We start from the raw sequence: 47248 nt of genomic DNA on the forward strand, positions 1-47248 counted from the left end.
AAGGGCCGAGGCTGTGGCGCTGGTGCTGGCGGCGGAGCAGCCGGTCGCCTGAACCGGCTTGGCCGCTTCCTGGCGTCGTGCAAGATGCGCGGCGTCTAGAGGGGGGCGGACATGCGCGGATGGATGATGGCGGCCATGGTGACGATCGCCGGCGCGGCGATCGTCGGGCAGGCGCAGGCCTGCGCCGTGGTCATGCCGGCCGATCGTTCCTACGCCACGAAGATGCGCGAAGCGCGCCAACGGGTGGAGGCGGCCGTCGCCATCGTCGACGGCGAGGTGGTGGTTCCCTACGGTGGTGAGGGGCGGCCGGCGGTGATCCGCGCCGAACGCGTCCTGCGTGGAACCGCTCTTGCCGAATACAAGGTCGGGGCCGAGACCTCGTGCGATATGGAGTTCCTCGACGTCGGCGAGCGCTTTCGGGTGCTGCTGTACGGCGGTCCCGAGGTCTTCATCACCGGTGTCGACCAGTCCGAGGCCCTGTACGAGGACCGCGTCCTGAAGTCGGACCGCCGCAAGGTTTGGCCCTATCGCCCCGGGACCCCGGCGCCGAAGCCGGCCGGCCCTTAGGCCGCCGCCAAGGCCCGCTCGCGGCGGTCGTCCCAGACGGCGATCGCCCAGATCACGAAGCCGCCGAACGCCAGGGCGCAGCCGACCCAGCCGGTCGAGCGCCAGCCCATGCCGGCGGCCACCGCCATGCCGGCCAGCCAGGGACCAAGCGCGTTGGCGGTGTTGAAGGCCGAATGGTTCAGCGCCGCCGCCAGGGTCTGGGCCTCGCCGGCCACGTCCATCAGGCGGGTCTGCAGGGCCGCGCCCAGGCCGCCGCCGCAGCCGATCAGGAACACCACCGGGACCAGGGTCCACAGGCTGCCGACGGCCAGCGGATAGAGCGCCAGCGAGGCGGCGCTCCACAAGAGGATGGCGCCGACGGCCGGCATCAGGGCGCGGTCGGCGGCCCAGGCGCAGACCAGGGTGCCGGCGGTCATGCCCAGGCCGAACACCATCAGCACGCCGGGCAGGGCGGCGGGCGAGGCGTGGGTGACCTCGATCAGGGTCGAGGCCAGATAGGTGTAGACCGCGAACATGCCGCCAAAGCCGATGGCGCCGATGCCGAGCGTCAGCCACACGCGGCGGCTGGCCAGGGCCGACAGCTCGCGCAGGGGGCTGGCGTCCTTGGGCGCGGGCTCGCGCGGGGCCAGCAGGAACACTGAGACGGCCGTCAGGGTCGCCAGGATGGAGACGATGACGAAGCCCCAGCGCCAGCCGATCCACTGGCCCACCGCGTTGGCCAGCGGCACGCCGACGATGGTGGCCACCGTCAGGCCGATCATCACCCGCGCCACGGCCGAGGCCCGCTTGTCGGGCGGCGCCAGCGAGGCGGCGACCAGGGCCGCGACGCCGAAATAGGCCCCGTGCGGCAGGCCGCTGAGGAAGCGGAAGACGACCATGGTCTCGAAGGTGGGCGACAGCGCCGACAGGCCGTTGCCGATGGCGAACAGCACCATCAGGCCGACCAGCAGGGTGCGGCGGGCGATCCTGGCCGCCAGCACCGCGATCACCGGCGCGCCGACGACGACGCCCAGCGCATAGGCGCTGATGGCGTGGCCGGCCGTCGGCTCGTCGACGCCCAGGGTGCGGGCGAAATCGGGCAGCAGGCTCATCGAGGCGAACTCGGTGGTGCCGATGGCGAAGCCGCCCAGGGCCAGGGCCAGTTGGACGAGCGCGGCGGAGGGGGCGCTGCGGGCGGGGACGCTCATGGCGGACCTTGCTTGAACGAATAGCGGCGAGGCCGGTCGCGCACGCGCCTGCGCCCGCCCAGGCGCGAGAGCCCGGCGGGACGGCGCGCGGTTAGGAGCCGCGCTGCGGTTGGTCGAATGTGTGCATAGCTATTCACTCGCCAGCCGGCGCGCAACCCTTTAAAGAGCGAGCGGAGGGGAAAAGGGTGCGAGGGATCGCCGCATGAGCGGAAACTGGCGACCGCCGTCGTCGACCGACGTGGCCAGGGCGGCGGGAGTGTCGCAGTCGGCGGTGTCGCGCGCCTTCACGCCGGGCGCCCGGATCGCGCAGGCGACGCGCGCCAAAATCCTGGAGGCGGCCGAGGCCCTGGGCTATCGGCCCAACCTGCTGCCCAAGATCCTGCAGACCAACCGCTCGGGCATCGTCGCCGTCGTGGTGGGCGGCTTCTACAATCCCTACTTCGCCATGACCCTGGAGGCGTTCTCCAAGGCGCTGACCGCGCGCGGCCTGCAGATGATGCTGGTGCGGGTGGAAAGCGACCGCATCCTCGACGGGGTGGTCGACCAGCTGGCGGGATATCGCGTCGACGCCGTGGTCTCGGCCCTGGCGCTCACCTCGCAGGACGCCGCCGACCAGCTGTCGAAACTGCGCATTCCGATCGTCACCCTGAATTCGGACCTGGCGGGCGACTGGATCCGTTCGGTGTCGTCCGACAACTTCGCCGCCGGCGCGGCGGCTGCGCGGCTGCTGTACGAGCGGGGCGGGACGCGCTTCGGCTTCGTGGCGGGGCCCGCCGACAGCCCGGCCCAGGTCGCCCGCGAGGCCGGCTTCGCCCACGGCCTGGAAGCGCTGGGGCTGCCGCCGGCGATGCGGGCGGGCGGCGGCTACGACCACGCCAGCGGCGCCCGGGCCGCGCGCGACCTGTTCGCCGGCGCCGAGCGCCCCGACGCCCTGTTCTGCGCCAACGACCTGGCGGCCTTCGGCGTCATCGACGTGCTGCGCGAGGACTTCTGCCTGACGCCGCCGGGCGACGTGCTGGTGATCGGCTACGACAATCTCGACATGGCCCAATGGGCGCCCTACCGCCTGACCTCCTTCGACCAGGACATCGAGGCCCACGTGGCCACGGCGATGGAGCTGCTCGACCTCGAAGCCGGCGCGACCTGCGTGGCGCGCGTCGTGCCCTCCCGGCTGGTCGAGCGCGAGAGCACGCGGCGGGGCTAGCGAGGATTTTCGCCCCAGCTGGATTTCCAGCGCGGCGAGACCTTTGCTCCTGGCTCGATCTTGGATTGCGCATCTGGCCACGCTTGGAGCGGAGTCATAAGCTGAGCCGTGATCCGCGCTGTGGGGGCGAGCGGACGAATGCGGCAAGGCGGCGATGCCCGGAACTCCAGCTTTGAAGACCAAGCTTCTTGCGCTCATCGGCGCGGCCGTGGTGATCGTGGTTCTGTCGTTCAACGCGCTCGTCGCGGCGCCTGTGGCCTCGGCGATCGGTCAGGACGACCGCAACAAGGGCCTGACGCTCGTGGCGTATCGCGCCTACGCCGTGTCGCCGAGCATCCTGACGCTGGATCTGTGGTCCGTCGAAGAGGCCGCGCCCGTAGACCTTTTTCGCGTCCTGTTCCAAGCCGCCGAGGCCCTGAAGGACAAGCGGTTCGATCGCGTCAATCTCGCGCGCGGCGGCCATACGATATTCGTCCTGGACGGCGGGGCGTTCCAGGTGCTGGGCCAGGAGCATGCGCTCGGCCAGAACCCCATCTATATGATCCGTACCTTGCCGGAGAAATTGCGGACGCCCAGCGGTTCGCCGGCGTTCGAGACCTGGACCGGTGGCTGGCTGGGCGTGCTGGGCGAGCAAATGGAAGACAGCAACGCCTTCGCCCAGGCTTGGGCGGAGGGCAAAGCTCCCTCGGGCGGCCCTCGATACTAGTCGAGGCCAAGTCGCGCGCAGCAGCCGGGGCTGCTCGTCGCGTAAGCTTGTGGTCGATCTAGTTTTTCAGGGGGTAATGGCGGAGAGGGTGGGATTCGAACCCACGGTGCCCTTCCAGGCACGCCGCATTTCGAGTGCGGTACATTCGACCACTCTGCCACCTCTCCAGGGGGTCTTCGTGACCAGCTTTTGGCCGGTCTTGAGTGAGGGCGGGATACCTATCCGCGACGCCGGAAGAGCGCAAGGGGCTATGATGCGCTTTTTCGTCTTTTCGTGCGGCGGGCCGCGACCCTCCGTCGCGGCTCAGGCCTTCGGGTACAAAATCATCTGGGTGCAGCGGAAAAGCGCGATGGTTTTTCCCGTGCCTTCGGCGGTGACGACGGCGTCCCAGACCTGGGTGTTGCGGCCGCCGTGGACGAGCCTGGCCTCGCAGGCCACGCCGCCGTCGCGGGCGGTGCCCAGGAAGTTCGACTTCAGCTCGATGGTGGTGAAGCCGGTCGCGCCCTCGGGCAGGGAAACCACGCAGCCGTAGCCGCTGGCCGAGTCGGCGAGCGCGATCACCGCGGCGGCGTGCAGGAAGCCGTTGGGAGCCATGTGGTGGCGTGCAACGTCGAAGCGGCCACGCACCAGGCCGGGCTTGGCCTCCTGCCATTGCAGGCCCAGGTGATCGGGCAGGCTGCCGGCCTGGACGGCGCTGAGATTGGCGCTCTGGTCGTCGGCCATGACGGGGCCTCCTGATACTTCACGTGCGAAGCATTAGGCGCGCCGGCGGCCGTCGTGGCAAGTGCGTTTTTAAAGAGAACGAATGTGCCGCGGCGGAAAGCGCACGCCGTTCTCGTCGGGCGAGGGCAGCTTGCCCGAGCGCACGGCCACGTCGAGAGCGGCCAGGGTCAGGGCCGAGGGCTCGCCTGCTTCGCCGGCCCGGCGGGCGACGAAGTCGGCTTGCGTCACCGCGTCGCCGGCGTCGGGATTGGCGGCCTTTTGGGCGGCGACGGTGGTGTCGGCGGCGGCCGGATTCTCGCCGGCCCAGCTCGACAGGATGCGAACGTCGTCGGGCAGGCCGAGCAGGCGGCGGGCGTCGGCGAACAGGCCGGCGGCGTCCGCGCCGGGCGCGTCGCTGGCCGGCAGGCCGGTGGGCAGGATGGCGTCGCCGACGAAGACCACGTCGCCGGCTTTGTAGGCCACCGCGCCGGGCAGGCGGCCGGAAAGGGCGATGGGGTGGAACTCGATCCCGCCCATGATCAGCGGCTCGTCGTCCTCGCGGGCCAGCTTGTCGAAGTCCCAGCCTTCCAGGTCGACGCCCTCGGCGCCGAGCGCGGGAACCAGGCGCTGCAGGCTTTCCAGCACGTGGGCGCCGATGGCGACCGAGGCGCCGGTCTCGTACTTCAGGTGGCCGGCGGCCGACAGGTGGCCGGTGTGGACCGCAGTCTCGAGGATCCAGGTCGGGCCGAGGTCCTTCTCGCGAATGTCGGCGATGATGGCGTCGACGAAGGCGGTCGAGGTCTCGCCGGTGGCCGGGTCGAAGTCGAGCACCGGATCGACGATGGCGCAGAGCAGGGTCGCCGGATCAGAGACGAGATAGGTCACGCGCCCGCTGGCGGCGTGGTGGTACGCTGTGATGTCCGGCTGCATGCTTACGCCTGAAGGTCCCCGTTTGCGGGCACCATGACGGCAAGCCGTTAAGCTTCGGCGAACGCCGGAATCGTCTCGTCAGGGGCGGTCGTCGATGTCGCAGGGGCGCTGGGCGCCGCGCATCTGGGTGGCCCACAGCGGCTCGACGTAGCGGCCGTCGTCGGCGCGGACGCCGTCGACGCAGCGCTCGGCCGACGAGCGGCCCGACATGTCGAGCGACAGGGCGATCGACTGGCTCTTGCCGCCGCGGGCGAAGCCGTAGGGGCCGTAGCCATAGCCGCCGTACCCCAGGCCGCCATAGCCGGGCCCGTAGCCGAGGCCGTCGTAGCCATAGGCCCAGCGGCCGTTCTTGCCATAGTCGGTCTGGGCGACGGCGACGCCCAGGGTGCCGGTCTCGCCGACCGGGAACAGGGCGGTGGCCGCCACGTGGCGATAGCCGCCGGTGCCCACCCCGACCTCGACGCTGCCGTGGACCTTGCGCTTGATCGGCCCGGCGTCGTCGTCGCGCGACAGGTTCAGCGGGCCGTCCTCGCTGGTCGTGCGGACCGGCGCGGCCTTCAGCCAGGCGTCGATCTGCTCCTGGGTGGTCAGCGGGCGGGTGGCCGCGGGTGCGGCCGGCGCGGGGGCGGCTTCGGCCTGGGCCGGGCTGGACGTCGCCTTGGCGGTGGCCACCACCTCGTCGTCGGCGCCGGCGGCGTGCGCCAGCACGGGCGCTGCGAGCAGGGCCAGGCCGAGAGGCAGGGTCTTAACGAGGCGGGCGGCGAACAGCATGTGACGGATCTCCAGCCCTCAACCGATACGCGGGCGGCGAAGCTGAATTAGGGCGCGAATGTTTCGCGGGCGCAAGTTCACAGGCGCTCCAGCCCCGCCTGCACCGCGGCCATGTCGGGGGGCAGGGGAGTCTCGAAGCGCAGGGTCTCGCCCGTCACCGGGTGGACGAAGCCCAGCACCGCCGCGTGCAGGGCCTGACGGGAAAAGCCGGCCTCGACCAGCACCGCCTTGACCGGCGCGGCCGGGGCGCCGGCGCCGTAGACCGGATCGCCCAGGCACGGCGAGCCCTTGCTGGCCATGTGGACGCGGATCTGGTGGGTGCGGCCCGTCTCCAGCCTGCAGGACACGCGGGCGGCCAGCGGCTTGCCCGTGTCGCCGCCGAAGGTGCGCTCGACCTTGTAGTGGGTGATCGCCTCGCGCCCGCCGCTCTTCAGCACCGCCATCTTCTTGCGGTCGTGCGGCGAGCGGCCCAGCCGCGTCTCGATCGTGCCGGACGAGGGGTGCGGCGCGCCGCGCACCAGGGCCACGTACACGCGGTCGATGTCGTGGGTGGAAAACAGGGCCGACAGGCCGCGATGGGCCGCGTCGCTCTTGGCCGCGACCATGACGCCGGAGGTTTCCTTGTCGAGGCGGTGGACGATGCCTGGCCGCGCCACGCCGCCGACGCCCGAGAGGCTGTCGCCGCAGTGGTGCAGCAGGGCGTTGACCAGGGTGCCGGTCTCGCAGCCGGGGGCCGGGTGGGCGGCCATGCCGGCGGGCTTGTCGACCACGATCAGGTGGGCGTCCTCGTAGAGCACGCTGAGGGGAATGGCTTCAGGTTCGGGGATCGCCGGGGCGGGCGGCGGCTCGACCACCAGGTAGTCGCTGGCCTGGGCCTTGGCCGAGCCGTTGGTCACCGCCTGCGGCTTGCCGGCGGTATCGAGGCGGAAGACCCGTCCCTCGGCCATCAGGGCCTGGAGCCGGGCGCGCGACAGCTCGTCGAACAGCACGGCCAGGGCCTTGTCGAGCCGCTGACCCGCCAGCGCGCCGTCGAGGCTGGCCTGAAGGCGCCGCTCGCCGCTCGCCTGGCCGGGGTCTTCGGCCTCCAGCAGATCCTCGATTTCGTCCTCGGCGTCGGCCACTCGTTTCACGGCTCCTTCACAACCCCGTCTTGCAGACGACACGACCGCTCCCTAGGGGCGGGGGCTCGTACAGTTGTTGGAGGGGAATAGTCCATGCGCGCCATCCGCACCACCTCGCTCGCCGGAGCCAGCCTGCTGGCCATGACGCTCGCCGGCCAGGCGCTGGCCGCCGACGCGCCGCCGTCGACCGAAGTCCAGGAAGTGGTGGTCACCGCCCAGAAGCGCGAGCAGAGCGTTCTGGACGTGCCGATCGCGCTGACCGCCTATTCCGGCGACACCCTCGAGGCGCTGGGCCTGATGGAGTTCGAGGAACTGGGCCAGTTCGTGCCCGGCTTCGACGTGCAGAACCAGTCGCCCAACAACCCCGGCTTCGTGATGCGCGGCATCACCTCCGACAGCGGCGAGGCCACCACCGAACCGCGCGTGTCGGTCTATCAGGACGGCGTGTCGATCTCGAAGTCGCGCGGCTCCTACGTCGAACTGTTCGACCTGGAGCGGGTCGAGATCGCCAAGGGCCCGCAATCGACCCTCTACGGCCGCGGCGCCCTGATCGGCGCGGTCAACATCATCCAAGCCAAGGCCAAGCCCGACTTCGCCACGAGCTTGAAGGTCGAGGCCGGCGACTACGGCTACGCCATGCTGGAAGGCATGATCAACGTGCCGGTCAGCGACGTGCTGGCCGTCCGGGTGTCGGCCCGCAGCAAGAAGCGCGACGGCTATGTCGAGAACCTGCTGGGCGGCGACGACTTCAACTCGACCAACACCCAGGCCGCCCGCGTCGCGATCGCCTACAAGCCCAACGACCGCTTCGCCCTGGACGTGCTCTACAACTACCAGCAGGACAAGCCGTCGGGCACGTCGTTCAAGTCGCTGACCTACGCCCCCACCGACCCGACCACCGGCAAGGTGATCGGCGACCTGGGCCGCAATTCGGGCGCGGCCCTGTCGACCGTCGCCGGCTTTGAGAACGATCAGGCCCTGGGCCTGAACCGCCGCCTGTGGAGCCTGACGGGCCTGGCCAGCTACAAGCTGACCGACGCCCTGACCCTGAACTCGACCTCGGCCTACCGCTACTTCACCGGTGAGGAAGTGTTCGATCCGGACGGCTTCTCGCTGCCGATGATGACCTTCGCCGAGGACGCGCAGGGCAAGTCGGCCAGCCAGGAACTGCGCCTCAACTACGACGCCGGCGGTCGCGTCAGCGCCTTCGGCGGCGTCAGCTGGTTCTGGGAAGACGGCAGCCAGCGCGTGCCGATGGCCATCAACGAGAAGATCGCGGGCCTGTTCCTGACCGGCGCCCTGCCGCGCCCCAATGGCCTGTCGCTGCCGGTGATCAACGCCGTCGCCCCCGCGGCCCTGCCGTCGAGCCGCCTGGAAGAGTTCACCAACTACGGCGAGACCAACTCCTACGACGTGTTCGGCGACGTGACCTTCAAGGCCACCGACCGGCTCGAGCTGGCGGCGGGCGTGCGCTACACCTACGACGACAAGACCAGCGGCTACGGCGCCACGATCAGCAGCCCGTCGGCGATCATCTTCGCCCAGACCGGGCGCGTGGGCGGCCTGGTCGTCCAGCCGACCCCGACCCGCTACAAGGACTTCACCGACAACGGCGTCACCTACCGCCTGGTGGCCCGCTACGAGGTGGCCGACAACGCCAATGTGTACGGCTCGATCTCGACCGGCCGCCGGCCCAAGGTCGTGGCCGGCGCGACCCTGACGCAGATCGCCGCCGAGGAGGTCACCTCCTACGAGCTGGGCGCCAAGACCGCGCTGCTCGACCGCCGCCTGACGCTGGAAGGCGCCCTCTACCGCTACGACTACGAGAATTTCCAGACCAGCCAGCGCGACAGCGGCGGGGCGACCATCGTCCTCAACGCCGGCGAGGCCAAGGCCACCGGCTTCGAGGGCCAGCTGAACTTCCAGGCCACGCCGGACATCCTGCTGTTCTCGACCTACGGCTACAGCCACGCCCGGTTCGGCAACGGCCTGTTCGACGGCAACCGCTTCCGCCTGTCGCCCGACCATCAGGCCTCGATCGGCCTGAAGGTCTCGCGCGACACCCGGGCCGGCCGCTTCACCTTCCTGCCGACCTACACCTGGCAGTCGAAGATCTTCTTCGACAACAACAACGACATCGCGGCCCTGCAGACCACCACCGGCGCCATCAAGGACACCGTGCAGGACGAGGTGCAGAAGGCCTACGGCCTCTTGAACCTGCGCCTGACCTGGCAGCCCAAGGACAGCCCGCTGACCTTCGGCGCCTTCGCCACCAACGTGCTGGAGCAGGACTACATCAAGGACGCCGGCAACACCGGCGACGCCTTCGGCATCCCCACCTTCATCGCCGGCGAGCCCCGCTTCGTGGGCGTGTCGGTGTCGATCAAGCGCTAACGTGAAGACCCTTCTCCCCTTGCGGGAGAAGGTGTCGGCGCAAGCCGACGGATGAGGGGTCTCTCAGATCTCAACGCCGCGATAGTCGATCGGCTGTCGCGGCGTTTCTGTAGGTGCGACCCCTCGCCCGGCCTCCTTCGGAGGCCCCCCTCTCCCGCAAGGGGAGAGGGAAATTACGCGAACAGCCCGGGCTTCGGCGCGACGGCCTTCAGCGCGGCGCCGAAATAGTCCTGCACGTCCTGAAACAGGTCCGGCCGATAGATCGCCCGCGGGTCGTTGGCCTTGTCGTCGTCGAAGGCGTGGGTGGCGTCGGGGTAGAGCTTGAGGTCGACCTTGACGCCGTCGGCGGTCAGGCGGTCCAGCGCCTTCTTGGGATAGCGCCAGCCGACCACCCCGTCCTTCTGGCCCAGCACCGACCATACCGGCGGCGCGCCCGGCCCCCAGCCCCGGCGGCTGGTCATCGAGGGATAGGCCGCATACGGATAGACCAGCAGCGCGCCCTTCACCTGCCTGCGCAGGGCGACGGCGTCGGCGTCGGGCAGGCCGGTGGCGCTGGGGGCCGAGGTGCCGGCCGCGTAGGCGTCCATGATCGTCCAGGCGCCGTGGCTCCAGCCGGCCAGGAACACCTGGTCGGCCCGCGCCCAGCTCTGGGTCTTCAGCCAGGCCAGGGTTCCGAAGACATCGGCCGCCCGCTTGGCGCCGTGCAGCGTCATCAGGGTGCAGACGAAGAGCTTGCCGTCCAGCGTGCTCATGCCGCGCGGCTTGAACGAGTCGAGCACCACGGCCGCGTAGCCGGCCTTCACCGCGACCTCGGCATAGGTCTCAAGGAACGGGGTCTTGCCGCCGCAGCCGTGCAGGATCAGCGCCACGGGGAAGGGGCCCAGGCCGGCGGGCTTGAACACCTGCGAACGGGAGACGACCTTGGCTCCCCAGGCTGTGCTGTCCATGCGCGTCCGTCCTTGATTTTCCGCCCGCCCCCAAGGGGAGCGGGCGGACTAGTCGGATTTGGGGAGCGTCGGAAGCGCCCGCAATCCTTAGTGGCGGAACACTCGCACGCCGGTGAAGGCCATAGTGAGGCCAAGCTTGTCGGCGGCCTCGATGACTTCGGCGTCGCGCATGGAGCCGCCCGGCTGGATGATCGCCGTGGCGCCCGCCTCGGCGGCTTGAATGAGCCCGTCGGCGAACGGGAAGAAGGCTTCCGAGGCGCAGGCGCAGCCCGCCAGGTCGAGACCGAAGTCGGCGGCGCGAAGCGCCGCGATGCGGGCGCTGTCCTTGCGGTTCATCTGGCCGGCGCCGACGCCCAGGGTCTGGCCCGCGCGGGCGTAGACGATGGCGTTGGACTTGACGTGCTTGCCGATCTGGAAGGCGAACAGCATGTCGCGGATCTCTTCGTCGGTCGGCTGGCGCTTGGTGACGATCTTCAGGTCGCTGGCCTTGATCCGCGCGTCGTCGCGCGATTGCACGAGGAAGCCGCCGGCCACGCTCTTGAAGGTGTCGCCGGTCGACAGCGGGTCGGGCAGGCCGCCCGTGACCAGCAGGCGCAGGTTCTTCTTGGCGGCGAAGACGGCGACGGCGTCGTCATCGGCTTCCGGCGCGATCACCACCTCGGTGAAGATCTCGACCATGGCCTCGGCGGCCTCGCGGGTCAGGCGGGTGTTGGTGGCGACGATGCCGCCGAAGGCCGAGGTCGGGTCGCAGGCCAGCGCCCGCTCATAGGCTTCGCGCTGGGTGGCGCCCAGGGCCACGCCGCAGGGGTTGGCGTGCTTGATGATGGCCACGGCCGGACCCTGGGCCGGGTCGAACTCGGCGATCAGCTCGAAGGCCGCGTCGGTGTCGTTGATGTTGTTGTAGGACAGTTCCTTGCCCTGCAGCTGCCTGGCCGTGGCCACGCCGACGCGGGGATTGGGGAAGGTGTAGAAGGCCGCCTTCTGGTGCGGGTTCTCGCCGTAGCGCATGGTCTGGCGCAGCTCGCCGGCGATCGACTTGCGGGCCGGGAAATCCTGGCCCAACTGAGCGGCGAACCAGGCCGAGATCGCCGCGTCATAGGCCGCCGTGCGGGCGTAGGCGCGGGCCGCCAGGGTCTTGCGCAGGGCCAGCGAGGTGCCGCCGTCGGCCTTCAGGGCCTCCAGCACTTCGCCAAGGTCGGCGGGGTCGGTGCAGACCGAGACATAGCCGTGGTTCTTGGCCGCCGAGCGGATCATCGCCGGGCCGCCGATGTCGATGTTCTCGACGCACTCTTCGTAGGAGCCGCCCTTCGCGACGGTGGCCTCGAACGGATAGAGGTTCACATAGAGGATATCGATGCCGCCGATGCCGTGGTCGGCCATGGCTTTCGCATGTTCGGGAGCATCCCTAACGCCGAGGAGGCCACCATGGACGATGGGGTGCAGGGTCTTGACCCGGCCGTCCATCATTTCGGGGAAGCCGGTCAGGTCCGACACGTCCTTCACCGGCAGGCCGGCCGCGGTGATGGCCGCCTTGGTGCCGCCGGTCGAGACCAGCTCGACGCCCGCCTCGTGCAGGATCTTGGCCGCCTCGACCAGGCCGGTCTTGTCGGACACGGACAGCAGGGCGCGCTTGGGGGCGACGAGATCGGGGGCGGACGGATAGTCGGGGGCGGCGGGCACGGGGGACTCCGGGTCTGGTTGCGGTCAGAAAGGAGCCCAGGCGCGCGGCATATGCGTCTCGAGCTCCCCGGTGGTCACCCACCTTCAACGCCAGTCACTCGAACGGCGCGGAACATACGGAGGGGCGCCGGGGAGTCAATGCGGCGTCCCGTCATTCGCGCAGGGGCGGGGTTCAGGTCCCTCGCAGCCGTCCCAGCACCTGGCAGTCGGCCACCGTGTCGCGACCGCAGTGGTCCAGCATGTCCTGCAACTCGGCCCGCATGGCCGTAAGGTCGGCGATCTTGCGCTCCACCTCGGCCAGCTGGTCGCGGGCCAGGGCGTCGACCTCGCCGCAGGGGCGGTCGGCGCCGTCGGCCAGGTCCAGCAGCGCCCGGACGGCGTCGAGCCCGAACCCCAGGTCGCGCGAGCGCTTGACGAAGGCCAGCCGCCGCTCGTGCGTCGCCTCGTAGGCGCGGTAGTTGCCTTCGGTGCGCGGGGGCTTGGGCAGCAGGCCCATGCGCTCGTAGTAGCGGATGGTCTCGACCGGCACGCCGGTGCGGCGGGCGAGATCTCCGATGGAAAGCGTCGACATCGAAACGGCGGACATGGCTCTTGACCCTGTAGCGACTACAGGGTGCAGAGATGGGGCCTTCTTGATGGAGGTCCAGATGTCCGGTTGCTGCGGCGACGATCTTTGCAAGCCCGAGGCCCCGCCGCCGTCGGGGCGCTGGCGCCTGGCGCTGTGGATCGCCCTGGCGATCAACGGCGGCATGTTCCTGGTCGAAGGCGCGGCGGGCCTCCTGTCGGGGTCGGCGGCGCTGCAGGCCGACAGCCTCGACTTCCTGGGCGACGCGGCCAACTACGCCATCAGCCTGGGCGTGGCCGGCATGGCCCTGGCCTGGCGGGCGCGGGCGGCGATGCTGAAGGGCGCGACCATGCTGGCCTTCGGAGGCTGGGTCGCCGGCGCCACCCTGTGGGGCGTGTTCGAGGGCCGCACGCCCGAGGCGCCGGTGATGGGCGCCCTGGGCCTCGCAGCCCTGATCGCCAACGTCGTGGTGGCGGTCATGCTGTTCGGCTTCCGCACCGGCGACGCCAACATGCGCTCGGTGTGGATCTGCTCGCGCAACGACGCCATCGGCAACGTGGCGGTGATGCTGGCGGCGCTGGGCGTGTTCGGCACGAACTCGCGCTGGCCCGACCTGCTGGTGGCCGCGGTCATGGCCGCGCTGGCCCTGCACGGCGGCTGGCAGATCGTCCGCCAGGCGGCAGGCGAGCTTCGCCAGGTCAAGGCCGCGCCGGCGCCCGCGCGGTTCAGCGTGGCCGCGAGGAAGCGCTAGGTCCCCGCCAGCGCCGCCGTCACCGCCTCGGCCGTCAGGATGGCGTGGGCGTAGGTCGGCGCGTTGATGGCGTGGGCCGCGTGCAGGGCCTCGTCGGTGAAGGCCGCCGTGGCGTCGGTGACCAGGGTGACGTGGTAGCCCAGCTCCGAGGCGAAGCGACCGGTGCCCTCGATGCAAGTGTTGGCCACCAGGCCGATCAGGATGACGTGGGTGATCTCGCGCTGCTTGAGACGATAGTCGAGGTCGGTGTTGGCGAAGCCGCTGGAGCCCCAGTGCTCGGTGACGATCACGTCGCCGGGCAGGGGCGCGAAGTCGGGATGCCACTGGCCGCCCCAGCCGTCCTTCTCGAACACCATCGCCCGCGCGCTGCCCTGCAGGTAGGGCGAGGGATGTTTCCAGCCGTCCAGGTCGCCCAGGGCGAAGCGGTGGTGGGGCACGATGAACACCGGCAGGCCCGCGCTGCGCGCCGCGGCCACCACCGACGCCAGCCGCCCGTGCAGTCCCGCCGCGCCCGCCGTCGCCGCCACACGCGGCCACAGCTTGCCGCCGTCGGCCAGGAAGTCGTTGTAGGGATCCACGAACAACAGGGCGGTGCGGTCCCTGGGATAGGCGTCTGGCATGGTGGCGCTCCCGGCGGCTGAGAGGGCCAGGAGGCGCGCGATCGGCGTATAGGGCTTGGACATTTCAGTCGCGGGAACGGTGATTTTAACCCGTAATGGTTGAGTTGGCGTCCGGGGCGCTCCATACTCGCGCCGAGGGGGATACATGGCCAAGGTTCTGCGACGTCCGCCTAGCGCGAAATGGCTCTCGCGCTGGATGGATTTCCTCGAATGGATCAATCGGCATAGCGACTCGCGGTGGATCTTTCGCGGTCTGGGCGACGATCGGTTCCTGCTTCAACCGACTGTGGGCCGGGTGACTGGCTACGCGCTGGCGCAGGAACGCGCGGTCATCGAACTCTTCAAGCGACGCCTGCCCGAGTTCAACGGCGAGACCGGCTTCGAGGCTCTGGACTATCTGGCCTTGGCGCAGCACCACGGATTGCCGACCCGCCTGCTGGATTGGACGACCAATCCATTGGTCGCGGCCTTTTTCGCCGTGACAGCCCAGCCCGGGCCGCGAAAGGTAAGGCTCGTTCTCGACAGCGGCCGCCCTGCGCGAGCAACGATCTCGGCGACTCCCGATCTCAAGACGGTGCCCGCCAGGATTGTCGCCTACAGGACCAAGTCGGCGATGTCGCTCGATCCAGCGCAGGACCCTTTCGCCTTGACCGAGGTCGGCTTCTACTGGCCTCGGTCCGTCACTAACAGGATCACCAACCAAGGCGGTTTGTTCAGCGTTCACCCGACACCAGAACTGCCGTGGGCCGAACCGTTGGATGACGCCGCCGATATCTTCGATGTGCCGGGCGAAATGAGATCCTTCTTTCGCCGAAGGCTTTTCTACCTGGGCGTCGACGAACAGCGTATAAAGGGCGGCATCGATGGTCTTGGTGCGCGTATCGCTTGGCAATACGGGACCAAGACAGGATTGGGAACTTTGTAATGGCGGGTACGGCCGCACCATCGAGCGCTACCCTCACGCCCATCAACGACACCAAGTTGGTCAAGGCGATCCTGACTGCCATCAGCGACCTGGATCAGTCCGATCTACGGCGTTTGGGCGGCTGGGCGCCGCTGGAGGAAATCTCGTCTGCGACCCTATTCGACGGGATCGAGGGATCGCCATCTGGTGTGTTCGCCGTCGGGGACAGCACGGGCTTCGAAGTTAGCGGCACCGTGTATGTCACGCTGCAGTACGGTGGCGGCCGCGACGGGTCATGGGTCGGGGATTCCTATCCGGCCCTCGTACGCGGCAAGTTCCACGACAAGCGGATCGAGATCGAGAGCGTCACGGTCGACAATAGTTCGTTCTACGAATGACCTAAACCGGCTCCGCCGCCAGGTCGCAGGCCTGCGCGATGGCGTCGAACAGGGCCGAGACGGTGATCGGCTTGGCCAGGTGCAGGTCGGCGCCGGCCAGGAGGCAGGCCTCGACCTGGTGGGGCATGGCGTTGGCGGTCAGCGAGATAATCGGGATGCGCACGCGGCCGGCGGCCCGCTCGCGCTGGCGGATCTCCTGGATCGCGGTCAGCCCGTCCATCACCGGCATCTGGGTGTCCATCAGCACGAGGTCGAAGTCCTGGTCCTGATAGGCGCGCAGGGCCGCCTCGCCGTCCTCGGTGACGACCACGTCGGCTACGCCGTCCAGCATCAGTTCGACCACCCGCTGGTTGGTCGGGTGGTCCTCGGCCAGCAGCACGCGCAGGCGCTCGGGCATGGCGGCCTTGGGCGCGCGCCGGGCCGGGGCGGGCGCGAGGGGGGCGGCCGGCGCCAGTCGGACGGTCAGGGTGAAGCGGGCGCCTTCGCCGGGCGTCGAGACGCAGGCGATGTCGCCGCCCATCAGCTTGGCGAAGCGCTGGGCGATCGACAGGCCAAGGCCCGAGCCGCCGAACCGCCGGGTGATCGAGCCGTCGCCCTGGACGAAGCGTTCGAACAGGCTGGCCTGCACCTCGGGGGTGAAGCCTTCGCCGGTGTCCTCGACCGTGAGCGTCAGCAGCACGTCCTCGCCGTCCGGCCGCGCGCTGGCGCGGACCGCCACGAAGCCCTCGCAGGTGAACTTCACCGCGTTGCTGATCAGGTTGTTGACGATCTGGCCGAACTTCAGGGCGTCGCCGTCGACGCGCTCGTGAAAGCCTTCGTCGAAGGTCAGGGAGAAGGTCAGGCCCTTCTGGTGGGCCAGGCCCTCGAAGGTGGCGGCGCAGGCGGTCACGGCCGCGCGCAGGTCGAACGGCGCGGTCTCCAGCTCGACCTCGCCAGCCTCGATCTTGGCCAGATCCAGGATGCCGCTCAGCAGCGCGTTCAGCGTGCGACCCGAGCTCAGGATCACGTCCATCATCTCGCGCTGGCGCGGCGTCAGTTCGGTCTGGGCCAGCACCTGGGCCATGCCCAGCACGCCGTTCAGCGGCGTGCGGATCTCGTGGCTCATATTGGCCAGGAACTCGGACTTGGCGACGCTGGCGGCGCGGGCCCGCTCCAGGGCGGCCTCCAGCGCGGCGGCCGACTTCTTCCGCTCGGTGATGTCCTCGCTGATGATCAGCAGCAGCTTCTCGTCGCCCTCGCCCGGGATGGCGATCTTCTTGGTCTGCAGCCAGCGGTCGCCGTTGTGCGGGGTCTTCAGCGGCTCCTCGTCGATCACCCACAGGCGGTCGCTGGCCAGCACCTTGGCGTCCATCTCGGCGAAGAAGGCGGCCTGTTCGGGCGGGAAGAAGTCGGCGTCGTTGCGGCCGATCAGGGCCTCGCGCGGCACGCCCAGCAGCTCCTCGCCGGTGCGGTTGACCAGCACGAAGCGGCCGTCGCGGCCGTTCTTGACCACCAGCATGGCCGGCACGCTTTCGACCACGGCGTCGAGGAAGGCCCAGGAGTGCAGGGCCTTCGACGGGTGGGAAGCAGCGTCCGCCGCGGCCGCCGGGTCGCGCGGAAGGTGATGGTCGTCCTTGGCCATGTGTCTCGAAAGTTGCCCCGTGGCGCGCGTCCAGCCCTAGACGTGCGTATTTGCACATGAAAAAGCCCACGCGTGGGGCGCCTGGCAATCGGGCCAAGCGTCGCAGGAGGCCGGTCCGGACGATCGGACGCAGCGGATGCTTGACCCGCGCCCCGGCCCGCGCGACATCCCCGGCTCATGGAAAAGCTGACCATCCTCCTCGTCGGGTCCGGCGGGCGCGAGCACGCCCTGGCCTGGAAGATCGCTCAATCGCCGCTGTGCGGCCGCCTCGTCGCCGCCCCGGGCAATCCGGGCATCGCGGCCGTGGCCGAACTGGCCGCCGTCAAGGCGACCGACGCCGACGGCCTGGTGGCCCTGGCCCGGGAGATCGGCGCGGACCTGGTGGTGGTCGGCCCGGAGTCGGCGCTCGAAGTCGGCCTGGCCGACAAGCTGGCGGAGATCGGCGTCCCCTGCTTCGGCGGCAGCCAGCGCGCGGCCCAACTGGAGACCTCCAAGGCCTTCACCAAGGACTTCTGCAAGCGCCACGACCTGCCGACCGCCGCCTACGGCGTGTTCGAGGACGCCGCTTCGGCGGGCGAGTTCCTCGACACCCTGGAGGCGCCGTTCGTGATCAAGGCCGACGGCCTGGCGGCCGGCAAGGGCGTGGTCATCGCTCCCGATCGCGCGGCGGCCGACGCGGCGGTGGTCGACATGCTGGGCGGCCGCTTCGGCTCGGCCGGCGCCCGGGTGGTCATCGAGGAGTTCATGCACGGCGAGGAGGCCTCGCTGTTCGCGGTGTGCGACGGCAAGTCCGCCGTGCTGTTCGGCGCGGCCCAGGACCACAAGCGCGCCTATGACGGCGACGAGGGCCCCAACACCGGCGGCATGGGCACCTATTCGCCGCCGCCCGTCCTGACCGAGGCCCTGGTCGAGCAGGCCTGGCGCGAACTGATCGTGCCCACCGTCGAGGGCATGGCCGCCGAGGGCAATCCGTATGTCGGCGTGCTCTATGCCGGCCTGATGCTCACCCCGACCGGACCCAAGCTGGTCGAGTACAACGCCCGCTTCGGCGACCCGGAATGCCAGGTGCTGATGCTGCGCCTGGAAAGCGACATCGTCCCCACCCTGCTGGCCGCGGCCAAGGGCGAACTGGCGAGCGCCGAGCCGCCCAAGTGGCGCGACGAGGCGGCGATCTGCGTGGTGCTGGCGGCCGAGGGCTATCCCGACGCCCCCAAGACCGGCGGCCTGATCCAGGGCGCCGAGGCCGACTACGGCCATGAGGCCGAGATCTTCCACGCCGGCACGACCCGCGACGCCGAGGGCCGCCTGGTCGCCTCGGGCGGCCGGGTGCTGAACGTCTGCGCCCTGGGCGCGACCCTGCACGAAGCCCGCGACGTGGCCTACGCCGCGCTGGGCACCGTGTCGCTGGAAGGCGGCTTCTATCGCAGCGACATCGGCTGGCGGGCGCTCAGCCAGCATTGATCTGAAACGCTCTGCGTCCTTCGAGGCCCGCTCTGCGGGCGCCTCAGGATGAGGTGCTCATTGCACTGAATTCCTCATCCTGAGGTGCGAGCCATCGGCGAGCCTCGAAGGACGCAACACGCTTGCCACCGCCTCAACACCCTCTAAACTCCCATTCAAACAAACGTTGGGAGTGAAGCGCCGTGGCCGAGCCGTCCGCTCAGGAGCTGAATTCGGGCACCAAGCCGGTCGATCCGCGCCATGCGATCGACGAGGCCGCCCTGGCCGCGTGGCTGGAGGCAAACGTCGAGGGCTATGCCGGCCCGCTGGAGGTGCGCCAGTTCAAGGGCGGGCAGAGCAACCCTACCTACCAGCTGGTGACGCCGGCCAAGCGCTACGTCCTGCGCCGCAAGCCGCCCGGCAAGCTGCTGCCCAGCGCCCACGCCGTCGACCGCGAATTCAAGGTGATCTCGGGCCTGCACCGAGCGAAGTTCCCCGTCGCCCGCCCCTACGCCCTGTGCATGGACGAGGGCATGATCGGCACGATCTTCTACGTGATGGACAACGTCGAGGGCCGCATCCTGTGGGACGGCACCCTGCCGGACTACGCCCCCGCCGAGCGACGAGCGATCTACGAGGCCCAGATCGACACCCTGGCGGCGCTGCACACCGTCGACTACGCGGCCGTGGGTCTTTCCGACTACGGCAAGCCCGGCAACTACTTCACGCGGCAGATCGACCGCTGGACCAAGCAGTACCGCGCCAGCGAGACGACGAAGATCGACGAGATGGACCGGCTGATCGACTGGCTGCCGGCCAGCGCGCCGGCCGATGACCAGACCTCGATCGTCCACGGCGACTACCGCCTCGACAACATGATCCTGCACCCTGCCGAGCCGCGCGTGGTCGCGGTGCTGGACTGGGAACTGTCGACCCTGGGCAATCCGCTGGCCGACTTCACCTACTTCCTGATGAACTGGGTGATGCCGTCCGACCAGCGCGGGGGCCTGGCCGAGATCTCCGACCTGACCGCCTATGGGATCCCGACCATCGAGGAGGCCGTGGCCCGCTACTGCGCCGCGACGGGGCGCCAAGGCCTGCCGCAGCTGGACTGGTACTTCAGCTACAACCTCTTCCGCCTGGCCGGCATCTGCCAGGGCATCGTCGGCCGGGTGCGCGACGGCACCGCCGCCAGCGCCCATGCGCAACTGATGGAGGCCCGCGTGCCGGTGCTGGCCAAGGGGGCGTGGGCCTTCGCGCAGAAGGCGGGGGCGTAACCCAAGATGCTCCCCCTGAAGGGGGAGCTGTCGCGAAGCGACTGAGGGGGAAGTTCCAGCGGCATGTCAGCAGACACTTCCCCCTCCGGCCCTCCGGGCCACCTCCCCCTTCAGGGGGAGGATAAAATGGCGTGACGCCTCGCTCTGGCCCCGCCATCCTGCCGCAAACGCCCCTGGGGAGGGGCGAAGATCGTTCAGAGGGGCTCTACTCCATGCGTATCCGTTTCCTGGCCGCCGCCGCGCTCGGCGTCGCGGCCGCCGCCCTGTCGTTCGCCGCGGCTCAGGCGGCCGGCCCGCTGACCTTCGTGCAGGCCGGCAAGCTGCTGGCCGACCCGGCCAGCGGCAAGGTCGAGACCGCCAAGACGGTGGTGCTGCAGGACGGCAAGGTGGTGCGCATCGCCGACGGCTACGTGTCCGAGCCCGGCGGCGTGGTGGTCGACCTCAAGGACCGCTTCGTGCTGCCCGGCTTCATCGACAGCCACGTGCACCTGACCGGCCAGCAGGGCCCGACCTCGCGCCTCGACGAGGTGACCCAGTCTTCGGCCGACCAGGCGATGGTCGGGGCCGGCTACGCCCGCAAGACCCTGATGGCCGGCTTCACCACCGTCGCCGACCTGGGGGCCGACAACGCCGCCATCTTCGCCCTGCGCGCGGGCATCAAGCGCGGCGACGTCGTGGGCCCGCGGATCATCGCCGCCGGTTCGGCCGTGTCGATCCACGGCGGCCACGGCGACGTCAACGGCTACAGCGAGGAGGTCATGCACGTGCTGCGGCCCGAATCGGTGTGCTCGGGCGCCGACGACTGCCGCCGCGCGGTGCGCGAGCAGGTCTGGCGCGGCGCCGACATCATCAAGATCACGGCCACGGGCGGCGTGCTGTCCAACACCGCCGCCGGCCTGTCGCAGCAATTTTCCGACGGTGAACTGTCCGCCATCGTCGAGAGCGCCCACCGCATGGGCCGCCGCGTCACCGCTCACGCGCATGGAGTGGACGGCATCAACGCCTTCCTCAAGGCCGGCGGCGACTCCATCGAGCACGGCACCTATCTCGACAACGAGAGCATCGCCCTCTTCAAGAAGAACGGCGCCTATCTGGTGCCGACCCTGATGGCCGGCGACTACGTGGCCCGCATCGCCGCCAGCCCGGGCAACTTCTTCACGCCGGCCCAGACCGCCAAGGCCCTGGAAGCCGGCCCCAAGATGCTGGACATGGCCCGCCGGGCCAACGCCGGCGGCGTCAAGATCGCCTTCGGCACCGACAGCGGCGTCAGCGCCCACGGCGACAACGCCTACGAGTTCGTGCTGCTGAACCGCGCCGGCCTGTCGCCGCTGGACGCCATCCGCGCCGCGACGGTGAACGCCGCCGACCACCTGGGCGTCTCGGCCGAGGTCGGCTCGCTGGCGCCGGGCAAGGCCGCCGACCTGGTGGCCGTGTCGGGCGACCCGCTGGCCGACGTGTCGGTGCTCCAGAAGGTGGAGACGGTGATCAAGGGCGGGGTCGTGGTGAAGTAAGGGGGCAAAGATCCTCCCCCTGTGGGGGAGGTGGCCCAGAGGGCCGGAGGGGGGACGTTTTCAGCTGCCTCGGCGGTTGGAAGTCAGCAATGAACTTCCCCCTCCGTCGGCTTCGCCGCCACCTCCCCCTTCAGGGGGAGGGTGCTAGGCCAACCCCGCCAGCACCCGCGCCAGCGCTTCCTCGTCCTCGAACCGCGCCCGCACGGGCCAGGCGGCGACGCGTTCGCGCCAGGCCGGGGGCAGGCGGATCCAGTCCTTCTCGGTGGTGATCAGGCTGGCGCCCAGGTCGCGGGCCCGTTCGGCGAGGCTCCGCAGGGTGTCCTCGCTGTAGGTTCCGTGGTCGGGGAAGGGGGCGAAGTCGACGAGGTCGCAGCCGGCGGCCTGCAGGGCCCGCTCGACCTTCCACGGCTTGCCGACGCCGGCGAAGCCGACCTGCGGCCCGCCCGGCGGCGGGGCGGCCGGCTCCAGCCGGGCGATCAGCACCGGCTTGGAGGCCAGCAGGGCCAGCAATTGCGGATCGGCCTCCGGCAGGTCGGCCGGCAGCAGCACGATCACCGCGTCGGCTCTGGCCAGGCCCACGGCCAGGGGCTCGCGCATCGGGCCGGCGGGGAACACCCGCCCATCGCCGAACGGCCATTCGTCGTCGCGCGTCTCGCCGTCGACCACCACCAGCGACAGGGTCTTGGCCAGATCCGGGTTCTGGTGGCCGTCGTCCATGACGACGACCTGGGCGCCGGCGGCCGCGGCGGCGGTCGCGCCGGCCACGCGGTCGCGCGACACCCAGATCGGGAAGTCCTGGGCCAGCATCAGCGGCTCGTCGCCGACCTCGCCGGCCTTGTGGCGGCTGGGGTCCACCCGCAGCGGCCCCTTCAGCGAACCGCCGTAGCCGCGCGACAGGCCGTGGGCCGCCACGCCGCCGTTGTTCAGCACCAGCAGCAGTTCGCGCACGATCGGCGTCTTGCCCACGCCGCCGGCGGTGAGGTTGCCGACGCAGATCACCGGCGCGCCCGGATCGGCCGGGGTCGCCCTGGCGATGCGGCGAGCGGTGGCGGCGGCCCAGATCCACGACAGCGGGGTCAGCAGGGCGCGGGTCAGCGGCGCGGGGCCGCCTTCGCGGCGATACCACCAGCGGGGGGTGGAGAGCTTCATGCGGACACCTCCGGCGCAGGGTTGGGCGGCACGAGTTCCAGGATGCGCGACAGGCCCTCGCGGGCGGTGGCGTCGCGGGCGTCGACGAAGGCCTTGGCCCGGGCGGCCTGGGCCTTCAGCCGCTCGGGCGTCTCCAGCATCGCCGACAGCCGCTGGCCCAGCACCGCGCCGTCGGCATAGGCCACGCCCTCGACGGCGGCGAGATCGCCATAGGCGGTCAGCCAGTTCTCGACGTGCGGTCCCGAGACCATCGGGCAGTCCAGCCGCGCCGGCTCCAGCGGATTGTGGCCGCCGATCCCGGGGACGAGGCTGCCGCAGACGACGGCCAGGTCGGCCAGACGGTACCACAGGCCCATCTCGCCCAGGGTGTCGGCGACGATCACCTCGGCCACGGCGCCTGGCGACTGGCTGCGGCGCACCGCGTCGAGGCCGCGCGCCTTGGCCATCTCCAGGATCGCCTCGCCGCGCGCCGGGTGGCGCGGAACGATCACCAGGCGCGGCGCCAGGTGGAAGCCGGCCACCGCGTCGAGCACGATCTCGTCTTCGCCGGGATGCGTGCTGGCGGCCAGCAGCAGCGGCCGGTCGGTGAGCTGGAAGCGCAGGCGGGCGTACTCGGCCTCGTCGACGGGCAGGGCGGGCGAGCCGAACTTCAGGTCGGCTTCCCCCGCGACGGTTCCGCCGAGGCTGGCGAAGCGGTCGGCCGCGCGGCCGTCCTGGGCCAGGATCAGATCAAAGCCCGCGAACAGCCAGGCCGCCGCCAGGGGCCGGGCCTGCCAGCTGCGATAGCTCTTGTCCGACAGCTTGGCCGAGACCAGGGCCAGTCTGGCCCCGCGCTCCTTGGCCCCCAGCAGCAGGTTGGGCCACAGCTCGCTCTCGACGAAGACGGCCAGGTCGGGCCGCCAGTGGTCGAGGAAGCGGGCCGCGCCGCTGGGCGTGTCGACCGGCAGGTACTGGTGGATCGCGCCCGGCGGCAGGCGCCTGGCCAGGAGCTCGGCGGAGGTGACGGTGCCCGAGGTGACCAGCACGGACGCGTCGGGGCGCTCGGCGCGCAGGCGCTCGACCAGAGGCAGGATCGACAGGCTCTCGCCGACGCTGGCCCCGTGCAGCCAAATGAGCACGCCGGGCGGGCGCGGGATCGCGGGCCGGCCCAGGCGCTCGTTCAGGCGGGCGGGGTCCTCCTTGCCCTTGCCGGCGCGGCCGCGCAGCAGGGCGGGCGCGATCGGCGTCAGGGCGGTGGTCGCGGCCCGATAGAGCGCCAGGGTGAAGGGCAGGCTCACACGCTGCCTTCGGCGGCCAGGGCGCAGGGGTGGGCGTGGCCGCCGCGTTCGATCTGGATGGTCGAGTGGCCGATGTTGAAGCGCTTGGCCAACTGGCCGCAGACGTCGTGCAGGAACTGGTCCTGGTCGGCTTCGTCGGGACGCACGAGATGGGCGGTCATCGCCGTCTCGGTGGTGCTCATGGCCCAGATGTGCAGGTCGTGCACCTCGGCCACGCCCGGCTGGGCGGCCAGCCAGTCGGCGACGGCCTTGGGATCGATGCCGCGCGGCGCGGCGTCCAGCGCCAGGTCCAGGGAGTCGCGCAGCAGGCCCCAGGTGCCCAGCACGATGACGACGACGATGGCCAGGCTGACCACCGGGTCGAGCCACAGCCAGCCGGTGAACCACATCAGCAGGGCGGCGATGACCACGCCGGCCGAGACGGCGGCGTCGGCGGCCATGTGCAGGAACGCGCCCCGCACGTTGAGGTCGTCCTTGCTGCCCTTCATGAACATCAGGGCCGTGGCGGTGTTGATGGCGATGCCGATAGCCGCGACGATCATAACCGGTCCGGTCTGCACGGGCTGCGGGTCGGCGAAGCGGCGGACGGCCTCCCAGGCGATGGCGCCGACGGCCACCAGCAGCAGGGCGGCGTTGGTCAGCGAGGCCAGGATGGTGCCCTTGCGCAGGCCGTAGGTGCGCCGTCCGGTGGGCGCGCGCTTGGCCAGCACCGCGGCGCCCCAGGCCAGCAGCAGGCCCAGCACGTCGGAAAGATTGTGGCCGGCGTCGGCCAGCAGCGCCAGCGAACTGGTGAAGAAACCGGCGGCGGCCTCGGCGGCCACGAAGGCCAGGTTCAGCGCGGTGCCGATGGCGAAGGCGCGGCCGAAGTCGGCGGGGGCGTGGCTGTGGCCGTGGTGTCCATGGCCGTGATGATGGTGGCCGTGCCCATGCGAATGGCCGTGTCCATGGGCATGCCCATGATGATGATCATGACCGTGGTCATGATCATGGTGATCGTGGTCGTGATCGTGGCCCGGATGGTCGTGCGGCATGGGGTCTACATCCCATCAAGGACGGCGAGGATCAATCTTCTAAACCCCGGCGTCCACGGCGGTGGCGCGGCCGCCCGCCAGGCGGCTTCACGCCTCCCACGGCCGCGTCGCGCCGTACCGCTCGACCAGCGCGTTGATCGCCGCCCGCAGCCTGGCGCTAGGCCAGGGCGTGCGCGGCCAGACCAGGCTGACGGGCAGGGGGCTGTCGAACACCCCGTCCAGCACCGTCTCCAGCCGGCCGGCGGCCAGATCCTGCGCCACCAGCCAGCGCGGGACCATGGCGATCCCCGCGCCGACCAGCGCGGCCTCCGCCAGCATCTGGGCGTCGCCGATGCGCATCCGGCCGTCGACCGGCAGGGCGCGTTCCACGCCGCCCGCGTCGACATATGGCCAGGGCGTGGGCCGACCGTTCCGCGTCTCGACCAGGCAGTCGTGCGCGGCCAGATCCTGGACGCTGGCCGGCCGCCCGCGCGCATCGAGATAGGCCGGTGTGGCGCAGACCACCCGCCGCTGCACGCCGAGGGGCCGGGCGGCGAGGCCGGCGCGGTCGTCCAGCGCGCCGATGCGCACCGCCAGGTCGACGCCCTCGGCGGTCAGATCGACGGGGCGAGGCTCGAACGTCGCCTCCAGCCGCAGCGCCGGCCAGCGGGCGACGAGCTCGAGCAGCACGGGCATCACGAAGGCGCGGCCCAGCAGCGGCGGCAGGGCGACGCGCAGCAGGCCCGACGGCTCGCCGCGCCCCTGCTTCAGTTCGGCCTCGGCCTGGGCCAGGCCCGCCAGGGCCGCCACGCAGCGGGCGTGGTAGAGGCGGCCGTCCTCGGTGAGGGCGACGCTGCGGGTGGTGCGGGCCAGAAGGCGCACCCCCAGCCGGCCTTCCAGCCGCTGCACCGCCTTGCCCACGGCCGAGGGCGACAGGCCAAGCGCCGGCGCGGCGGCGGCGAAGCCGCCATGCTCGGCCACGGCCACGAAGGCCCGCACGCCGCTGTAGCCGTCGAGAGAGGGGATCAAGGTCATTCCCGACTTCAGATCTGCAATGACCGGAATTCAAGTCGTTTCTGTCGCTGCGCACCGCCGCCTATGCCTTGGGCCATGCGATACGATGACAAGACCCTGGTGGTGATCGGCGGCGGCTCGGGGATCGGGCTGGCCACGGCGGAGGCCTTCGTTAAGGGCGGCGGGCGGGTGGTGATCGGCGGACGCTCGCCGGGCCGGCTGGAGGCCGCGCGCGAACGGTTGGGCGCGGCCGCCCGCGCCGCGACGATCGACGTCTTCGACCCGGCCTCGGTCGCGGCCTTCTTCGCGCCGCTGGAGCGGATCGACCACCTGTTCACCCCGGCGGCGACCTACGCCATCGCCCCCTTCGACCATCCCGACGAGGCGGCGCTGGCTTCGCCGCTCGACGGCAAGTTCTGGGGGCAGGTCCGCTGCGTGCGGGCCGCCGCGCCGAAACTGGCCTCCGACGGCTCGGTGGTGCTGATGTCGGGCGCGGCCAGCGCCCGGCCGCCCAGGGGCGCGGCCCTCTATGCCGCCGCCAACGGCGCGATCGAGGCGCTGGGGCGCGGCCTGGCGGTGGACCTGGCCCCCGTCAGGGTCAATGTGATCGCGCCGGGCACGATCGACGGCGACCTCTGGGCCCGGCGTCCCGCCCAGGTCCGCGACGCCGCCTTCGCCGGCCAGGCCGCCGGCTCGCTGGCCGGCCGCCCCGGAACCCAGGCCGAGATCGCCCAGGCGGTGCTGTTCCTGCTGACCAACGGCTTCACTACGGGAGCGACGCTGTTCGCCGACGGCGGCTACAGCCTGCGCTGATCGCCCCAAGGCCACGCTTACGTCACGTCACCAGTTGCCAGGAGCGCGCAAGCCAGGGCCTTATGCGGCCCCGCTTTCTGTACGAAGGGTCCGTCGATGGACGTTTCCGCCTCCGGCCATGCCGCCGCCCTGTGGGCCGGCCTGCATGTCTTTCTGCTGCTGGTGATGTCGCTGCTGGTCGTGCGCCTGCGCCAGAAGCACAAGGTGGCCCTGGGCGACGAGGGCATTCCGGAGCTGGCCCGCGCGGTGCGCGCCTTCGGCAACGCCAGCGAATACATTCCCACGGGCCTGGGCGTGCTGGCCGTGCTGGCCGTGGTCGGCGCTCCGGCCATCGCCGTGCATGGCGTGGGCCTCGTCCTGTTCGCCGGTCGCCTGATCCACGCCGTCGGCCTGTCGCGCAGCGGCGGCGCCTCGGTGCCGCGCGCCGTGGGCATGATCTGCACCTGGCTGGCCTACGTGTTCGGCGGCGTCATCCTGCTGCTCTACGCGATCCCCTAAATCCCGAGGGCGGCGCTTGCCCCGCTCCGCCCGCCTCGCCATAACACGCCATGGACGAAAACCTGTTGCATGACGTCGTCGCCGCCGCGCGCAAGGCCGGGGCCGACGCCGCCGAGGCCGTGTTCGCCGAGCGCCAGTCCCTTTCCGTGGGCGTGCGCCTGGGCGAGCTTGAGGAAGTCGAACGCGAGGAGGCCAAGGATCTTGGCCTGCGCGTCTTCGTCGGCCGCCGCAGCGCCACCGTCTCCGGTTCCGACGTCAGCCCCGAGGCCCGCGCCAAGCTGGTCGAGCGCGCCGTCGCCATGGCCCGCCTGGCGCCGGAGGATCCCTATGCCGGCTTCGCGCCGCAGGATCGGCTGGCCAAGGGCCCGTTCCCCGATCTCGACCTGGTCGACGCCTACGAGCCGTCGGCCGAGACCTTGGAAGACCAGGCCCGCGCCGCCGAGGCCGCCGCTCGCGCCATCGAGGGCGTGACCAATTCCGACGGCGGCTCGTCGAGCTGGAGCTCGACCGTCTGGCGCCTGGTGACCAGCGACGGCTTCTCGGGCCAGCACGCCGCCACGGGCTTCGGCGTCTCGGCCAGCGCCATCGCCGGCGAGGGCGCGGGCATGGAGCGCGGCGGCGAGGGTCGTTCGGTGCGGCATGCAGAAGACCTGCCCAGCCCCGAGGCCATCGGCGCCAAGGCCGGCCAGCAGGCCGTCGCCCGCCTGGGCGCGCGCAAGATCGGCTCGACCACGGCCCCGGTGATCTTCGAGAACCGCCTGGCCATGTCGCTGATCAGCCCGCTGGTCGGCGCCATCTCGGGCCCGGCCATCGCCCGCGGCACCTCGTTCCTGAAGGACAAGCTGAACCAGCGCATCTTCGCCGCCGGCGTGCAGCTGACCGACGATCCGCACCGCGTGCGCGGCCTGGGCTCGGCCCCGTTCGACGACGAGGGCGTGACCACGGTGCGCCGCGCCCTGATCGACGACGGCGTGCTGACCACCTGGCTGCTCAACAGCGCCAGCGCCCGCCAGCTTGGCCTGGAGACGACGGGGCATGCGTCGCGCGGCTCGGCCGGGGCGCCGGGCGTGTCGACCCACAACCTGACCCTGGAGCCGGGCGAGCTGGATCTGGCCGGTCTGATGGGCCAGGCCAGGGACGGTCTCCTGGTCACCTCGATGTTTGGCCCCTCGCTGAACGGCAACACCGGCGACTGGTCGGTGGGCTGCTCGGGCTTCTGGTTCGAGAACGGCCAGATCGCCTATCCGGTCACCGAGATCACGGTCGCCGGCAACCTGATCGACATCTACGGCCGGCTGGTCGTGGGGGCCGACCTGGAACTGCGCGGCGCCAGCAACAGTCCGTCGCTGCTGGTCGACGCTCTGGCGATCGCGGGCAAATGATGAGCGACCTCGACCTGATCCTCGACGCGGCCCGCGAGGCCGGGGCCCTGGCCCTGGCGGCCCGGGCCAAGGGCGTGAAGATCTGGTCGAAGGACGGCGGCTCGCCGGTCACCGACGCCGACCTGGCCGTCGACGCCCTCCTGAAGGCGCGCCTGCGCGCGGCGCGGCCCGACTACGGCTGGTTGTCGGAAGAGACGGTCGACGACCCGGCCCGCCTGGCCACCGGCCGCCAGTTCGTGGTCGATCCGATCGATGGCACCGTCGCCTTCATGAAGGACAAGCCGTGGTTCGCCGTCTCGGTGGCGGTGGTCGAGAACGGCCGCCCCACCGTCGGCGTCGTCCACGCCCCGGCCCTGGATGAGACCTACGCCGCGACGGCCGGCGGCGGCGCGACCCTGAACGGCGCGGCCCTGGCGCCCAGCCTGTCGACCGCGCTGGACGGCGCGGCCATGCTGGGCGACGCCAAGATGTTCGCCCATCCGGCCTGGCCCGAGCCCTGGCCGCCGATGCGGGTCGAGAGCCGCAACTCGATCGCCTACCGCATCTGCCTGGTGGCGGCCGGCGCCTTCGACGCGGCCATCGCCCTGACCCCCAAGAGCGAGTGGGACTTGGCCGCCGCCGACCTGATCTGCGGCGAGGCCGGAGCGTTGCTTACCGATCACCTCGGCCGAAAATTCGCCTACAATCGGCCGAATCCGACGGTTCCGAGCCTGGTTTGCGCGAATAGGGCGCTTCACCCGTTGATCCTGTCACGCGTCGGGCATATCGACCTGCCATAATCAAAAACTCCGCAGGATCTTGCTCCCCCATGTCCGACAAGCAGCTTCTTCATATCGTGATCGGTGGCGAACTGAAGGATGTCGCCGGCACCGAATTCCGCGACCTGTCGCAGGTGGATTTCGTCGGCGCCTACGCCACCTACAACGAAGCCTACGCCGCCTGGAAGTCGAAGGCCCAGGCCACCGTCGACAACGCCCACGCCCGCTACTTCATCATCCACGCCCACAAGCTGCTGGATCCGAGCGTGGCTTAATTGAAGACCCTCCCCCTGAAGGGGGAGGTGGCCGCGTAGCGGTCGGAGGGGGAAGTTCCCCTTCACGTGCGGCGGAGGTTTCTTCCCCCTCCGTCGCCTTTGGCGACACCTCCCCCTTCAGGGGGAGGGTCACTATTCCCGCCGCAGCAGCTTGTCGGTGAGCACCTTGCCCAGCATGCCGGCGCGGAAGGTCTTCTTCATCTCGACCGGATCGTAGTCGTCGCTGTCGACCCACTGGGTGAAGGTCAGGCCCTTGGGGGCGCCCTTCTCCAGATATTGATCGAAGGTGTAGTCGAGCACCCCGGTGTTGCCCTCCTTGATGTGGAGGTAGCGGCCCGACAGCTGCTTCTTGGCCTCCTCGATCGGCAGGCCCAGGCGATAGTGGGCGTAGAGCACGCTCATGATGCCCGCCCGGTCGGCTCCCGACTTGCAGTGGATGAGGGCCGGATACTCGATCGTCTCGAACAGCTCCTTGGCGCCGTGCACCCGTTGCCGGATCGGCACCTCGCGCGAGGTGATCACGAAGTCGACCATCTTGATGCCCAGGCGCTCGCAGGCGTCCTTCTCCAGCGCGTAGAAGCTGCCGTCGAAGCCGCCGCGCAGGTTCACGACCGTCTTGATGCCCTGCTTCTTCCACCAGGCCAGCTGGAACGGCCAGGGCTGGTTGGTGCGCACCAGTTCGGGGCTCACCCAGTGGGCGTTGGTGAAGCCCACGCGCAGATAGGCGTGGTCGTTCCACAGGAAGTGGAGATAGGTCTTGAAGCGCCCCCAGCGCGTGGAAAGGTCGTAACCGGCCAAGTGGCGATCCTCTGAAAACGCGCCTAGATACGTCTCGCCGGGCTCATTTGCAAAACCCCGCGTCGTTTTGCTGCCGCAGTGCGGCGCCGGTGTCCTTGACAGTCCTCCTCCGAAATCCGACCCCTCGCCCATGACCGAAACCCCCGCGACCGAGCTTTCCAACCGCGCCCTGGCCGCGCGGGTCTGGCGCGACTACCTGCGGCCGCGCTGGAAGGGCTTCATGGTCTCGGTCGTCTGCGCGGCGCTCGTCGCCTGCCTGACCGCGCTGCTGCTGTGGCTGGTCGGCCCGGCGGTGGACAAGCTGATCACCCACCCGACGCGGCAGGCCATCTGGACCATCCCGCTGGCGATCGCCTGCATCGCCGTCGTCCGCGCCGTCTTCCAGGTGCTGCAGGCCCGGATCATCAATGGCATCGGCAACGGCATCGTCGGCGACGTCCAGGTCGGGCTGTTCGGGCGGCTGGTCCGCGCCGACCTGGCGCGGCTGCGCGGGGCGCATTCGGGCTCCTACGTCGCCTCGGTGCTGTATGACGCGGGCCTGATCCGCGAGGCCTCGACCACGGGCGTGGTCAACTACGTGCGCGAGAGCCTGGTGGTCATCGGCGCCATCGGCACGATGTTCTACTACGACCCGATCCTGACCGGCGCGGTGCTGCTGATCGCGCCGGTGGTCAGCCTGATCACCCGCCGCTTCTCCAAGAAGACCACCAAGGCCGCCAAGGGCGCGATGGGCGAGACCTCGGCCCTGTCGACGGCGATCATGGAAAGCCTGGACGGCATCAAGATCGTCAAGATCGAGAACCGCGAGGCCGACGAGGAGGCCCGGGTCGGCGAGGTGATCGCCCGCCGCCAGAAGCACCTGGTCAAGGGCAGCAACGCCAAGTCGATGGCCGCCCCGGCCACCGAGGCCTTCACGACGATCATCGTCGCGCTGGTGCTGCTCTACACCGGCTGGCGCGCCATGACCGGCGGCATCACCGCCGGCGACTTCACCGCCTTCCTGGGCGCGCTGATGGCCGCGGGTCAGTCGCTGCGCCAGGTGACCAACCTGCAGACGGTGATGGCCGAGGGCTTCACCGCCGCCCGCCGGCTGTTCGCCGCCCTCGACGTCGCGCCGACGATCGTCGAGCCCGCCGGCGCCCCGGCCCTGCCGCCGGGCGACGGCTCGGTCAGCCTCGAGCATGTCGACTTCGCCTACGGGGAAGGCGCGCCGGCCCTGTCGGACGTGTCGCTGCGGGTGCGAAAGGGCGAGACCGTGGCCCTGGTCGGCCCGTCGGGCGGCGGCAAGAGCTCGATCCTCAACCTGATCCCGCGCTTCTACGACGTGACCGGCGGCGCGGTCAGCATCGACGGCCATGACGTGCGCTCGGTGACCCTGGCGTCCTTGCGCGACCGCATCGCCCTGGTGACGCAGGAGCCGTTCCTGTTCGACGACACCATCCGGGCCAACATCGCCTACGCCAAGCCGGGCGCGACCGACGCCGAGGTCGAGACCGCCGCCCGCCAGGCCGCCGCGCACGACTTCGTCTCCGCCCTGCCGGAAGGTTACGAGACCCGGGTCGGCGAGGCCGGGACGCGGCTGTCGGGCGGCCAGCGCCAGCGCATCGCCATCGCCCGGGCCTTCCTCAAGAACGCCCCGATCCTGCTGCTCGACGAAGCCACCAGCGCGCTCGACACCGAGAGCGAGGCCCTGGTGCAGGCGGCGCTGGAGCGGCTGATGGCCGGCCGCGCCACCATCCTGATCGCCCACCGCCTGTCGACGGTGAAGCACGCCGACCGCATCTACGTCATCGACAAGGGCAAGGTGGTCGAGACCGGGACCCATGCCGGCCTGGTGCGCGCCAAGGGCCTTTACGCGCGCCTGGCCAAGGCGCAGGACCTCGACCACGCTCCCCTTTCCGGTTCCGAGGAGACCGCCTCTTGAGGCCTTTGCGTTCCCCCCTGGTCATCAAGATCCTGTCCTCGATCTTCGCCGGCTATTCCAAGCTGGTCTTCTCGACGCTGCGGATGACGGTCGAGGGCCAGGACAAGGCCGAGACCGTGTGGGCCCAAGGGCGCACCAAGGGCACGGGCGCGATCCTGTGCTTCTGGCATTCGCGCATCCCGATGTCGCCGCTCAGCTGGCCGCAGAGCCCGGCCCGCCAGGACATGCGCGCCCTGATCTCGCTGTCCAACGACGGCGAGTTCATCGCCCGCACCGTCGAAAAGCTCGGCTTCCCGTCGATCCGCGGCTCGTCGGCCAAGAAGACCGACCTGGCCAAGAACAAGCACGGCGAGCAGGCCTTCCGCGACATGGTCAAGTGGGTGAAGGACGGCGGCGGCATCGCCATCACGCCGGACGGCCCGCGCGGCCCGGCCGAGCACATGGAGAAGGGCACCCCGTCCCTGGCCCGCGTCACCGGCGCGCCGGTGATCTTCGTGGGCCTGGCCGCCAAGCCCTGCATCCGCCTGGGGTCGTGGGACGCCACCCTGATCCCGCTGCCCTTCGCCAAGGCCGCCATGGTCTGGGACGGCCCCACGGGCGCGGGACGCGGCGATGATCCCGAAGCCCTGGCCGAGGACTGGGCCGACCGCCTGTCGGCCGTGACCCGTCGGGCCGAGGAGATCGTGGGGCTCGACGACTGAACCCCACGCTCCGGCGGCGGCTAGTTCTCCCGAGCGATCGGATAGAGCAGGTGGCGGTCGTCGTAGAAGGGCGTGCGCTTGTAGAACCAGGCCAGGCGCGCGTCGGGATCGGCGGCGAACTTGGGCTCGGCGGCAAGCTTGGCCTCGAACTGCGCCTTCAGCGCCGGATCGGCGGCCATCATCTTCTCGGCCAGCGGCGCGATGGCGTAGGGCTCGATATACTCCACGCGGCTCAGCACCTCGGGGACCATGCCCCAGGCGAAGACGCTTTCGCTCGACTGCGGCTCAAGCAGCAGCACGACCAGATCGCCCAGCGGCTGGTCGGTCGACACCCGCACCGAGCCCTTGGGGAAGGTCCAGTCGCGCTTCTGCGTCGTCACCTGCTCGACGCTCATCTGCACGTGGCCCTCGTTGGCGCGCGGGGCGAGCTTGGGCTCGACCAGGCGCAGCATCTCGACGGCGACGCTCCGGGGCGCGTCCAGGGTCTCGACCTTCACCCCGTGCAGCTTCAGCCGCTCGATGATGTCGGCGCGATAGCTGGGCACCCAGTAGGCCTTCGGACGGGCCAGCTGCAACGTCGGGTGCGAGCCGTAGAACGGCAGCTGCCAGAGCTCGGGGTCGGGCTGCCCCAGCCAGCGGATCTCGGTCTTGCCCGAGGCGACGCTGTCGTAGGTCTCGTAACGGATGCCCTTGAAGGCCCGGGTGACCGTCGGTTTGTCGTCGGCGACGAAATTGGCCGGGATGGTCGCCGGGCGCAGGGCGCTGTCGGCGGCGACGGCGGTGCGCAAGGACCCGCCCTGTTCCGCCAGCAGCTTCATCGCCGTCTCGATGAACACGTAGGTGCCGAGCACCCGCTGGGCGTGGGGTTTCAGGCTATGGTTCTCGATCAGGATGGTCGGCACGTGGGCGGCGCTGCCCCAGCCGTTGGAGAACCGCTCGCCGAGGCCCCCGTCCGACAGGCCGGCCTTGGGGTTGCGCTCGTCGATGCCGAAAACGAGTTCGCCCGGGATGTGGCCCTCGGCCTCCAGGCTCTTGTTCATCGCCGGCTTGAAGGCGTCGTCCAGCCACTTGGCCGTGGCCGGCGAGCGCGACCAGACGCCGTCCTCGCCGTTGTAGCCGTAGGTGACGTCGTACTGGTAATCCATGCCGTCGGTGACGTGGACGTCGACGTAAAGGTCGGCGTGATACTTGGCCTGAAGCCGCTTCAGCGCCTGCATCTCGGGCTGGTCGAGCTTCATGAAGTCGCGGTTGAGGTTCTGGTTGGTGGCGGTGTTGCGCCAGCCCTGGATGCGCGGCCCGCGCTGGTTGGGGCGCGAATAGGGGCCAGAGCGCTCGTGGCCGTCGACCGACAGGATCGGGATCAGGACGAGGTTGACCTTGTCGAGCAGGCCGTCCTTCCCGTGGAAAGCCATGTCGCGCAGCAGCATCATGCCCGCGTCCTTGCCGTCGATCTCGCCCGGGTGGATGCCGCACTGGACGAGCAGCAGCGGCTTCTTCGGGTCCAGCTTGTCGCCGTCCTTGCTGGCGACGACGGCGAAGATCGGCCGGCCTTCGGGCGAGACGCCGAAGTCCTCGACGCGCACCAGCTTGCTGGCCTTGTCCAGCTTGTCGAACCAGGCCCGGGTGTCGACGTAGTTGGGCGAGAAGTCGTGTTCGGGATCGGCCTCGAACGCGGTGACCCACGGATCGGACGCGTCGCGGATCAGCGCCTGGCTGGCGCCTTGCCAGTGCGGGGCCGGGGGCAGGAAGGCCTGGTCCCAGGGGGCTTTGGCGGCGGGGGTCTGGGCCATGGCGGGCGTTCCCAATGCAAGCAGGGCGAGGGTGAGCAGAGCGGTCGAGCGCATGGTCCTGTCGTCGCGCCTCCTCGCGCGGAAGGCAAGGGGACTAGCCGCCGATCAGCGACCAGCCGCCCTTGTCGATCAGCGCCTTGGCCGAGCCGAAGATCTGCCAGGCCTGATAGGCCACCAGGATCGCCAGGGCGCCGGTCACCACCAGCCGCTTGCGGTTCAGGGCGGCCAGCAGCGTCAGGCCCATGAACATCGGCGTGCCGATCCAGAAGGCCGGGCCCAGGCGCAGCCGCGTGATCTCGCCGTTCAGGTTCACCAGGCCCAGGAACAGGGCGACGATCAGCATGTTGGCGCCCATGACGCTGAGCAGCACCAGGCGCTTGCGGGTCCAGAAGTGGTCGTCCAGGTCCTCGCCCGGCTTCAGCTCGCGCGGGAACACCTGGGTGGCGGCGACATAGAAGGTGCTGGCCACCACCAGGCCCAGGATCAGCAGGGCGTAGTTGTAGGGCGCGGGGCGGAAGATAACCCAGGCCTGGTTCCAGAAGCTGGCGATGTCGATGGCCACGAACAGCGCCAGCAGCGGGGTCAGATAGCCGAACCGCACGTTACGCCGCTCGTGCAGCAGCCGCGCGAACCCGCCCACCAGCTCGGCCACCGAAAAGCCGAGCAGCAGGCCGTAGAAGCTGAAGAAGAACTCGAATGGGTCCACGAAATCCCCCGATTTCAGATGTTGGTGTTCACTGCGCCTTCGGCTCGCCGGTCCCGCCGCTTGAGGCGATGAAGGCGTCCAGGGCGCGCGAGATGTCCTTATGGAAGCGCGGGTAGTCGAAGGCCTTCGGCAGGCGCGCAGGACGGTCGGCCAGGCGCGCCTTCAGCCGTATCGCGAACACGCGCGCCACCTCCAGTCCCGTCATCTCGACGATCTCCTCCGAGGAGAACCCGACCGACACGCTCAGAAAGCGAAGGTCCGTGCCGGCAAACCGGCCGACCATGTCGAACGGCTTCCGATGAGGTGCGTTTCCGGCTTCGTCAGGCTCCATGGCCACCAGCACCGCACAGAAGGCGGCGAGGCCGCCATAGTCGGCGCCGAGCGCGGGTTGCAGCGCGTCTTCAAGCAGTGGGATCGCGAAGAGCGTTTGATCCTTGGCGTCGTACCAGGCCTTCGATGTCAGGTTGATGAGCAAGGCGGGTCGTTCCTAGGATTACTTGCCCTTCCAGATCGGCTTGCCCTCGCCCGGCAGACCCAGGCGCGACCACTTCTCGCTGACCGCGTCGATCACCGACTGGTCCATGCGGATCTCCTCGCCCCACTCGCGATTGGTCTCGGGCTCCCACTTGTCGGTGGCGTCGAGGCCGATCTTCGAACCAAGGCCGCTGACGGGCGAGGCGAAGTCGAGATAGTCGATGGGCGTGTGCTCGATCACCGTGATGTCCCGCGCGGGGTCCATCTTGGTGCTGATCGCCCACATCACGTCCTTCCAGTCGCGGGCGTTGATGTCGTGGTCCACGACGATCACCCACTTGGTGTACATGAACTGGCGCAGGTAGCTCCAGACGCCCAGCATCACCCGCTTGGCGTGGCCCGGATAGGCCTTCTTCATCGACACCACGGCGATGCGGTAGCTGCAGCCCTCGGGCGGCAGCCAGAAGTCGACGATCTCGGGGAACTGCTGGCGGATCAGCGGGATGAACACCTCGTTCAGCGCCTCGCCGAGCACGCTGGGCTCGTCCGGCGGACGGCCGGTGAAGGTGGTCAGGTAGATCGGGTCCTTGCGCATGGTGATCGCCGTCACCTGGAAGACCGGGAACTTCTCGACGCTGTTGTAGTAGCCGGTGTGGTCGCCGTAGGGGCCCTCGTCCTCGTACTCGTCGAGCAGGACATGGCCCTCCAGCACGATCTCGGCCTGGGCCGGGACCATCAGCGGCACGGTCTTGCACGGCACGAGGTCGAGCTTGGCGCCGCGCATCAGGCCGGCGAACTGGTATTCGCTCAAGGTGTCGGGCACCGGCGTCACGGCGGCCAGGATCGTGCCGGGATCGGCCCCCAGCACGACGGCGCAGGGCAGGGGCTCCTTCTTGCCGGCCTTCTTGTGGCGGGCGTAGTGCTGGGCCCCGCCGCGGTGCGCCAGCCAGCGCATGATCGCCTTGTCCTTGCCCAGCACCTGCATGCGGTAGATGCCGAGGTTGAAGTCGTCCTCGCGGTCGTCGCTGGGGCCCTTGGTGACCACCAGGCCCCAGGTGATCAGCGGCGCCGGCTCGCCCGGCCAGCAGGTCTGCACAGGCAGCTTGGAAAGGTCGATCTGGTCGCCGGTCAGGACGACCTCCTGCACCGGCGCCTTCTTGACCGTGCCCGGACGCATCGACAGCACCGTCTTGGCCAGCGGCAGCATGTCGATGGCGTCCTTCAGGCCCTTGGGCGGCTGGGGCTGGCGCAGGAAGGCCAACAGCTCGCCCACCTCGCGCAGCTCGCCGGCGGTCGTGCGCGGCTCGCCGCCCAGCGTCACGCCCATGGCCACACGCTTGACCGTCCCGAACAGGTTGGCCAGGGCCGGCATTGGCGAACGCGAGCCATCGGGCAGCAGCACGTGCTCGAACAGCACCGCCGGGCCGCCGGTCGCCAAGAGGCGGGTCTGGATCTCGGTCATCTCCAGCACGGACGAGACCGGCTCCTTGACCCGCACCAGCTCGCCCTGGGCCTCCAGCACGTCGATGAATTCGCGAAGCGAGCGGTAGGCCATGGGTGCGGAAACTCCTGGAACGCGGCGGAACCTAGGGGTGGGCGTGCGTCGGGGCAAGGCGTGGAGAGGGGCGAAGCGGCAAGCTTCGCCCTAGTCGCGCCTTCATGGGTGTGCTCCCTTGCCAGCGCCTTTCAGAGTTGAGTGAAAAGACGCCATGACCGAGCCCGCGCCCGAGACCGTCGACCTCAAGGCCCAGCGCCGCGTCGCGGGCCTTCGCCTGGTCACCGGCCTGGTCCAGGGCCTGCTGCTGTTCGGGCTGGTCCATGCGGCCGACCATCGGTTGTGGCCGGCGACCAGTCCGGTGCTGTTCATGGCCCTGGCGGCGGGCGTGTTCTTCACGCCGTTCGTGGTGCTGGCGGGGCTGTCGACCATGCGCCTTGGCCGGCTGGCGATCTGGAAGCTGGTCGCCTTCGCGGTCGCCGCGGGCCTGACCGGCGACGCCGCCAACGCGGCCAGGCTGCAGTACTCGTCCGAGGGCATGTGGCCGAACGGCGTGGTGGTCTATGCCGTGGCGGCCCTGCTGTTCATCGGCCACCACCTTGTGCAGCCGGCCGAGATGGAGCGGCGGCCGATCGCCCGCTTCACCACCTATTTCGACGAGACCTGGAAGCACGGGGTGCAGCTGGCGCTGTCGATCCTGTTCACCGGCGCCTTCTGGCTGCTGCTGGTGCTGGCCTCGGCGCTGTTCTCGATGATCGGCGTCGACGCGATCAAGAAACTGATCGAGCGGGCCTGGTTCGGCTTTCCGGCCACGGCGGTGATGTTCGCCGCCGCCGTGCAGCTGACCGACGTGCGGGCCGGGCTGGTGCGCGGGGTGCGGACGGTGTCGCTGACCCTGCTGGCCTGGCTGTTGCCGCTGATGGCGCTGATCGCCGCCGGCTTCCTGGCGACCCTGCCGTTCCAGGGCCTGGCGCTGCTGTGGGCGACCAAGAAGGCCGCGGCCCTGCTGCTGACGGCGGCCGCCGCCCTGATCGTGCTGACCAACGCCGCCTATCAGGACGGGACCGAGCAGCCGCCGAAGGTGCTGGCCTGGGCCGCGCGGATCGCCGGCCTGCTGCTGGCGCCGATCACCATACTGGCCGCCTACGCCATCTGGCTGCGGGTGGACCAATACGGCTTCACGCCCGACCGGGTGTATGGCGGCGCCTGCGTGATCGTCGCGGCGGGCTACGCCGTCGGCTATGCGATCGCGGCTCTCAAGCCCGGCGCCTGGATGAAGCCGCTGGAGGCGACCAACATCGCCATGGCCTTCGTCGCCATCGCCGTGCTGCTGGCGCTGTTCACGCCGCTCGCCGATCCCGCGCGGCTGTCGGTGAACAGCCAGGTGGCGCGCCTGGAGGCCGGCAAGGTCAAGCCCGAGGCGTTCGACTTCGAGTTCCTGCGTCTCCGCTCCGGGCAGCGCGGCGTGAAGGCGATCGAGGCGCTGGAGAAGCACGCCGATCCGGCCATTGCCCGGGCGGCCAGGGCCGCGCCAAAGACGTGGCAGGAGGCCGCCGATCGGCGCGCAGCCGCCCGCGAAAACCCCATCTTCGCCAACGCCAACAAGGCCGCTCTGAAGAAGATTCAGATGCTGCCCGCCGGCCAGGTCCTGCCCGCCGATTTCGCGGCCCAGTTCACGGCGGTCGGCGCGCCGCTGTTGTCCGGCTGCAGCCTGGGCTCGGACTCCTGGTGCATCGGCACGCTCGTTCAGGTCGATGGCGCGGGCGATCCCGAGCTGCTGATGTCGAGCGGCTACGACATCGTCATCCATCGGCGCGACGAGACTGGACGGTGGCGGGAGTACGGCCAGGTGAGCCTGTCCAGTTGCCCGACCTACAACATCCGCGACGTCTTCGCGGCCGGACAGCTCAAACCTCTGCCGTCGTCGCTGCCGGACCTCGAGATCGCCGGCCAGCGCCACCACATGACGCTGGGCCAGACAGGCTGCGAGCGCAGGGAGCCGCCGGAGGCCAAGCTGGCGCCGCCGCCGGGAAAGCCGCGGGGCAAGTCGGTCAACCTGCTGGCGGTGACGCCTTAAGCGCCCTCGCTGACCGCATTCAGCCGGGCATAGACCCCGCCGGCCGCCTTGAGGTCGGCGTGGCGGCCCTCCTCGACGACCCGGCCGTTCTGGAACACCAGGATGCGGTCGGCGCCGCGCACCGTCGACAGCCGGTGGGCGATGACGATCGTCGTGCGGCCCTGCATCAGGGCCTCGGCGGCCTCCTGCACCAAGGCCTCGGTCTCGACGTCGAGCGACGAGGTGGCCTCGTCCAGAACCAGGATCGGGGCGTCGGTGAGGAAGGCGCGGGCGATGGCCACGCGCTGGCGTTCGCCGCCCGACAGCTTGATGCCGCGCTCGCCGACCAGGGTGTCGTAGCCGTGCGGCAGCTTCAGGATGAAGTCGTGGGCGCGGGCCTTCCTGGCCGCCTCCACCACCTGGTCGAAGGTGGCGTCTGGGCGGCCATAGGCGATGTTGTCGAGCAGGGAGCGGTGGAACAGGGCCGGGTCCTGCGGCACCACGGCGATGGCGCGGCGCAAGGATCCTTGGATCACGCGCGCGACGTCCTGGCCGTCGATCAGGATCCGCCCGCCCTGCAGGTCGTGCAGCCGCTGGATCAGCTTGACGAAGGTCGACTTGCCCGAGCCCGTCGGACCGACCAGGGCCACCTTCTCGCCCGGCGCGATCTCCAGCGAGAAGCGGTCGTACAGCGGCGCGCCGGCGTTGCGATAGGCGAAGGTCACGCCCTGGAAGGCGATCTGGCCGGGGCCGGGAACGAAGTCGGGCGCGCCCGCCTGGTCGGCGATCTGCGGCGCCAGCGTGGCCCAGGCGGCGGCGTCCTCGCTGTCGTCCAGGCCCTTCTGCAGCATGCGGATGTTCTCGCCCATGTTGCGCAGATAGCCGCTCATCAAGAGGAAGGCGGTGATGGCGAAGGCGACGTCGCCCGGCCCTGCCTTGCCCTGCAGCCAGCTCCACACCATCGCCCCCGACAGGCCCGCCTGCAGCAGCACCAGCAAGAGGTTCTGGCCCAGCCACACGTCGGTGAAGCGGTTCCAGGTGACCATCACCGCATCGCGCCAGGCGGCGGTGACCTGGGCCAGGCGCTCGGTCTCGCGAGCCTCGGCGCCGAAGGCCTTGACGGTGGGGTTGGAGGTGACGGCGTCGGCCAGGGCCCCGCCGATGGCGGAATCCAGGGCGTTGGACTTCAGGTTCGACGGGCGGACATAACGCTCGGTGACCCACAGGTTCACCGCTAGGTACAGCACCACCACGACCAGCGAGATGGCGCCGGCCAGCGGCTGGCGCACCAGCATCATCACCGACAGGCCGATCAGCACGATCAGGCTGGGCGCCAGCCAGATGGTGAAGGCGTCGGTGACGCTGTCATAGCCCCACATGGCGCGGGTCAGCTTGCGCACCGTCGCGCCGGCGAAGCTGTCGGCGTGCCAGTCGGACGAGAAGGCCTGCACGCGGGAGAAGCCCTCGTTGGTCATCTCCTCCATGTTGCGCGCGGCCAGCGGAATCCAGAACCGATGGGCGACGTTGCGGATCAGCGAGAAGGCCAGGTAGACGCCGACGAAGGCGGCCCATGCCCCCCAGGCCTGGCCCTTCTGTCCGGCGGCGACCACGTCGATCAACTTGCCCGAGGCCCAGGGCAGGGCCAGGTCGAAGGCCACGGCGATCAGGGTCAGGGTGACGCCGGCGGCGAAGATCGCTTTGCGGCGCAGCCAGAACCGCGCCAGGAAGCCCAGCACCTGCACGTTGGACAGCGCCCGGCGCCTGCCCCCGTTGTCGTCCCCCTGGTCGTCCGTGTCGTCGAAATCGCTCATGGGCGGCTAGATAGGCCTGTTGGCGGGGATAAGGAACGACCTGCCGACGGCCTGCTGCCAGGTTTCGGCCTCGGCGAAGGGATCTAGCTCCTCCCCCGTGTGCGGGGGAGGGGGACCGCGAAGCGGTGGAGGCGGCGAGACGGGGCTCGGCGCGTGCGGTCGCCCCCTCCGTCACGGCGCTGATCGCGCCGCGCCACCTCTCCTGCTTCTCGGGTGAGGAGCGGGGAGGGGATCGAACTCTACGAAAGCTGAAAACGGCCCCCCTCCGGCCCTCCGGGCCACCTCCCCCAGAGGGGGAGGATTTATAGCGCCGAGATGCTCCCCCTCTGGGGGAGCTGTCGCGAAGCGACTGAGGGGGTCACTCGAAGCCGGTCGCGCTCCAGACGGCCAGTTCGTTGCCGGCCGGGTCGATGAAGTGGAAGCGGCGGCCGCCGGGGAACTCGAAGATCGGCTTCACGATCACGCCGCCGGCGGCGACGACCTTGGCCTCCATGGCTTCCAGGTCGTGGGCGTAGAGGATGACCAGCGGCTTGGCCGGCTCTTCGGTGATGTCGCCCACGAAGCCGCCATCGGCGCCCTGGCCCTCGAAGGCGGTGTAGCCGGGGCCGTAGTCGGTGAAGCTCCAGCCGAAGGCGGCCGCGTAGAAGGCCTTGGTCGCCGGCAGCTCGCCGCCCGCCCACTCGATGTAGTCGATCTTGCCGTCTTCGCGCATGGGCGTATCCCTCAGAATGTTCTTATTATGTTCTAATCGGCGCTCAGGGCAGAGTCCAGACGCTGGTGCGCTTGATCGCCAGGTCTTCCAGTTCGCGGGTGGTGGGCACCTGGTACTCGGCCAGCTTTTCCAGGCCGTCCTTGGGGAAATAGGTGCGGCCAGGATCGCCGATCAGCACGCTGGCCCCGGCCGCGCGCCCCTGCGCCAGCCAGGCCATGACCGCCTGGGCCATCGGCCCCTCGTAGCAGATGTCGCCGGCCAGCAGCACGTCGGCCGGCGGCGGCGGGGCGTCGAGCAGGTTGGCGTCGGTGAAGGCGATCTCGACGCCGTTGGCCGCCGCGTTCAGCCCGACGGCCGCCTCGCAGAAGACGTCGATGTCGGCGGCCAGCACGCTTTTCGCGCCCGCCTTCATCGCCGCGACGGCGACGATGCCCGAGCCGGTGGCGAAGTCGATCACGGTCTTGCCGCGCACGATCTCGGGATGGTCCAGCACGTAGCGCGCCAGGGCCTGGCCGCCGGCCCAGGCGAAGGCCCAGAACGGCGGCGGCAGGCCGATCTCTTCCAGCGCTTCCTCGGTCAGCTTCCACAGCGGCGTGATCTCGTCGGCCAGATGCAGCACCAGCTCGGGCGCGTGCGGCGTCGGCAGCAGGCGGGTGTTGTCGGCGATGAAGGCCCGGCGGCCTTCCAGGGTCTGGACGATCATGGGGCGGGTTATAACCGCTTTGCCGCGCGCGAGACCCCCTCAGTCGGCTTTGCCGACAGCTCCCCCAGAGGGGGAGCATCTTGCGCGGCGCTGTTAGATCCTCCCCCTCTGGGGGAGGTGGCCCGGAGGGCCGGAGGGGGCTTAGGCCGCCACCTTCCCCGACGCCGCCTTCAGAACGGCCAGATAGCCCGGCGCGGTCAACATCCCTTCGGTCAGGCCCTTTTCCCGCAGCAGTCGGTGCGCGCGGGGCAGGTTCCAGCACGGCACGTGCATGAACAGGTGGTGCTCGGCGTGGAAATTGACGTGGTAGGGCGCCACCAGGGCCCGCTCGAGCCAGTTGGCGCGGGTGGTGCGGGCGTGGCGGAAGGGGTTCGGCTCGTCCTTGGCCACCAGGGCGTGCTCGGCGATGTTGCGCAGGCGGGTGACCAGCGGGAACCAGGTGGCCATCGGGACCAACCACAGCGCCAGCCACGCCCACCACAGGCCCGCGGCGCTGAGCGCGACCAGCATGGCCAGGTTGATCAAAAGGAACCGCTTCTGGCCGGCCGCCGCGCGGGCGAAGATCGCGCCCGGGGCCTGGCCGTGCTGGCGCTTCTTCAGGCCCGCGATGATCGGTCCCAGCCGCTGCTTGAAGAAGGTCTGCCCCGTCAGGTCGCGGATGATCTTGCGGCGCAGCGAGGCCCGGGTGGTCGGGAACGGCGCCGACAGCACCAGGTCCGGGTCCTCGGCCTGCTGGGCGAACTTGTGGTGGGTCAGGTGATAGGGGCGGTAGGTGTTCAGCGAGGCGCCCAGCGGGGCCGCGCACAGCCACTCGCCCAGCCAGTCGTTGACCTTGAGATTGGGGTGCAGGCCGCCGTGCGCGGCCTCGTGCATCAGGATCGCCAGACCCAGTTGGCGCGCACCGATCAGCATCACCGCGACGATATAGGTCAGCGGGTTGGGCCAGATCACGAAGAGGGCGCCGGCCGCCAGGATCACGCCCCAGGCGTGGGCGATCATGGCGATCCCGCGCCAGGACGAACGCGCCGACAGGCGGGCCCAGTCCTCGGGCGCGAACAGCTCCTGGGGCTTGATGCGAGCGGCGACGGCCATGGAACGGATCATCGCACATTCAGGTTCAGCCCGACAGAATGCCGTTAGGTCAGGCCCGTTTCCGGAGGATTTTCATGCGCTTGTTCGTCGCCGTCGCCCTTGTCTCGCTCGGGCTCGCCGGGGCCGCGCACGCCGCCAGCTTCGACTGCGCAAAGGCCCGGCGGGCCGACGAGCGGGCGATCTGCGCGGACCGCGGGCTGGACAACAAGGACGTGCGGATGAGCGTGCTCTACGACATCAACAAGCGCACCATGGGCATGGGCGCGCGCGGCGCGCTGATGGACGGCCAGCAGGCCTGGCTGAACGATCGCGCGACCTGCAAGGCCAATCGCGCCTGCCTGAACAGGGCCTATGACCGCCGGTTGGGCGAGCTTGAGCGGTCGATGGAGCGGATCTATCGGGCGGGGCCGTTTTGAGATCCTGCGTCCTTCGAGGCCCGCTGAGCGGGCGCCTCAGGATGAGGAAATCAGTGCAAGGCGATCCTCATCCTGAGGTGCGAGCCGTAGGCGAGCCTCGAAGGACGCACTGACTAGAACCCCGCCGGGGTCCACAGGCCCGCCACCAGGGCCAGCACCAGGATCGCGCCGGCCTGGGCGTTGGACTTGAAGATCTTCAGCGCGCCGGGACCGTCGTCGACGCGCACGGCCACGGCCTGGCGCGACAGGTGCAGGCCGAAAAGGCCCAGCAGCGGCAGGAACAGCGGCCCCAGGCCTCCGACCCAGGCGGCGGCCAGCGCCAGCGCGAAGGCCAGGACGTAGAAGATCGCCACCCCCTCGCGGACCTTGGAGCCGAGGCGGCGGGTCGACGACTTCACCCCGGCCAGGGCGTCGTCCTCGATGTCCTGGATCGCGTAGATCGTGTCGTAGCCCAGGGTCCAGAAGATGCCCGAGGCGTAGAGCAGGGCGGCCGACCAGCTCAGCGAGTGGGTCGCGGCGGCGTAGCCCAGCAGGGCGCCCCAGTTGAAGGTCAGGCCCAGCCACGCCTGCGGCCACCAGGTGATGCGCTTCATGAACGGATAGCCGGCCACCAGCACCAGCGAGGCCACTCCGAGTCCAATGGCCACCCAGCCCAGGCAGATCAGGATCAGGAAGCTGGTCAGGCTGCAGCCGACCAGGAACAGCCAGGCCTGCTTGACGGTGATCAGGCCGGCGGGGATCGGGCGCAGGGCCGTGCGGGCCACCTGGGCGTCGAAGTCGCGGTCGACGATGTCGTTGAAGGCGCAGCCGGCCGCCCGCATCAGCGCCGCTCCGACGAAGAAGGCGATCAGCAGCCAGGGATTGGGCAACTGGCCCTTCTCGGCCGCGGCCAGGGCGATGCCCTGCCAGCCGGGCAGCATTAGCAGCCAGATGCCGGCCGGGCGGTCGAAGCGTCCGAGCTTGAGCCAGGGGCGCAAGCGCTCGGGAGCGTAGCGGTCGACCCAGTTGGCGGCGGCGGCGTCGGGCAGGATGGCGGTCATGCGGCTTGGCTTAAACCGCCGCGCCCGCCGGGTCGAGCCGATGCGTCCTTCCAAGAACCACGTGATCGCCCGCGCTATGGTTCGATAAATTTCTCCGATCTTACGGAGAAAAACGATCAATTGGATTTATCGAACGCCGCCCGCGACAGTGGCGCTACGGAATTCGACGAGGGCGACATGACCAAGACCATCCTGACCACCACGGCCGGCGCGCCCGTCGCGGACAACCAGAACAGCCTGTCGGCCGGTCCGCGTGGCCCGCTGCTGATGCAGGACTACCAGCTGATCGAGAAGCTGGCCCACCAGAACCGCGAACGCATCCCCGAGCGCGTGGTCCACGCCAAGGGCTCGGCGGCCTACGGCACGCTGACCATCACCCACGACATCAGCCGCTACACCAAGGCCAAGGCCCTGCAGCCGGGCGCGCAGTCCGAAGTGCTGCTGCGCTTTTCGACCGTGGCCGGCGAGCGCGGCGCGGCCGACGCCGAGCGCGACGTGCGCGGCTTCGCCCTGAAGGTCTATACCGAGGAGGGCAACTGGGACCTGGTGGGCAACAACACCCCGGTGTTCTTCATCCGCGACCCGCTGAAGTTCCCCGACTTCATCCGCACCCAGAAGCGCCACCCGGTGTCGAACCTGCGCTCGCCGACGGCGATGTGGGACTTCTGGAGCCTGAGCCCCGAGAGCCTGCACCAAGTGACGATCCTGTTCTCGGATCGCGGCCTGCCGCAGGGCTATCGCCACATGCACGGCTTCGGCAGCCACACCTACAGCTTCATCAACGCCGCCAATGAGCGGGTGTGGGTGAAGTTCCACTTCAAGTCCCAGCAGGGGATCCGCACCTGGACCAACGATGAGGGCAATGCGGTGATCGCGGGCGACCGCGAGAGCGCCCAGCGCGACCTGTTCGAGGCCATCGAGGGCGGCGACTACCCGCGCTGGACCCTGAAGGTACAGATCATGACGGAGGCCCAGGCCCGCGAGACGGCCTTCGATCCGTTCGACCTGACCAAGGTGTGGCCGCATGCCGACTTCCCGTTGATCGAGGTCGGCGTGCTGGAGCTGAACCGCAACCCGGACAACTATTTCGCCGAGGTCGAGCAGAGCTCGTTCTCGCCGTCGAACATCGTGCCCGGGATCGGCTTCTCGCCGGACAAGGTGCTGCAGGGCCGCCTGTTCGCCTATGCCGACGCGCACCGCTACCGGGTGGGCACGCACTATGAGGCGCTGCCGGTCAATCGTCCGCGCTGCCCGGTGAACCACTACCACGCCGACGGCGCCATGCGCTTCGACGCGCCGAAGCGGACGGAGGCCTGGTACGAGCCCAGCAGCTTCGGCGGACCGGTGCAGGAGCCGTCGGTCGCCGAGCCGCCGCTGCCCCTGTACGGCGACGCCGACCGCTTCGATCACCGGGTCGGCAATGACGACTACGCCCAGCCGGGCGCGCTGTTCCGGCTGATGAGCCCGGCCCAGCAGGCGGCGCTGTTCGACAACATCGCCGGCGCCATGCAGGGCGTGCCCGAGGCGATCGTGCGTCGCCAGCTGGTCCACTTCCACCGCGCCGACCCGGCCTACGCCGCGGGCGTCGCTTCCAGACTGGGGATCGCGTTCGACGCGGCCCCCATCGCCGCCGAGTAAACGCTCGCTCGGCGGCCCGAGGAGGACCGCCACCCGCCCAGCCCCCGGCGGTCCTCCTCCTCCCCATGAAAGGAGAAGTCCGATGACCCGTCCCGACCGCACCGCCAATCGTTTCGCCGGCTGGAGCCTGCTGGCCCTGGGCGCCGCCGCCGGCGTCGTCCTGCCCCATCCGACCACCACGGCCCTGTGGTCGGCCTCGGCCCGGGCCTTCCGCCGGGCCGGCGACGAGGCGATGGTCTCGCGCCTGCTGTCGGCGACCAAGTTCGGCCCGCGGATCCGCCGCGGGCTGAAGCGGCCGACGGCGGGGATGCTGTATTATGGAAGGGCGGGCCTGGCTTGAGCTGCGCGGGCCCCCTCAGTCGGCTTCGCCGACAGCTCCCCCAGAGGGGGAGCATCTTGGCGCCTTAGATCCTCCCCCTT

45 protein-coding genes, 1 tRNA gene and 1 riboswitch are annotated in these 47248 nt (G+C 70.1%); of the genes, 21 read left to right on the plus strand and 25 right to left on the minus strand.

From position 1 onward, the window contains the following. Positions 1–111: 111 nt before the first annotated feature. Positions 112–567, plus strand: coding sequence for a hypothetical protein (locus G5B46_RS23450; RefSeq protein ID WP_165262990.1), 456 nt, complete (start codon positions 112–114; stop codon positions 565–567). Here the strand turns inward: G5B46_RS23450 and G5B46_RS23455 are convergent. After that, positions 564–1754: an MFS transporter gene (locus tag G5B46_RS23455; protein ID WP_165262992.1), complete on the minus strand. Its 1191-nt coding sequence runs from the start codon at positions 1752–1754 to the stop codon at positions 564–566. The genes G5B46_RS23450 and G5B46_RS23455 overlap by 4 nt on opposite strands. 202 nt (positions 1755–1956) lie before the next feature. On the opposite strand from G5B46_RS23455, the gene G5B46_RS23460 reads away from it, so the two are divergent. Beyond that, positions 1957–2958, plus strand: a complete 1002-nt coding sequence (locus G5B46_RS23460; RefSeq protein ID WP_165262994.1) for a LacI family DNA-binding transcriptional regulator — start codon at positions 1957–1959, stop codon at positions 2956–2958. Positions 2959–3130: 172 nt separating this feature from the next. Continuing rightward, entirely contained in the window at positions 3131–3664 is a 534-nt protein-coding gene (locus G5B46_RS23465) for a hypothetical protein (protein ID WP_165262996.1), read from the plus strand. Between the two features lie 77 nt (positions 3665–3741). On the opposite strand, the gene G5B46_RS23470 is transcribed toward G5B46_RS23465, so the two are convergent. From G5B46_RS23470 to G5B46_RS23490, 5 genes are all read right to left on the minus strand, one after another. Further along, positions 3742–3831 (minus strand) — tRNA-Ser (locus G5B46_RS23470). A gap of 136 nt (positions 3832–3967) precedes the next feature. After that, positions 3968–4387, minus strand: a complete 420-nt coding sequence (locus G5B46_RS23475; protein WP_165262998.1) for a PaaI family thioesterase — start codon at positions 4385–4387, stop codon at positions 3968–3970. Positions 4388–4456: 69 nt separating this feature from the next. Continuing rightward, positions 4457–5296: an MBL fold metallo-hydrolase gene (locus G5B46_RS23480; RefSeq protein ID WP_165263000.1), complete on the minus strand. Its 840-nt coding sequence runs from the start codon at positions 5294–5296 to the stop codon at positions 4457–4459. A 78-nt stretch (positions 5297–5374) separates the two neighbouring features. Continuing rightward, on the minus strand, positions 5375–6067 hold the full coding sequence (locus tag G5B46_RS23485) for a hypothetical protein (protein WP_240903632.1): 693 nt from the start codon (positions 6065–6067) through the stop codon (positions 5375–5377). Between the two features lie 77 nt (positions 6068–6144). Further along, a complete protein-coding gene (locus G5B46_RS23490) occupies positions 6145–7188 on the minus strand; it encodes an RluA family pseudouridine synthase (RefSeq protein ID WP_165263072.1) in 1044 nt (347 codons plus the stop codon). Between the two features lie 93 nt (positions 7189–7281). Between G5B46_RS23490 and G5B46_RS23495 the strand changes: the two genes are divergently transcribed. Next, complete coding sequence (locus G5B46_RS23495) at positions 7282–9582, plus strand: TonB-dependent receptor (RefSeq protein ID WP_165263002.1); 2301 nt, start codon at positions 7282–7284, stop codon at positions 9580–9582. A gap of 173 nt (positions 9583–9755) precedes the next feature. On the opposite strand, the gene G5B46_RS23500 is transcribed toward G5B46_RS23495, so the two are convergent. The 3 genes from G5B46_RS23500 to G5B46_RS23510 all read right to left on the minus strand — a co-directional run bounded on the left by G5B46_RS23500 (position 9756) and on the right by G5B46_RS23510 (position 12795). Continuing rightward, complete coding sequence (locus G5B46_RS23500) at positions 9756–10529, minus strand: dienelactone hydrolase family protein (RefSeq protein ID WP_165263004.1); 774 nt, start codon at positions 10527–10529, stop codon at positions 9756–9758. An 87-nt stretch (positions 10530–10616) separates the two neighbouring features. Further along, complete coding sequence (gene purH, locus G5B46_RS23505) at positions 10617–12209, minus strand: bifunctional phosphoribosylaminoimidazolecarboxamide formyltransferase/IMP cyclohydrolase (RefSeq protein WP_165263006.1); 1593 nt, start codon at positions 12207–12209, stop codon at positions 10617–10619. 27 nt (positions 12210–12236) lie between these two features. Then, a riboswitch (ZMP/ZTP riboswitch) is annotated at positions 12237–12317 on the minus strand. 64 nt (positions 12318–12381) lie between these two features. Beyond that, a complete protein-coding gene (locus G5B46_RS23510) occupies positions 12382–12795 on the minus strand; it encodes a helix-turn-helix domain-containing protein (RefSeq protein ID WP_205691848.1) in 414 nt (137 codons plus the stop codon). A gap of 61 nt (positions 12796–12856) precedes the next feature. Between G5B46_RS23510 and G5B46_RS23515 the strand changes: the two genes are divergently transcribed. Next, positions 12857–13525 carry a cation transporter gene (locus G5B46_RS23515; RefSeq protein ID WP_165263008.1) on the plus strand — a complete coding sequence of 223 codons (669 nt, stop codon included), beginning with the start codon at positions 12857–12859 and terminating at the stop codon, positions 13523–13525. On the opposite strand, the gene G5B46_RS23520 is transcribed toward G5B46_RS23515, so the two are convergent. Further along, positions 13522–14145 carry an isochorismatase family cysteine hydrolase gene (locus tag G5B46_RS23520; protein ID WP_165263010.1) on the minus strand — a complete coding sequence of 208 codons (624 nt, stop codon included), beginning with the start codon at positions 14143–14145 and terminating at the stop codon, positions 13522–13524. The genes G5B46_RS23515 and G5B46_RS23520 overlap by 4 nt on opposite strands. A gap of 145 nt (positions 14146–14290) precedes the next feature. Here G5B46_RS23520 and G5B46_RS23525 point away from each other — a divergent pair, with 145 nt between their 5' ends. Both G5B46_RS23525 and G5B46_RS23530 read left to right on the plus strand, forming a co-directional pair. Further along, positions 14291–15070 carry an FRG domain-containing protein gene (locus G5B46_RS23525; protein ID WP_165263012.1) on the plus strand — a complete coding sequence of 260 codons (780 nt, stop codon included), beginning with the start codon at positions 14291–14293 and terminating at the stop codon, positions 15068–15070. Beyond that, on the plus strand, positions 15070–15447 hold the full coding sequence (locus G5B46_RS23530) for a hypothetical protein (protein WP_165263014.1): 378 nt from the start codon (positions 15070–15072) through the stop codon (positions 15445–15447). The genes G5B46_RS23525 and G5B46_RS23530 overlap by 1 nt, the downstream gene beginning before the upstream one ends. A gap of 1 nt (position 15448) precedes the next feature. Here the strand turns inward: G5B46_RS23530 and G5B46_RS23535 are convergent, their stop codons facing one another. After that, positions 15449–17068 carry a PAS domain-containing sensor histidine kinase gene (locus G5B46_RS23535; protein WP_165263016.1) on the minus strand — a complete coding sequence of 540 codons (1620 nt, stop codon included), beginning with the start codon at positions 17066–17068 and terminating at the stop codon, positions 15449–15451. A gap of 177 nt (positions 17069–17245) precedes the next feature. Here G5B46_RS23535 and purD point away from each other — a divergent pair, with 177 nt between their 5' ends. The 3 genes from purD to G5B46_RS23550 all read left to right on the plus strand — a co-directional run bounded on the left by purD (position 17246) and on the right by G5B46_RS23550 (position 21296). After that, positions 17246–18529, plus strand: coding sequence for a phosphoribosylamine--glycine ligase (purD, locus tag G5B46_RS23540; RefSeq protein ID WP_165263018.1), 1284 nt, complete (start codon positions 17246–17248; stop codon positions 18527–18529). Between the two features lie 182 nt (positions 18530–18711). Then, on the plus strand, positions 18712–19785 hold the full coding sequence (locus tag G5B46_RS23545) for a phosphotransferase family protein (protein WP_165263020.1): 1074 nt from the start codon (positions 18712–18714) through the stop codon (positions 19783–19785). Between the two features lie 212 nt (positions 19786–19997). Continuing rightward, positions 19998–21296 carry an amidohydrolase family protein gene (locus G5B46_RS23550; RefSeq protein ID WP_165263022.1) on the plus strand — a complete coding sequence of 433 codons (1299 nt, stop codon included), beginning with the start codon at positions 19998–20000 and terminating at the stop codon, positions 21294–21296. A gap of 144 nt (positions 21297–21440) precedes the next feature. On the opposite strand, the gene lpxK is transcribed toward G5B46_RS23550, so the two are convergent. From lpxK to G5B46_RS23570, 4 genes are all read right to left on the minus strand, one after another. Further along, on the minus strand, positions 21441–22445 hold the full coding sequence (gene lpxK / locus G5B46_RS23555; protein ID WP_165263024.1) for a tetraacyldisaccharide 4'-kinase: 1005 nt from the start codon (positions 22443–22445) through the stop codon (positions 21441–21443). Continuing rightward, positions 22442–23722, minus strand: a complete 1281-nt coding sequence (locus G5B46_RS23560) for a 3-deoxy-D-manno-octulosonic acid transferase (protein WP_346764973.1) — start codon at positions 23720–23722, stop codon at positions 22442–22444. Before G5B46_RS23560 ends, lpxK begins: the two co-directional genes overlap by 4 nt. Next, on the minus strand, positions 23719–24753 hold the full coding sequence (locus G5B46_RS23565) for a cation diffusion facilitator family transporter (RefSeq protein ID WP_165263026.1): 1035 nt from the start codon (positions 24751–24753) through the stop codon (positions 23719–23721). Before G5B46_RS23565 ends, G5B46_RS23560 begins: the two co-directional genes overlap by 4 nt. Positions 24754–24840: 87 nt before the next feature. Further along, positions 24841–25767, minus strand: a complete 927-nt coding sequence (locus tag G5B46_RS23570) for a LysR family transcriptional regulator (RefSeq protein ID WP_165263028.1) — start codon at positions 25765–25767, stop codon at positions 24841–24843. 75 nt (positions 25768–25842) lie between these two features. Here G5B46_RS23570 and G5B46_RS23575 point away from each other — a divergent pair, with 75 nt between their 5' ends. From G5B46_RS23575 to G5B46_RS23595, 5 genes are all read left to right on the plus strand, one after another. Continuing rightward, a complete protein-coding gene (locus G5B46_RS23575) occupies positions 25843–26559 on the plus strand; it encodes an SDR family oxidoreductase (protein ID WP_205691849.1) in 717 nt (238 codons plus the stop codon). A 96-nt stretch (positions 26560–26655) separates the two neighbouring features. Further along, positions 26656–27057: an MAPEG family protein gene (locus tag G5B46_RS23580; protein WP_165263032.1), complete on the plus strand. Its 402-nt coding sequence runs from the start codon at positions 26656–26658 to the stop codon at positions 27055–27057. Positions 27058–27107: 50 nt separating this feature from the next. Continuing rightward, a complete protein-coding gene (locus G5B46_RS23585; RefSeq protein ID WP_165263034.1) occupies positions 27108–28439 on the plus strand; it encodes a TldD/PmbA family protein in 1332 nt (443 codons plus the stop codon). Continuing rightward, the gene (locus G5B46_RS23590) at positions 28439–29218 is read left to right on the plus strand and encodes a 3'(2'),5'-bisphosphate nucleotidase CysQ (RefSeq protein ID WP_165263036.1); all 780 of its coding nucleotides are present in this window, start codon (positions 28439–28441) and stop codon (positions 29216–29218) included. The genes G5B46_RS23585 and G5B46_RS23590 overlap by 1 nt, the downstream gene beginning before the upstream one ends. 29 nt (positions 29219–29247) lie before the next feature. Continuing rightward, entirely contained in the window at positions 29248–29472 is a 225-nt protein-coding gene (locus G5B46_RS23595) for a DUF4170 domain-containing protein (protein ID WP_165263038.1), read from the plus strand. A 132-nt stretch (positions 29473–29604) separates the two neighbouring features. Here G5B46_RS23595 and G5B46_RS23600 read toward each other — a convergent pair whose 3' ends face one another. After that, on the minus strand, positions 29605–30270 hold the full coding sequence (locus tag G5B46_RS23600) for a tyrosine-protein phosphatase (protein WP_165263040.1): 666 nt from the start codon (positions 30268–30270) through the stop codon (positions 29605–29607). 130 nt (positions 30271–30400) lie between these two features. Between G5B46_RS23600 and G5B46_RS23605 the strand changes: the two genes are divergently transcribed. Beyond that, entirely contained in the window at positions 30401–32194 is a 1794-nt protein-coding gene (locus tag G5B46_RS23605) for an ABC transporter ATP-binding protein (protein WP_165263042.1), read from the plus strand. Continuing rightward, a complete protein-coding gene (locus tag G5B46_RS23610) occupies positions 32191–32895 on the plus strand; it encodes a lysophospholipid acyltransferase family protein (protein ID WP_165263044.1) in 705 nt (234 codons plus the stop codon). Before G5B46_RS23605 ends, G5B46_RS23610 begins: the two co-directional genes overlap by 4 nt. 20 nt (positions 32896–32915) lie before the next feature. Here the strand turns inward: G5B46_RS23610 and G5B46_RS23615 are convergent, their stop codons facing one another. From G5B46_RS23615 to G5B46_RS23630, 4 genes are read right to left on the minus strand one after another with little or no spacing between them, the layout of a single operon-like run. After that, on the minus strand, positions 32916–34739 hold the full coding sequence (locus tag G5B46_RS23615) for a M14 family metallopeptidase (RefSeq protein ID WP_165263046.1): 1824 nt from the start codon (positions 34737–34739) through the stop codon (positions 32916–32918). Between the two features lie 40 nt (positions 34740–34779). Beyond that, entirely contained in the window at positions 34780–35391 is a 612-nt protein-coding gene (locus G5B46_RS23620) for a hypothetical protein (protein ID WP_165263048.1), read from the minus strand. 28 nt (positions 35392–35419) lie between these two features. Continuing rightward, positions 35420–35866: a hypothetical protein gene (locus tag G5B46_RS23625; protein ID WP_165263050.1), complete on the minus strand. Its 447-nt coding sequence runs from the start codon at positions 35864–35866 to the stop codon at positions 35420–35422. Positions 35867–35884: 18 nt separating this feature from the next. Next, positions 35885–37420, minus strand: a complete 1536-nt coding sequence (locus G5B46_RS23630; RefSeq protein WP_165263052.1) for a UbiD family decarboxylase — start codon at positions 37418–37420, stop codon at positions 35885–35887. Between the two features lie 154 nt (positions 37421–37574). On the opposite strand from G5B46_RS23630, the gene G5B46_RS23635 reads away from it, so the two are divergent. After that, on the plus strand, positions 37575–39437 hold the full coding sequence (locus tag G5B46_RS23635) for a DUF4153 domain-containing protein (RefSeq protein WP_165263054.1): 1863 nt from the start codon (positions 37575–37577) through the stop codon (positions 39435–39437). Here G5B46_RS23635 and G5B46_RS23640 read toward each other — a convergent pair. The 4 genes from G5B46_RS23640 to G5B46_RS23655 form a co-directional block, all read right to left on the minus strand. Continuing rightward, a complete protein-coding gene (locus G5B46_RS23640) occupies positions 39434–41227 on the minus strand; it encodes an ABC transporter ATP-binding protein (RefSeq protein WP_165263056.1) in 1794 nt (597 codons plus the stop codon). The genes G5B46_RS23635 and G5B46_RS23640 overlap by 4 nt on opposite strands. A gap of 358 nt (positions 41228–41585) precedes the next feature. Further along, positions 41586–41939, minus strand: a complete 354-nt coding sequence (locus tag G5B46_RS23645; RefSeq protein ID WP_165263058.1) for a VOC family protein — start codon at positions 41937–41939, stop codon at positions 41586–41588. A 43-nt stretch (positions 41940–41982) separates the two neighbouring features. Then, positions 41983–42642, minus strand: coding sequence for a methyltransferase (locus G5B46_RS23650; protein WP_165263060.1), 660 nt, complete (start codon positions 42640–42642; stop codon positions 41983–41985). A gap of 141 nt (positions 42643–42783) precedes the next feature. Continuing rightward, positions 42784–43734 (minus strand): fatty acid desaturase family protein, encoded by a 951-nt coding sequence (locus tag G5B46_RS23655; protein WP_165263078.1) that lies wholly within the window; start codon positions 43732–43734, stop codon positions 42784–42786. A gap of 74 nt (positions 43735–43808) precedes the next feature. On the opposite strand from G5B46_RS23655, the gene G5B46_RS23660 reads away from it, so the two are divergent. Next, complete coding sequence (locus tag G5B46_RS23660) at positions 43809–44150, plus strand: hypothetical protein (protein WP_165263062.1); 342 nt, start codon at positions 43809–43811, stop codon at positions 44148–44150. A gap of 113 nt (positions 44151–44263) precedes the next feature. On the opposite strand, the gene ubiA is transcribed toward G5B46_RS23660, so the two are convergent. Next, the gene (ubiA, locus tag G5B46_RS23665; protein WP_165263064.1) at positions 44264–45190 is read right to left on the minus strand and encodes a 4-hydroxybenzoate octaprenyltransferase; all 927 of its coding nucleotides are present in this window, start codon (positions 45188–45190) and stop codon (positions 44264–44266) included. Between the two features lie 177 nt (positions 45191–45367). On the opposite strand from ubiA, the gene G5B46_RS23670 reads away from it, so the two are divergent. After that, the gene (locus G5B46_RS23670) at positions 45368–46828 is read left to right on the plus strand and encodes a catalase (RefSeq protein ID WP_165263066.1); all 1461 of its coding nucleotides are present in this window, start codon (positions 45368–45370) and stop codon (positions 46826–46828) included. A gap of 82 nt (positions 46829–46910) precedes the next feature. Beyond that, positions 46911–47168 (plus strand): hypothetical protein, encoded by a 258-nt coding sequence (locus G5B46_RS23675; protein WP_165263068.1) that lies wholly within the window; start codon positions 46911–46913, stop codon positions 47166–47168. Positions 47169–47248: the final 80 nt, after the last annotated feature.

The organism is Caulobacter sp. 602-2 (genome assembly GCF_011043625.1).
Taxonomy (GTDB): domain Bacteria; phylum Pseudomonadota; class Alphaproteobacteria; order Caulobacterales; family Caulobacteraceae; genus Caulobacter.

Coding starts and splice junctions, on each gene's coding strand:
- G5B46_RS23585 (WP_165263034.1), top strand. CDS start 27,108: ATGGACGAAAACCTGTTGCATGACGTCGTCGCCGCCGCGCGCAAGGCC.
- G5B46_RS23660 (WP_165263062.1), top strand. CDS start 43,809: ATGCGCTTGTTCGTCGCCGTCGCCCTTGTCTCGCTCGGGCTCGCCGGG.
- G5B46_RS23565 (WP_165263026.1), bottom strand. CDS start 24,753: ATGCCGCACGACCATCCGGGCCACGATCACGACCACGATCACCATGAT.
- G5B46_RS23530 (WP_165263014.1), top strand. CDS start 15,070: ATGGCGGGTACGGCCGCACCATCGAGCGCTACCCTCACGCCCATCAAC.
- G5B46_RS23520 (WP_165263010.1), bottom strand. CDS start 14,145: ATGCCAGACGCCTATCCCAGGGACCGCACCGCCCTGTTGTTCGTGGAT.
- G5B46_RS23580 (WP_165263032.1), top strand. CDS start 26,656: ATGGACGTTTCCGCCTCCGGCCATGCCGCCGCCCTGTGGGCCGGCCTG.
- G5B46_RS23635 (WP_165263054.1), top strand. CDS start 37,575: ATGACCGAGCCCGCGCCCGAGACCGTCGACCTCAAGGCCCAGCGCCGC.
- G5B46_RS23590 (WP_165263036.1), top strand. CDS start 28,439: ATGAGCGACCTCGACCTGATCCTCGACGCGGCCCGCGAGGCCGGGGCC.
- G5B46_RS23480 (WP_165263000.1), bottom strand. CDS start 5,296: ATGCAGCCGGACATCACAGCGTACCACCACGCCGCCAGCGGGCGCGTG.
- G5B46_RS23640 (WP_165263056.1), bottom strand. CDS start 41,227: ATGAGCGATTTCGACGACACGGACGACCAGGGGGACGACAACGGGGGC.
- purD (WP_165263018.1), top strand. CDS start 17,246: ATGGAAAAGCTGACCATCCTCCTCGTCGGGTCCGGCGGGCGCGAGCAC.
- G5B46_RS23655 (WP_165263078.1), bottom strand. CDS start 43,734: ATGGCCGTCGCCGCTCGCATCAAGCCCCAGGAGCTGTTCGCGCCCGAG.
- G5B46_RS23500 (WP_165263004.1), bottom strand. CDS start 10,529: ATGGACAGCACAGCCTGGGGAGCCAAGGTCGTCTCCCGTTCGCAGGTG.
- G5B46_RS23650 (WP_165263060.1), bottom strand. CDS start 42,642: ATGATCGTCCAGACCCTGGAAGGCCGCCGGGCCTTCATCGCCGACAAC.
- G5B46_RS23495 (WP_165263002.1), top strand. CDS start 7,282: ATGCGCGCCATCCGCACCACCTCGCTCGCCGGAGCCAGCCTGCTGGCC.
- G5B46_RS23550 (WP_165263022.1), top strand. CDS start 19,998: ATGCGTATCCGTTTCCTGGCCGCCGCCGCGCTCGGCGTCGCGGCCGCC.
- G5B46_RS23615 (WP_165263046.1), bottom strand. CDS start 34,739: ATGCGCTCGACCGCTCTGCTCACCCTCGCCCTGCTTGCATTGGGAACG.
- ubiA (WP_165263064.1), bottom strand. CDS start 45,190: ATGACCGCCATCCTGCCCGACGCCGCCGCCGCCAACTGGGTCGACCGC.
- G5B46_RS23675 (WP_165263068.1), top strand. CDS start 46,911: ATGACCCGTCCCGACCGCACCGCCAATCGTTTCGCCGGCTGGAGCCTG.
- G5B46_RS23485 (WP_240903632.1), bottom strand. CDS start 6,067: ATGCTGTTCGCCGCCCGCCTCGTTAAGACCCTGCCTCTCGGCCTGGCC.
- G5B46_RS23595 (WP_165263038.1), top strand. CDS start 29,248: ATGTCCGACAAGCAGCTTCTTCATATCGTGATCGGTGGCGAACTGAAG.
- G5B46_RS23645 (WP_165263058.1), bottom strand. CDS start 41,939: ATGCGCGAAGACGGCAAGATCGACTACATCGAGTGGGCGGGCGGCGAG.
- G5B46_RS23460 (WP_165262994.1), top strand. CDS start 1,957: ATGAGCGGAAACTGGCGACCGCCGTCGTCGACCGACGTGGCCAGGGCG.
- G5B46_RS23605 (WP_165263042.1), top strand. CDS start 30,401: ATGACCGAAACCCCCGCGACCGAGCTTTCCAACCGCGCCCTGGCCGCG.
- lpxK (WP_165263024.1), bottom strand. CDS start 22,445: ATGAAGCTCTCCACCCCCCGCTGGTGGTATCGCCGCGAAGGCGGCCCC.
- G5B46_RS23525 (WP_165263012.1), top strand. CDS start 14,291: ATGGCCAAGGTTCTGCGACGTCCGCCTAGCGCGAAATGGCTCTCGCGC.
- G5B46_RS23455 (WP_165262992.1), bottom strand. CDS start 1,754: ATGAGCGTCCCCGCCCGCAGCGCCCCCTCCGCCGCGCTCGTCCAACTG.
- G5B46_RS23535 (WP_165263016.1), bottom strand. CDS start 17,068: ATGGCCAAGGACGACCATCACCTTCCGCGCGACCCGGCGGCCGCGGCG.
- G5B46_RS23450 (WP_165262990.1), top strand. CDS start 112: ATGCGCGGATGGATGATGGCGGCCATGGTGACGATCGCCGGCGCGGCG.
- G5B46_RS23515 (WP_165263008.1), top strand. CDS start 12,857: ATGTCCGGTTGCTGCGGCGACGATCTTTGCAAGCCCGAGGCCCCGCCG.
- G5B46_RS23475 (WP_165262998.1), bottom strand. CDS start 4,387: ATGGCCGACGACCAGAGCGCCAATCTCAGCGCCGTCCAGGCCGGCAGC.
- G5B46_RS23510 (WP_205691848.1), bottom strand. CDS start 12,795: ATGTCCGCCGTTTCGATGTCGACGCTTTCCATCGGAGATCTCGCCCGC.
- G5B46_RS23630 (WP_165263052.1), bottom strand. CDS start 37,420: ATGGCCTACCGCTCGCTTCGCGAATTCATCGACGTGCTGGAGGCCCAG.
- G5B46_RS23670 (WP_165263066.1), top strand. CDS start 45,368: ATGACCAAGACCATCCTGACCACCACGGCCGGCGCGCCCGTCGCGGAC.
- G5B46_RS23570 (WP_165263028.1), bottom strand. CDS start 25,767: ATGACCTTGATCCCCTCTCTCGACGGCTACAGCGGCGTGCGGGCCTTC.
- G5B46_RS23575 (WP_205691849.1), top strand. CDS start 25,843: ATGCGATACGATGACAAGACCCTGGTGGTGATCGGCGGCGGCTCGGGG.